The following is a 54,605-nucleotide window of genomic DNA, read 5'->3' as shown; positions in this document are numbered from 1 at the left end:
AGAATAGTATTCTCACAAATCGCGAAGGAGGATCTCATGGGCCAGTTGTCACACCGGGAAGACGTCCCGTTTCCAATCTTTGACGCTGATAATCACCTCTACGAGCCGCCGGAGGCGCTGACCAAGTACCTGCCCAAGGAGTACAAGGACTTCGTCCAGTACGTCCAGGTCAACGGGCGGACGAAGATCGCGATCCGCGGCCAGATCAGCAACTACATCCCCAACCCGACCTTCGAGGTCGTCGCGCGGCCGGGTGCCTGGGAGGAGTACTTCAAGTACGGCAACCCGGAAGGCAAGAGCAAGCGCGAACTGTTCGGTGAGCCGATGCGGGCGATCCCGGCGTTCTTCGAGCCCGGTCCGCGCCTGGAGAAGATGAACGAGCTGGGTCTGGACCGCACCCTGATGTTCCCGACCCTGGCCAGCCTGATCGAGGAGCGGCTGCGCGACGACCCGCTCGCCATCCACGTTTTGATCCATGCCCTCAACCAGTGGCTCGACGAGGTCTGGGGCTTCAACTACGAGAACCGCATCTTCACCACCCCGGTCATCACCCTGCCGATCGTCGAGAAGGCGATCGAGGAGCTGGAGTGGGCCGTCAAGCGTGGTGCCCGCGCCATCTTGGTCCGCCCGGCTCCCGTTCCCGGCTTCCGTGGCCCGCGTTCGTTCGCGGTGCCCGAGTTCGACCCGTTCTGGGAGCGCGTCGTCGAGCACGACGTGCTGGTCGGCATGCACTCCAGCGACAGCGGCTACTCCCGGTACACCTCCGAGTGGGACGGTGCCGACCAGGAGATGCTGCCGTTCCAAACCAATGCGATGGGCATCCTCAACGAGTGGCGGCCGATCCAGGACTCGGTGGGGTCGTGGGTGATTCACGGCGCGCTCTACCGCCACCCCAAGCTGAAGGTCGCGATCGTCGAGGCCGGTTCGAAGTGGATGACTCCGCTGCTGGACGGCCTGGCCGAGGTCTTCCGCAAGGCGCCGGAAGCCTTCCCGAGCGACCCGGTCGAGATGGTCAAGAACCGCATCTACGTGAGCCCGTTCTTCGAGGACGGCATCGACGATCTGGTCAACCTCGTCGGTGTGGATCAGGTGCTGTACGGCTCGGACTGGCCGCACCCAGAAGGTCTGGCGGAGCCGACGTTCTACGTCAACGCACTGTCGCACCTGTCGGTTGACGACCAGGCAAAGATCATGGGCGGCAACCTGTCCCGACTCGTCACCGTGTGACAAACACCCCTGGGTGGGAGACCATCCCCGAGATGGTCTTGAGCGCGGCGGACCGATTCGGCGATGCCGAAGCAGTCGTCGACGGTCCGCTGCGCTTCACCTTCACCGAAGTCGTCCACCGAATCCGTTGTGCTGCAGGAGCTTTCGCTGACCTCGGTGTCGACAAGGGCGAGCGAGTCGCTATCTGGGCGCCCAACTCGGCGGAGTGGATCATCGCCGCGTTCGGGCTGCTCACCGCGGGCGGTGTGCTGGTGCCGGTCAACACGCGGTTCAAGACCGAAGAAGCGGGCGACATCATCGCCCGCAGCGGGGTGAAAGCGGTCCTGGTGCAGAAGGGCTTTCTGGGTCAGGACTTCGCCGCGCCGGTGGGCACACCCGTCATCGACCTGAAGTCCGACTTTCTTTCCAGCGGTTCACCCTTCGAGCGGGCGGTGAGCGGCGACGACATCTCGGACATCATCTTCACTTCGGGCACCACCGGCCGCCCGAAGGGGGCGATGATGAATCATCGCCAAACGCTGCGCATGTACGAGGAGTGGGCCACGCTCGCGGATCTGCGCGAGGGCGACCGCTACCTGCAGATCAATCCGTACTTCCACACGTTTGGCCTGAAGGCGGGACTCGTCACGTCCTTCCTGCGCGGCGCGACGATGCTGCCGGTCGCGGTGTTCGATGTCGACACGGTAGTGGAAATCATTGCGCGCGAAGGCATTACGATGCTTCCCGGGCCGCCGACTCTATATCACTCGCTGCTGACGGTGGGGGACAAGTCGAAGCTGTCCACATTGCGCGCCGGCGTGACCGGCGCCGCCGACATCCCCGTCGAGCTGGTCCGCCGTATCCACGGCGAACTGCCGTTTCAGACGCTGATGACCGGCTACGGGCTCACCGAGGCCGGCAACGTCACCTTGTCGCTGCCCGGCGATTCCTTCGAGGACGTCGCCACCACCGCGGGCGTCCCATGCCAGGGGGTTGAGGTGCGCATCGCCGAGGACGGCGAGGTGCTGGTCCGCGGCTACGGCGTCATGCAGGGCTACCTCGACGATCCCGCGGCGACCGCGCAAGCGATCGACGGCGACGGGTGGTTGCACACCGGAGACCTGGGGGAATTCACCGAGGCCGGGCGGCTGCGCATCGTCGGACGCAAGAAGGACATGTTCATCGTCGGCGGCTTCAATGCCTACCCGGCCGAGATCGAGGGCTTCCTGCTCAGCCACCCGGCCGTCGCGCAGGCGGCGGTGATCGGCGTTCCCGACGAGCGACTGGGGCAGGTCGGCAAGGCGTTTGTGGTCCTCGACGGTGCCGTCAGCGCCGACGAGCTGATCAGTTGGTGTCGTGACCGGATGGCGGGGTTCAAAGTGCCGCGCGCGGTACAGTTCCTTGATTCCCTGCCACTCAACGCGACGGGGAAGGTGATGAAGGACCGACTCCGATGAACAACGGCGAGATTCATTCGATGGTGATCGCGTCGGACTACCGGTTGCCCGACCCGACCCGGGTGAAGCCCTTCCTGGAGCGCAACAAGAAGGCTCTGTCCGACATCGGAGCGCACCACGTTCTGGTCTACACCTCGACGCATGACTACGGCCGCGTGCTGGTGATGATCGGGGTGCACAGTCGCGAGCCGATCGTGGAATTGCTGCGATCGCGGGTGTTCTTCGACTGGTTCGACGAGGCCGGCGTCGAGGACATCCCCGCGGTGTTCGCCGGAGAGATCATCGACAGGTTCATCCCGGCGCCCCCGCCGACTCCCGCGGTGCCCGGGGTCGTGGTGGCCGCCATCGCATCGGTCGACGATGTGCCGACGCTGATCGCGGGCGTCGGCTCGGCGATGGACAGATTCGCCGCGGCGGGTATCCGAAAGACATGGGTATTCCAGGCTTTCGACGACGATCACGAGGTATTGATCCTGCAGGAATTCCCCGACGAAGACAGCGCGCGGGAGTGGATCGAGCACCCCGATGCCGCGGCCCAGTGGATGTCGGGTGCGGGAGTCGGCCTGTACCCGCCGCTGTTCGTCGGCCAGTTCTCGGACATCATGCGCATCGAGAGCTAGTCAGCCTTCCGCTCGATGTTCGTCTGTCTGTGTAACGGAGTCACCAGCCAGACGGTGTCCGACGTCGTCGACGCGGGAGCATCGACCACCAAGGACGTCGCCCATGCCTGTGGGGCGGGGGCCGACTGCGGCCGTTGTCGGCGAACGGTTCAGGCCATACTCAAATCGTCCAAGCCGGACCGCACGGCCTAGGTCGCTTCAGCGACGCCTGCTGCCATCCGGCGACATCGGCTGGACGAGTTCGACCAGCAGCGGCGGAATCTCCATGCGGGGCAAGACCACTTCGACGAGCACCATGCGGTCCTGGTGTTCCGCCGCCGCGATCAGCGCGTCGTCGAGTTCGCCGTAGCTTTGCGCGCGGAACGCAAGGTGATCGACCACGCCCAGCGTTTGGGGAACGTCGGTCCAACTCCAGCTGACGATGTCGTTGTAGGGCGCCGTCTCGCCGTGGATGGCCCGCTCCACCGTGTAGCCGTCGTTGTTGACCACCACGATGACCGGCGATAGTCCCTCGCGAAAGAAGGTGCCCAGCTCCTGCACGGTCAGCTGCGCGGCGCCGTCACCGATCAGCAACACCGACCTTCGGTCCGGGTGCGCGACCGCCGCGCCGAGCGCCGCGGGCAACGTGTAACCGATTGAGCCCCAAAGGGGTTGGCCGATGAACATCACCCCCTTGGGCAGCCGGTGGTCGGCCATCCCGTAGAAGGAGGTGCCCTGATCGGCGAGTACCACGTTCCCGGGGGTGAGCGCGTCGCACAGCCGGTCCCACACCATCTCCTGGGTCAGGGCTTGATCGCGCGCGGGTGCCGGGGCCGCGGCCGGCCGCTGTTGGCCTGTCGCGGATGCGACGGGTGGTGAACTGATTCCGCGCTCGGTCAGGATCTCGGCCAGCGCCCCCAGCGCGGCGCCCATTTCCAGCGGCGCGAACACCCGGCCGGCCACGGTGCTCTGATATTGCCCGACGTCGATGTTGCGGGACGAGTCGATGTGCTGGCTGAAGAAGCCGCTCACCATGTCGGTGAAGACGACCCCGGCGGTGACCAGGACGGGCGCGTCTTCGATCGCGGCGCGTACCTCCGGAGCACTGGCCGCGCCCGCATAGATTCCCAGGAAGTTCGGCGCGCTCTCGTCGAGCAGGCTCTTACCCCACATCAGCGTGGCGTACGGCACCACGTCGGCGGTCAGCAACGCCTCGAGTTCTTTGACCGCCTGCAGGCGGTGCACCAGCAGGTCGGCCAGCACGGTCAACCGGTTGTCGCCGATGAGCTCGCGGGCCGCCTCGACGAACATCGACAGCGCACGCGGGCTGGTACCGCCGGTGTAGCGCGGCAGCGGAGTTCTGGGCGGTTCGGTGGGGAAGCGCGCCACATCCGTCGACAGCAGTATGTAGCCCGGGCGCTTCTGCTCGCGCACCTCCGACAGCACCCGGTCGATCTCCCGGCAGGCCGTTGCCGGCATGAGATTAGCTTGAGCACAGGTGATTTCGCGGCTGATGCGCAAGAAGTGCTCGAAGTCGCCGTCCCCGAGCGAATGGTGCAACGCCCGCCTGGTTCCCTGGGCGTCTTTCGAGGGGCCGCCGACGATGTGCACGACGGGCACATGCTCGGCGTAGCTGCCGGCGATCGCGTTGGTCGCCGAGAGCTCACCCACTCCGAATGTCGTTACCACAGCTGCCAATCCGCGCAGCCGTCCATAGCCGTCGGCGGCGTAGCCGGCGTTCAGCTCGTTGGCGTTGCCCACCCACCGAATTCTCGGATGCGCGACGATGTGGTCGAGGAATTCCAGGTTGTAGTCGCCGGGGACGCCGAAGATCTCGGAGACGCCGAGCTCGGCGAGACGGTCCAACAAGTAGTCACCGACGGTGTAGGCGGAATCCGCGGGGGCCGACCCCGCGTCGGGCGTGGTAGCAGTCACGAAGTCGACGGTACGCTCGGTCGAAAGCGCTCCCGGCCGGACGTCATTTCGCTATCGTGCGGGCCATGGCGATCAACGAGACCCGCGAAGTTGTCATCGAAGCCAGCCCCGAAGAGATCCTCGATGTCATCGCCGATCTCGACTCGGTGACCGAATGGTCGCCGCCGCATCAGAGCGTCGAAATCCTCGAGCGCGACGCCAACGGTCGACCCACCAAGGTCAAGATGAAAGTCAAAGCCGCGGGCATCACCGACGAGCAGGTGATCGCGTACACGTGGGGCGACAACGAGGTCAGCTGGACGCTGGTCAGCTCGGGCCAGCAGCGTTCGCAGGACGCGTCCTACAAGCTGACGCCCGCCGGTGACGCCACCAAGGTCACGTTCCAGCTCAGCGTCGATCCGGTGGTCCCGCTGCCGGGCTTCGTTTTGAAACGCGCCATCAAGGGCACGGTCGACACCGGGACCGAGGGATTACGCAAGCGGGTGCTGCAGGTGAAGAAGGGTAAGTAGGCGCGATGACCGGCGACGGACCGCTGGCCGGGATCAAAGTCCTCGAACTCGGCGGCATCGGACCGGGTCCGCACGCGGGGATGATGCTCGCCGACCTGGGTGCCGACGTGGTGCGGGTGCGCCGCCCCGGCGGGCTGACGATGCCGGCCGAGGACCGCGACCTGTTGCACCGGGGCAAGCGGATAGTCGACCTGGACGTCAAGACGCAGCCGGGTGCGCTGCTGGAGCTCGCCGCCAAGGCCGACGTGCTGCTGGACTGCTTCCGGCCGGGCACCTGCGAGCGACTCGGCATCGGACCCGACTACTGCGCGGCGGTCAACCCGCGGCTGATCTACGCCCGGATCACCGGCTGGGGGCAGGACGGGCCGTTGGCCCCGACCGCCGGGCACGACATCAACTACCTGTCGCGAACCGGCGCGTTGTCGGCGCTGGGCTACGCCGACCGGCCGCCGATGCCGCCGCTGAACCTGGTCGCCGATTTCGGCGGCGGTTCGATGCTGGTGCTCATCGGTATCGCCGTCGCGCTGTACGAACGGGAACGGTCCGGTCAGGGTCAGGTGGTCGACGCCGCGATGGTCGACGGGGTCAGCGTGCTCGCCCAAATGATGTGGACCATGAAGGGAATTGGCAGCCTGCGCGACAAGCGTGAATCGTTTCTGCTCGACGGCGGCGCCCCGTTCTATCGCTGCTATGAGACCTCCGACGGCAAGTACATGGCCGTCGGCGCCATCGAGCCGCAGTTCTTCGCCGCGCTGCTGGGCGGGCTGGGTCTGTCGCCCGACGACGTGCCGAGCCAGCTCGAAATCGGTTCGTATCAGCAGATGTACGACGTCTTCGCGCAGCGATTCGCCAGTCGCACGCGAGACGAGTGGACCCAGGTTTTCGCCGGCACCGACGCCTGCGTCACGCCGGTGCTGACCTGGAGTGAGGCCGCCGTCGACGATCATCTGAACGCGCGGTCGACGGTGATCACCGCCCACGGCGTCGAGCAGGCCGCGCCCGCCCCGCGTTTCTCGCGAACACCGGCCGGACCCGTCGGGCCGCCGCCGGCGACTACCACGCCGATCGACGAAATCAACTGGTAGCAAATTAATTACCCTGAACACGTTCCGCGCCTGGGACGGGATTGCTAGGTTGGCCTCAGTGGCTGTCAAGGCATCACGTGAATTCATAGTTGATGCGCCGCTCGACGTGGTCATGGGGGCGCTCGAGGATGTCAACGTGCTGGAATCCTGGTCGCCGCTGCATAAACGGATAGAAGTGATCGACCGTTATCCCGACGGCCGGGCGCGCCGCGTGAAAACCACCATTCGGATTTTCGGCCTCGTCGACAAAGAGGTTCTGGAATATCACTGGGGTCCGGATTGGGTGGTGTACGACGTCAAGGGAACCTCCCAGCAGCACGGCCAGCACGTCGAATACAACCTCAAACCCGAGGGCGTCGACCAGACGCGAGTGCGGTTCGATATCACCGTCGAACCCGCGGGTTTCATTCCCGGATTCGTCGTGCGGCGGGTGATGCAAAACGTCCTCGACGCTTCGGTGAAGGGGCTGCGCGACCTGGTGACGCGTGGCGGTTCGGATAAGGCGCCGTAATTCATTCTCGATTGCTAATTTGGTAGACAGTGGCCATACGCGCATCGTCAGAAATCGTCATTGCGGCGCCCCCGGGAGTGATCATGGAGGCGCTGGCCGACATGGACGCCGTGCCCTCGTGGTCGCCATTGCACAAGCGCGTCGAAGTCGTCGACAGGTATCCCGACGGCCTGCCGCACCACGTGCGGATGACGATCAGAGTAAGCGGCATCGCCGATACCGAAATGGTCGAATATCACTGGGGCCCCGACTGGATGGTCTGGGATGCGCAGAAGACCGCCCAGCAACACGCTCAGCACGGCGAATACAACCTGGAGCGTGAGGGCGACGACAAGACCCGGGTGCGATTCAGCCTCACGATCGAACTCAGGGCGCCGCTGCCCAAGTTCTGGGTGCGCTCGGCCGGCAACAAAATTCTCTACGCCGCACTGGAGGGCCTGCGAAAGCGCGTGATGGGCGACGAGGCCTCTAAGCGGTCTTGAGCGCGGACAGCCTCTTGATCGCCTCGTCAAGGGTGTCGTCGCGTTTGCAGAAAGTGAAGCGCACCAAGTGATTCCACAGGTCGGCATGCGGCGCCGTCGGGTCGCAGAATGCCGACATCGGAATGGCCGCCACGCCGACCTTTTCCGGTAACGCCGCACAGAATGTCGTGCTGTCGTCGTACCCGAGTGGGCGCGGGTCGGCGCAGAGGAAGTAGCTGCCGTTGCTGTCGTGCACCGCGAAGCCGATGTGGGCGAGCCCCGCGGCCAGTCGGTCGCGCCTGGCCTGCAGCGAGCGCCGCAGTTCGTCCACCCAGGCATCCTCGGTGTCCAGCGCCAGGGCTACCGCGGGCTGAAACGGCGCACCGCCGACGTAGCTCAGATACTGTTTGGCGGCACGCATCCCGGCGATGAGTTCTGCTGGGCCGCAAGCCCATCCGATCTTCCAGCCGGTGCAGTTGAACATTTTGGCCGCGCTGGAGATCGTGATGGTGCGCTGCGCCATCCCGTCGAAGCCGGCCAGCGGCAGGTGGCGATGGCCGTCGAACACCAGGTGTTCGTACACCTCGTCGGTAATCACCAAAAGGTCAGCCGCGACCGCGATCTCGGCGATGGCCTGCAGTTCGGCAGCGCTCAGCACGGCGCCGGTGGGGTTGTGTGGTGAGTTGACGATCAGCGCGCGGGTCGCCGGGGTCACCGCCCGCCGCAGGGCGTCGGTGTCGAGCGCGAAGCCGCGGCCGTCGGCGACCAGTGGCACCGCGGCTCGGTGCGCCCCGGCCATCGCGACCACCGGCGAGTAGGAGTCGTAGAAGGGCTCGATCAGCAGCACCTCCGAGCCGGGCTCGACCAGGCCGATGACTGCCGCCGCGATGGCCTCGGTGGCCCCGACCGTCACCAGCACCTCGGTGTCGGGGTCGTACTCGATGCCGAAATGCCGGTTGCGCTGTGCGGCGATGGCGTGGCGCAGCGGCGCGATGCCGATCCCCGGCGGGTATTGGTTCGCGCCGCCGGCGATCGCGTCTTGTGCGGCCTGCAGCAGCGCCGGGGGTCCGTCTTCGTCGGGAAAGCCCTGACCCAGGTTCACCGCGCCGATCCGCGCGGCCAGTGCCGACATCTCGGCGAACACCGTGGTCGCGTAGGGCCGCAAGCGCGACACCGTCATGGTCGTCGAGCTTAGGCCGGGCCCGTCGCCGCCCGGGGTGCACAGTCGCTCAACGCTGGGTTGAGTGTGCGGCTATGGCTTTGAGTGTGTGGATGTGGCGGGCCCGCTCGGCGTGTCGCCGCCGTGTGCGCACACGCGACGCCCGGGGTTCACACTCGACGCCCAGGACGCACGCTCGACGCCCGGGACGCACACTCGACGCCCGGGGTTCACACCCGACGCCCAGGACGCACGCTCGACGCCCGGCACCAACAGGTCGCCGCCCGCAAGACCGCTGACCAGCCCCGACTCCCCCAACCAACAGGTTGGCCGGGAACCCCTGTTAGGGTGCTCGTAGACGGACCCGAAACCCCATTTGTGAACAGGAAGTCGACATGTCCGAAGAAGCCTTCATCTACGAGGCCATCCGCACACCCCGCGGGAAGCAACGCAACGGATCGCTCAACGAGGTCAAGCCACTGAACCTGGTCGTCGGGCTGGTCGACGAGCTGCGCCGGCGCAACCCCGACCTGGACGAGAACCTGATCAGCGACATGATCCTGGGCGTCGTCTCCCCGGTCGGCGACCAGGGTGGCGACATCGCGCGCACCGCGGTGCTGGCCGCCGGGCTGCCCGAGACCACCGGCGGTGTGCAGCTGAACCGGTTCTGCGCCTCCGGTCTCGAGGCCGTCAACACCGCCGCACAGAAGGTGCGTTCCGGCTGGGACGACCTGGTGCTGGCCGGCGGTGTCGAGTCGATGAGCCGCGTCCCGATGGGCTCCGACGGCGGCGCCTGGGCGACCGACCCCGAGACCAACTACCAGATCGGCTTCGTGCCGCAGGGCATCGGCGCCGACCTGATCGCCACCATCGAGGGCTTCTCCCGCGAAGACGTCGACGCCTACGCGTTGCGCTCGCAGCAGAAGGCCGCCGAGGCCTGGTCGGGCGGCTACTTCGCCAAGTCGGTGGTGCCGGTGCGCGACCAGAACGGTCTGGTCATCCTCGACCACGACGAGCACATGCGGCCCGACACCACGATGGAAGGCCTGGCCAAGCTGAAGACCGCATTCGACGGCATCGGCGAGATGGGCGGCTTCGACGACGTGGCGCTGACCAAGTACCACTATGTCGAAAAGATCAACCACGTCCACACCGGCGGCAACAGCTCCGGCATCGTCGACGGCGCCGCGCTGGTGCTGGTCGGTTCGGAGGCCGCGGGCAAGTCGCAGGGCTTGACCCCGCGGGCGCGCATCGTGGCCACCGCCACCAGCGGTGCGGACCCGGTCATCATGCTCACCGGCCCGACGCCGGCCACGCGCAAGGTGCTCGACCGCGCCGGCATGACGATCGACGACATCGACCTGTTCGAGCTCAACGAGGCGTTCGCGTCGGTGGTGCTGAAGTTCCAGAAGGACCTGAACATCCCGGACGAGAAGCTCAACGTCAACGGTGGTGCCATAGCGATGGGCCACCCGCTGGGCGCCACCGGCGCCATGATCACCGGCACCATGGTCGACGAGCTCGAGCGCCGCAACGGGCGTCGCGCGCTGATCACGCTGTGCATCGGTGGCGGCATGGGTGTCGCGACCATCATCGAGAGGGTTTAAGGCCATGGCAGAGAACACGATTCAGTGGGACAAGGATGCCGACGGCATCGTCACGCTGACGCTTGACGACCCCACCGGGTCGGCCAACGTGATGAACGAGCACTACGCCGAATCGATGCACAACGCCGTGGAACGCCTCGCGGCAGAGAAGGATTCGATTACCGGCGTGGTCATCACCAGCGCGAAGAAGACCTTCTTCGCCGGCGGTGACCTGAAGGGCATGATCAAGCTCGGCCCCGAGAACGCCGGCGAAGCGTTCGACACCGTCGAGGCGGTCAAGCGCGACCTGCGCGCCCTGGAGACCCTGGGCAAGCCGGTCGTGGCCGCCATCAACGGCGCCGCGCTCGGCGGCGGCCTGGAAATCGCGCTGGCATGTCATCACCGCATTGCCGCCGACGTCAAGGGGCTCGTCGTCGGGTTCCCCGAGGTGACGCTGGGCCTGCTGCCCGGCGGTGGCGGGGTGGCCCGCAGCGTGCGGATGTTCGGCATCCAGAACGCGTTCATGAACGTGCTGTCGCAGGGCACCCGGTTCAAGCCGGACAAGGCCAAGGAGATCGGGCTTGTCGACGAGCTGGTCGGCTCCGTCGAGGAGTTGGTGCCCGCCGCCAAGGCGTGGATCAAGGCGAATCCCGAAGCGCACGAACAGCCGTGGGACAAAAAGGGTTACAAGATGCCTGGCGGTACCCCGTCCAGCCCCGCGCTGGCCGGCATCCTGCCGTCGTTCCCGGCGCTGCTGAAGAAGCAACTCAAGGGTGCGCCGATGCCGGCGCCGCGGGCCATCCTGGACGCGGCCGTCGAGGGTGCGCAGGTCGACTTCGACACGGCCAGCCGCATCGAGAGCCGCTACTTCACCCAGCTGGTCACCGGCCAGGTCGCCAAGAACATGATCCAGGCGTTCTTCTTCGACCTGCAGCACATCAATGGTGGCGGGTCACGTCCCGACGGCATCGAGCCGGTCAAGATCAACAAGATCGGTGTGCTGGGCGCGGGCATGATGGGCGCCGGCATCGCGTACGTCTCGGCCAAGGCCGGCTTCGACGTGGTGCTCAAAGACGTCAGCCTCGAGGCCGCGCAGAAGGGTAAGGGCTACTCGGAAAAGCTTGAGGCCAAAGCACTTGAGCGTGGTAAGACCACCGAGGAGAAGAGCAAGGCGCTGCTGGACCGCATCACGCCGTCTGCCGACCCGGCCGACTTCAAGGGCGTCGACTTCGTGATCGAGGCCGTCTTCGAGAACCAGGACCTCAAGCACAAGGTATTCCAGGAGATCGAGGACATCGTCGAGCCCAACGCGCTGCTCGGGTCGAACACCTCGACGCTGCCGATCACCGGTCTGGCGACCGGGGTGAAGCGGCAAGAGGACTTCATCGGAATCCACTTCTTCTCGCCGGTCGACAAGATGCCACTGGTCGAAATCATCAAGGGCGAGAAGACTTCTGACGAAGCGCTGGCCCGGGTGTTCGACTACACGCTGGCGATCGGCAAGACCCCGATCGTCGTCAACGACAGCCGCGGCTTCTTCACCAGCCGGGTGATCGGCACATTCGTGAACGAGGCACTGGCGATGCTGGGCGAGGGTGTCGAGCCCGCCAGCATCGAGCACGCCGGCTCGCAAGCCGGCTACCCGGCGCCGCCCCTGCAGCTGTCCGACGAGCTCAACCTGGAGCTGATGCACAAGATCGCCGACGCCACCCGCAAGGGTGTCGAGGACGCCGGCGGCACCTACGAGCCGCACCCCGCGGAGGCCGTCGTCGAGAAGATGATCGAGCTCGGCCGCCCGTCACGATTGAAGGGCGCCGGCTTCTACGAGTACGTCGACGGCAAGCGCGCCCGCCTGTGGCCGGGCCTGCGGGAGACGTTCAAGTCGGGCAGCGCGGACATTCCGTTGCAGGACATGATCGACCGGATGTTGTTCGCCGAGGCGCTGGAAACCCAGAAGTGCCTTGACGAGAACGTGCTGACGTCGACGGCCGATGCCAACATCGGTTCGATCATGGGCATCGGGTTCCCGCCGTACACCGGTGGTAGCGCGCAGTTCATCGTCGGCTACTCCGGCGCGGGCGGTACCGGCAAGGAGGCGTTCGTGGCCCGGGCTCGCGAGCTGGCGGCTAAGTACGGCGACCGCTTCCTGCCGCCGGATTCTTTGACCTAGCCCAAGTTTGCTGCTTTAACGCGGGATCTCAGCTACTCTCCGGTCGGGGGTTTGGCACCACCTGACCGGAGAGTATGCAGATGCCCGATGTCGCCGACGCTAACGAACCAGCGCCCGGTCGCCAGCCCGGCGTGTTGGAGCGGATTGGGCAGAGCCCGATAGCGGGCTTTGCCCCGTGGATCATCTACGGGGTGGTCGCCAGCGGCAAGAGCACCTGGCTCTATGGCGCGCTCGCCGCGGCGGTCGCCGCGATCATCCTGGCGGGTCCGTCGATCATGCGCGGCCGCCACAAGGTGCTCGACCTGGTGACGATCGCGTTTTTCGTCGGGCTCACCGTCGCCGGGATCGTGACGGGTGCCCACAACGACGACTGGATGGACACCTGGTCGGCAACGCTCTCGAGCGGGATCCTCGCGGCCGTCGCGCTGGGTTCGCTTGCGTTCGTGCCCTTTACCGAGCAATACGCCCGCGAGTCGACCCCGCGTGAGGCGTGGGACCACCCCGCGTTCAAACGGGCGAACCGCGTATTGACGTCGGTCTGGGGTTTGACCTTCGCGGCCAACGCGGTGCTGGCGTTCGTCTCGGTGAAGTTCCCGAACACCGGCGACTGGACCGCCTGGGTCATCCCCACCGCGCTGCTCGTCACCGCGTTCAAAATTACCGCGAGCTACCCGGAACGGGTGCGGGCTCAGCAGGCGAACGGCTAGCCGGCGCTTGGGCGCGGTGCTGCCGGGCAGCGACGCCCTCGGCGAGACTTAAACCATTGCGACGCCGCACGGCGTGTCGCCGCAATGGTTTACGTGTCGCGGCATCGGCGTAGGAAACGCCGGCGCTAAAGGGCGGCGGCGATCCGGCGCCATTGCTCGCGCGGGAAGGCCTGCGGATCGGCCAACAGCACCTGGACGCAGACGTGATCGGCGCCGGCGGCACGATGCTCGTTGACCCTGCGCAGGATCGCGCCTTCGTCGCCCCACGCGATGATCGCGTTGAACAACCGATCGCTGACCTGGGCCACGTCGTCCTCGGAAAACCCGCCGCGCATCAGATTATTGGCGTAGTTCGGCAACGCCAAATAGGAACGCAGCCAATCCTTTCCGATACGGCGGGCTTCCTCGGCGTCCTCGGTGAGAATCACCGTCTGCTCGGGCAGCAGCAATGGGCCCGCACCCAAAGTCGAACGTGCCGACGCGGTGTGCTCGGGTGTGACCAGGTACGGGTGTGCGCCGCGCGCGCGGGTCGCCGACAACTTCAGCATCTTCGGGCCTAGCGCGGCCAGCACTCGCTTGTCGGGGGAAACGGGTTGTGGGGCGGCGTCCAATCCGTCCAGGAACGCGACCGTGGCGGCCAGCGGTTTGCGGTACCGGCCCGGCTCGCCGGCATCGATCAGCGGTGCGTGGCTGACACCGATCCCCAGCAGGAAGCGGTCTCCGTACTCGGAGGTGAGCGCGGCATAGCGTTCGGCGACGTCGCCGGGCGCATGCATCCACAGGTTCAGGATCCCGGTGGCGATCGTCGTGCGCTTGGTTGCCGCCAGCAGGCGGTCGACCGCGTCGAACACCGGCCCGCCCACGTCCGGAATCCACAGTGCCTTGAAACCCAGCTCGTCCAATTCTGCTGCGGCGTCAGCGGATTCGGCTGGATCGCCATAGCGCAGTTGACTGCTCCATATCCCGACACCGGCAAGCTCCATTGGATTGTTTCCTTTCGTGGCAGGCGCCTCTGGCTGGTGGTGACCATTGACGTCAAACGACGGCGTACTTCTTATACCGCATCGAGTCGTACAGCCGGGCACCGTTGGTGTTCATCTTGGCGATGGCCCGGCTGAGTCCGGCGGGGAGCACCGAGACCAGCTGCGCGGTGCGGGTCAGCCCCCACACCCCGGCTCGGGAACGGGGCACGATCGTCCTGGCGGCCGTGCGGGCAAAGGCGCGACTGTGCCGGACGGCGTCGGCCATCGCCCGTTCGTAGGACGCAAACGCACGCGGGTAATCGCCCTTGGCTTCCGCTAGTTCGCCCGCCAGCACGTAGGCGCCTATCACCGCCAGGCTGGTGCTGCCTCCGACCGCCGGCCCGGGGCAGTACCCGGCGTCGCCCACCAAGGCGACCCGTCCACGAGACCACGTGTCCAACTGCAGCTGGATGATCGAGTCGAAGTAGAACGCCGGCGCGCGGTCGAGCTCCGCGAGCCAACCGTCCACCGCCGGATCCATGCCGGCGAATCTGGTCCGCAATAACTCCTTCTGCCCCAAGACATCTCGGTAGTGCATTTGCAGCTCTTCGTTGCTGCGAAACATGAACAACGCCCGCGCATCGTCGAGGGGCTGCGCGGTGTAGATCCCCGCCATCCGGCCGGCGCCCATGTGTACGACCATTTCTCCGTTGCGGGCAAATGATTTCGGCACCGATTCCACCGCCAGGTAGCCGCCGAGGAAACTGGTGCGCCCGGCGTCCTCGCCGAAGACCAGGCGGCGCACGTTGGAATGCAGACCGTCGGCGCCGATGACGACGTCGAACGTTCGGGGCGCGTTGTATTCGAAGGTGACGTCGCCGTCGGGTGAGATGGACGTGATCGTGTCGCCGAAGAGGTACTCGACGTCGTCGCGGCCGGCGCGGTAATAAGCCGCGCTGAGGTCGTCGCGCATGATCTCGACATGCCGGTCGGATGACGCGCCGAAGACCTTGGTCAAGTCGATGCGCGCCGGCCGCTGGACGCCCTCGCGATAGATGGTCATCTCGGTCGTACCGGTGGCGAGTGCCTCGATTTGGGGCAGCACGCCCATCTCCGCCGAGATTTCCATGGCGGGGCGAAACAGATCCACGGCGTGGCCGCCGGTCTTTCGCAATTGAGGTGCGCGTTCGACGATCGTGACGTCGAATCCATGTCGGGTGAGCCAGTACGCCAGGACGGGGCCCGAGATGCTGGCCCCCGAGATCAGAATCCGCATCTCGACCTCCTCGTAGTTAGGTGACCCTAACATAACACTTACCTATCGGTAAGTCAGCTAAAATTCTTGATTGTGACGAGACCGCGGTCGGATACCCGCAAGCGCATCCAAGAGGTCGCCCGGGAACTTTTCCTGCAACGCGGCGTGCAGCGGACCAGCCTGCAGGACATCGCGGACCGGCTGGGCATCACCAAACCCGCGCTGTATTACCACTTCACCTCGCGCGAAGAACTGGTGCGCAGCATCGTGATGCCGTTGATCGAAGACGGCGAGCGGTTCGTGGCCGAGCAGGAAGAGCGCCGCGCCATCGATGCCCGCGAACTGCTGGAGGGCTATTTCGATTTCCACTACCGGCACCGGCAGTACATCGTGCTGGTGCTCACCGAGTTGACGATGCTGGCCGATCTCGGACTCATCGACAAGGTGCTGGCGTGGCGGGACCGGTTGGGCAAGTTGGTTTTTGGGCCGGGGCCCACGCTCGCGCAGTCCACCCGCGCGGTGGTGGCATTCGGCGGCCTGCAGGACTGTTGCCTGCAGTTTCCGGACACTCCGTATGAGGCGCTGCGGGCGACCTCGGTCGATGCCGCGCTGGCCGCACTGGGTGTGTAGGAGCCAGATGCGGCGGATTGTCGTCCTGGGCCGGGGAGGATCGGGGAAATCAGTTCTGGCACAAGATCTCTCGCGACGGCTTGGTCTTCCAGTCGTCGAGCTGGACAAATTGTTCTGGCGACCCGGCCCGTGCCCCACACCCGAACCCGAGTGGATGGAAATCCAGCGTGAGATCGTCGCGGGGGACCACTGGATCGTTGACGGCGACCTCGGTCCCTACGACACCGGGCTGGCGCTGCGACTGCGCCGGGCGGACACCGTCATCCTGCTGGACTTCGCGCTGTGGCGCTGCGTATGGCGGGCGGTGCGACGGTCGCGCGAGGCTCGCGAATTCTGGATCTGGGTCTATCGCTATCGCCGTGACAGCCTGCCCGGCATCGCCGAGGCCATTGCGACGCAGGCTTCGCATGCGACGGTGTATGTCTGTCGCAGTCCCCGTGAGGTGAACCGCTTTCGCGGCACCGCGATCTGACGCCGGGCCGCTACGTTCCTGCCCCGCTGGCAGTGCTCTGGTCCTGGGCATTCTGCTGGAAGATGTCGCCCGAGGTCTGGCCGTTGTCGTTGACGAAGTTCTCGTCGCCGTTGTCGACGTTGACGATCCGGGCGCCGCCCGCGACGGCTGCGGGCTCACTCGGCCGCGCGCCGCCGAACAGCGCGAGTGCCGCGACGGTCGCCGCCCCGGCCAATGTCACGTGCACGATCTTGTTTGCCATGCATTCATTTACCGCTCTCTTGCCAGGCACAGGCTGGGTGCTCCATATCCATTCGCTATGAGGTTTCGGCTCGCACCGGTGACAGCTAGAGTCGCTAACTATGCGCTTTGGTCTCTTCATTCCGCAGGGCTGGCGGATGGATCTCGTCGACATCGAACCCAAAAAGCACTGGGCGGTGATGCGCGACCTGGCCACCTACGCCGACAACGGCGCGTGGGACTCGCTCTGGGTCTACGACCACTTCCACACCGTCCCGATGCCGAGCGCCGAGGCCACGCACGAGGCCTGGTCGCTGATGGCCGCCTACGCGGCGACCACATCGCGGATCAAGCTCGGCCAAATGTGTACGGCAATGAGCTACCGCAATCCGGTCTACCTGGCCAAGGTGGCGGCCACCGCTGACATCATCTCCGGCGGGCGCATCCAGATGGGCATCGGCGGCGGCTGGTACGAACATGAGTGGCGCGCTTACGGTTACGGATTTCCGTCGGCCGGCGTGCGGTTGGGCCGGCTGGATGAAGGCGTGCAGATCATGCGGGACGCCTGGCGCGACGGCAAGGTCAGTTTCGATGGCAAGCACTACCAGGTCGACGGTGCGATCGTCGAGCCGAGGCCGTTGCAAGACAACGGTATTCCGCTGTGGATCGCCGGCGGCGGCGAGAAGGTGACGCTGCGCATCGCGGCGCAGTATGCGCAGTACACCAACTTCACATCCGAACCCGAGGCCTTCAAGCACAAGTCGGAGGTGCTCGCCGGGCATTGCAGCGACCTGGGCACCGACTACGACGCGATCGTGCGTTCGGCCAACTTCACCGCCATCGTCGGCACGTCGGAGGCCGAGGTCAAAGACCGCCAGCAGCGAGTGCGCGACCGGCTGGTCAACTATGTGCCCGAGGCGCTGGCGGATTCGATGACCAGCGGTCTTCCGGACTCGGCGACGGGCACGACGGAGCAGGTGATCGAGGGGCTGACCAAGCTCCGCGATCTCGGCTGCGAATACGCGATCGTGTACTTCCCCGAGGCCGCCTACGACCGTTCCGGCATCGAGTTGTTCGAGCGCGAAATCATTCCCGCCCTGAGCTAGACGTCGCTGGTGGTGTACCTCGTCTTGACCGGAGGCGCGGCCAGCAGCGGAGGCAGCTGGGTCACCTTGCCTTCGCCGGCGCGAAACGCGCGGTAGGCCTCGTCGGCGTCGACCGATTCCCACTCTTCGTAAACGATCCAATGGGCTTCGTCGTCGTCGTCGACCCAGACGTCGGTGCGCAGATTTCCCTCGAAAGCCCGGGTGGTTTCCAGCGTCCGCCCCATCAATTCACGCCCAGCGCCGACCTCGTCGGGCTTGAACTTCAGTTCCAGTAGCACGATGACCGCCATCGACGTCTCCTCGTATCGTCTCGGTGCGCCGCTCGCCGCGAGCACACCGTTGAACCTACGGTCGACCCCTTTGCCGAAGGCGGGCGCCTCCGGAATGTGGTCGGCGGCAACGAATAGATCGGCAAGGTGTTGTTCGGCGGCGACCACCCCGTCGTCGACGGTGAGCGGACTGGCCACCGTCGCTCCCGCGAGTAATGAGAATGCGGTTTCCACTTTTCGGAAAGCTGTTATACGGTTCAGTCGGCATTGTTCTTTTGGCGCATGACGGAGGACCCCTCAATGCAGAAGGCACTCGCTCCCGAGATCTCAACCTGGCCCGACGAGAATCCGCAGCTGATCGGTAGTCGGTGCGGCGATTGCGGTGCCACGACCTTCCCGGTGCAGGAGCGCTGCCCGCGCTGCAGTGGCGGAGCGATGAGCGACGTGCTGCTGCCGCGGACCGGAACCGTGGTGGCCTGGACGACTCAGGGGTTCCCGCCCGGGGCCCCTTACGCCGGCCCGACCGGCAACGACTTCGTCCCGTTCGGTGTGGGCCTGGTTCAACTCGGCGACGTGATCCGTGTCGAGGGACGGCTGACCGAGAACGACCCGGCCAAGCTGAAGTTCGGCCAGGAGGTCGAGCTCACCATGGTGCCGTTCACCACCGACGCGGACGGCAACGAGATCGTCACCTTCGCATTCCAGCCGGTCTAGACAGAAGGAGCCTGAGATGACGAACGACGTAGCCATCATCGGGGTGGGCCTGCACCCCTTCGGCAGGTTCGACAAGACCGCGATGCAGATGGGCGCCGAGGCGATCCAATCCGCGCTCACCGATGCCGGCGTGGAGTGGAAAGACATCCAGTTCGGCTTTGGCGGCAGCCACGAAGTGTCCAACCCGGACGCGGTGACCCGCCTGGTCGGGCTGACCGGGATCACCTTCACCAACGTCTTCAACGCCTGTGCCACCGCGGCCAGCGCCATTCAGCAAACCGCCGACACCATCCGGTTGGGCAAGTACGACATCGGCATCGCCATCGGGTTGGACAAGCACCCGCGCGGGGCGTTCACCGACGACCCGGCCAAGCTGGCGCTGCCGCAGTGGTACGCGCAGAACGGGCAGTTCGTCACCACCAAGTTCTTCGGGATGAAGGCCAACAAGTACCTGCACGACCACAACATCTCGCAGGAGACACTGGCGCGGGTGGCCAACAAGAACTTCCGCAATGGCGCACTGAACCCGAATGCCTTCCGGCGCAAGGAGATCTCTGTCGAAGAGATCCTCAACTCGAATGTGCTCAACTACCCGTTGACGCAGTACATGTTCTGCGCACCCGACGAGGGTGCCGCCGCGGTCATCATGTGCCGCGCCGACATCGCGCACAAGTACACCGACAAGCCGGTATATGTGCGCGCGTGCGAGATCCGCACCCGCACCTTCGGTGCGTACGAAGTGCATGCCACCTTCGCGCCGCTCGACGAGGACGTCTCGCCCACGGTGTACGCGTCCAAGGCGGCCTATGAAGCCGCCGGCATCGGGCCCGAGGACGTCGACGTCGCCCAGCTACAGGACACCGACGCCGGCAACGAGGTCATCCACATGGCCGAGACGGGTCTGTGTGCCGACGGTGAGCAGGAGAAGTTGCTGGCCGACGGCGCCACGGAGATACACGGCTCGATGCCGGTGAACACCGACGGCGGGTTGATCGCCAACGGCGAGCCGATCGGCGCATCGGGACTGCGGCAGATGCATGAGCTGGTGCGTCAGCTGCGCGGCGAGGCGGGCGAGCGTCAGGTGCCTGGCAACCCGCGGGTCGGTCTGGCGCAGGTGTACGGTGCTCCGGGCACCGCGTCGGCAACGATCCTGTCGCTGTAAAATCGCCGCTCCCGCAACCTTTCTGGGTCGGCTACGCGACGTATTCGGGTAAGGCGATGTCGTCGCGGAATTCGCTGCGGACAACCCACTGAGCCAGCCGCGGAACGTTCAACAGTCTGGACGCCAGGTTGCGGGTCCACAGGCCCAACGCCGTTTTAGGCGCGAACATCGCGGCGAATTCGCGGGCCGACCGCTGTCTGGCCTCGACGATCGGGCGCAGCCGCCGTTCATAGCGCCCAAACGCATCCTGGTGATCGCCGTCGGCGCGGTTGAGTTCGCCCGCCAGTAGGTAGGCCTGCACCATCGCCAGGCCCGCCCCCTCGCCCGCCAGCAGCGAGACCGCGGCCGCGGCGTCGCCGATCAGCGCGACTCGCCCGTTCGACCAGTGGTCCATCACGATTTGGCTGGCGCGGTCGAAGTAGACATCGGAGGCGCCGTCGAGTCGACGCAGGATCTCCGGACATTCCCAGCCGGCGTGGCCGAAGACGTGATGCAGGGCCTCCTTGACTTGCGACACATCCCGCGGATCGGGCCCGCCGGTGTATTCGCCGGCGAAAACGAAGAGGAATAGCGTCTTTTCGTCGCGCATCGCGAAGCGTGCGACCATGCGCCCCGGCATGGTGTAGGCAAGGTAGACGAGTTCATCACGTGGCCGATAGCCCTCGGCTTCGAATGCCGCGACCCGGTAGCCGAGATCTCTCGCGAATTCGGATTCCGGGCCAAACACCAAGTCCCGCACCGGCGAATGGATGCCACCGGCTCCGATGAGCAGGTCGAATCGTCGTGACCCGCCGCGCTCAAGTGCGACCCGCACGCCCGAGTCGTCTTGCGTGACGGCCGAAACGCTTTCGCTGAACAGGGTTTCGGCGCGATGCTCGATGGAGCGATAGATCATGGCTGCCAAGTCACCGCGGGGGATGGAGACGAAACGCCCGTCGAGGCCGCGCCGGAACAGTTCGGCCGAAAACCCTCCGACTCGTCGCGAATGCCGGTCCACGAGCCGGACTTCCCGTATCGCATACCCGGCGGCGTGCAAATCCGCGGTGAGTCCCATACGTTCGGCAACGGTGTATCCGCCGCCCCAAAAATCCACGACGTAGCCGTCGGTGCGGAGTCTCGGCGCCTTTTCGATCAAGGTCGGCTGGTGTCCATAGTGCGACAGCCAATACGCGAGCGTAGGGCCGCCGATGCCGGCACCGACAATCGCGATCTGCATGTGCCCACCCCTCCCCACGGACGGAGTTAGCGATTATTATAGCACTAGTAAACAGTTGCAGTAGTGCATATACGAATTTTCCCCGTCCACGGCGGAAAGGGGGACGCGGTGCTGAAGGAACTTGCGGGCATGCCCGCCGGCATTCAGGCGCTCGAAGCCGTCGGGACCGTGACGGCGACAGATTACGAGCGCGTCTTTGCTCCGATAGTTGATCGTGTCGGCCGGGCGGGAGGCCGGATGCGGCTGCTCTACCAGTTCGGGCCGGACTTTGAGCGCATCACGGCCGGAGCGCTGTGGGCCGATACGCGACTCGGGCGCAAGTATGTGCGATTACTCGATGGCTGCGCCGTCGTCAGTGACATTCGCTGGATTCGGGCACCGAGCAACGCCATCGGCACCTGGATGCCGTGTCCGATTCAGGTGTACGACAACGACGCACGCGATGACGCCGCCGCGTGGCTGACGTCGCTACCGGAACGCGCTGACGTGTCCCTGCTCGAGATCGTCAAGGCATTCATCGGCGGAATCGGTGCTGCCGCTGTGAGTCTTGGCGGGTTGGTCGTCAAATCGCCGGTCCCAGAAGGTCATCCGCGTCGCGGATGATGTAGCCGTAGCCCTGCTCGGCCAGGAAGCGCTGCCGGTGCGCGGCGTATTCGGCATCCAGGCTATCCCGGGCCACCACCGAATAGAAGATGGCGCCACCGCCGTCGGCCTTGGGCCGCAGCAACCGGCCCAGCCGTTGGGCCTCTTCTTGCCGCGAGCCGAAGGTGCCCGAAACCTGCACCGCCACTGAGGCTTCGGGCAAATCGATGGAGAAGTTGGCGACCTTGGACACCACCAGCGTCGATATCTCGCCGGTACGGAAGGCCTCGAACAACGCCTCGCGTTCCTTGGTTTTCGTCGACCCCTGGATCACCGGCGCGTTCAGCTCGGTGCCGAGCTCGTCGAGCTGGTCGAGATAGGCGCCGATCACCAGGGTCTGCTCGCCGGGGTGCTTCGCCAGAATCGACTTCACCACAGCGATTTTGGTGTGCACGGTCGAGCACAGCTTGTAACGCTCTTCGGGTTCGGCGGTGGCGTACATCATTCGCTCGTTGTCGGTCATCGTGACCCGGACCTCGACACACTCGGCCGGCGCGATCCAGCCCTGCGCCTCGATGTCCTTCCACGGGGCGTCATAGCGCTTCGGGCCGATCAGCGAGAACACGTCGCCCTCGCGGCCGTCTTCGCGGATCAGCGTGGCGGTCAGGCCGAGCCGTCGCTTGGACTGCAGATCGGCGGTCATCCGGAACACCGGTGCGGGCAGCAGGTGTACCTCGTCGTAGACGATCAGGCCCCAGTCCCGGCTGTCGAAGAGTTCGAGATGGCGGTATTCGCCCTTACTGCGGCGGGTGATCATCTGGTAAGTCGAGATCGTGACGGGCCGGATTTCCTTGCGCTCGCCCGAATATTCACCGATTTCGTCCTCGGTCAGCGAGGTGCGGGCGACGAGTTCGCGTTTCCATTGCCGGGCGGCAACGATGTTGGTGACCAAGATCAGCGTCGTCGCACTGGCTTTGGCCATCGCGGCCGCGCCGACCAGCGTCTTGCCGGCACCGCACGGAAGCACCACCACCCCGGAGCCGCCGGCCCAGAACGAGTCCGCGGCCAGCCGCTGATAATCGCGGAGCTCCCAGCCGTCGGGCTCCAGGCTGATAGGGTGCGCCTCGCCGTCGACGTAGCCCGCGAGATCCTCTGCGGGCCAACCGATCTTGAGCAGCATCTGCTTGACCCGGCCGCGCTCGCTGCCGTGCACGACGACGGTGTCTTCGTCGATGCGGGCGCCCAGCATCGGCGCGATCTTCTTGTTGCGCAACACCTCTTCGAGCACCGCGCGATCCAGGCTCACCAGGGTCAGGCCGTGTGCCGGGTTCTTGACCAGTTGCAGCCGCCCGTAGCGGGCCATGGTGTCGACGATGTCGACCAGCAACGGCTGCGGCACCGCGTAGCGCGAGAAACTGACCAGCGCGTCGACGACCTGCTCGGCGTCGTGGCCGGCAGCGCGGGCGTTCCACAGCGCCAGCGGCGTGACGCGGTAGGTGTGCACGTGTTCGGGCGCGCGCTCGAGCTCGGCGAACGGCGCAATGGCGGCGCGGGCCGCGTCGGCCAGCTCGTGGTCCACTTCCAGCAGCACCGTCTTGTCGGACTGCACGATCAATGGTCCGTCGGTCATAGGCTCATTATCCGGACTCGGCCGACACCACCGACGTGATGCGGTGGATCGCGAAATCACGCAGCCGTCCCGACGCCGAATCGAACGCCACCAGCTGACCGCCCCGCACGGCGATCGGCGACACCATCCGCTGGCTGGCCACACCCGCGGCGTCCAGGTAGCCGATCACCAGCGTGTCCTGATTCTTGGCGGCGTCGGCCAGCAGCGACATCGCCAGCGCCGGGTCGACGCGGCTGTTGCCGAACGGCGCGGTGGTCACCTTCCGCAGCACCGAGACCACCGCGTTGAGCGTCTCGGTGTTGGGCCGCGGGGCCGGGCGGTAGGGCCGGCGCTGCTGCGGCGTGGGCACCCGGGCCCGCAGCGGGCGGACGTCGACGATGGCCCCGGTGGAGTCCTCGGCGGCCGGGGCGAAACCCGCGGCCCGAAGTGTGGCGAGCATCTCGGCGATCGGCGCGGGGGATACCGCCACCGTCGGTGCCAGGGCCCGCAGCTGCAGGTCCTCGCCCGCCGCGACGGCCTGGGCCAGCAGCGCCGGGTCCTCGCAGCGCACGAACGATGCGGCCATACCGATGCGAAGTTGGCCGTGCCGCCGTGCTACGTCGTCGATGAGGTACGTGAGTCCTTGCGGCACCGGCGTTTTGGAGTGGTCGGCAAAAAAGGCGTGCATCCAGTCGCGGGTCTTGCCGACATCGAGTGCGTGGCGGATCGACTGCTCGCTGATGCGGTACACCATCGCCGCTCCGGCCGACTCGACGTTGGCCACCGTCGCCAGCTCGTCGGCGAGGTCGCGCTGCAGCGGCCCGGGCACCACGACCGTCAGGTCGGCCTGCATCAGGAAGTGGTCGATCGGTTTGGGCAGTGCCCGCGCCATCGCGTCGACGGTGGCGGAGAAGTCGACGCCTTCTGCCAGCAGCGCGCGGCCGGGCGTGCTGATCGCCCCGCGGCCCACCAGGCCCAGCGCATGGCCTTCGGCCAGCAGATCGGCGACCGGTCCGGGCTGCAGCCGCCGGGTCCAGCGCGGGCGCCGCCAGATGAGCGCCGCCGACGCCGTGGCGGCATCGACGCCCGCGCCGACGGGCAGGTCGGCAAGCAGGTCCAGCAGCAACCGCCGGTCCAGCGGAGCTGCCGTCGAGTACAGCGAATCCGACAGGGCCGCATAGGGTTTGCCGTCCGGGCCGCGGCCGCCGATCAGCGCCGGGCGGCCCGGAAGATCAAGCCAGGCGCTGGCCAGCAGGTGCCACCGCTGGGCCGCGGCCATCGCGGCGAACCGGTCGGCGGCCGCCGTCGGCGCCCAGTACAGGCCGTCCGCGTTCTCGGGTTCCGGATCGGGCGTGCCATTGGCGATCAGCCCGGCCGCGGCCGCGACCTCCAGAACCAGGCCGAGCCGGGCCTCGTCGATGCCGGTCGCCTTGGCCAGCCGCTTGACTTCGCGGACTCCCAGACCGCCGCTGCGCAGTTCGGAAACCGGTGTGGTGCCAAGGTTTTCCAGCAGCACATCGAGTTCCCGCAGCAGGTCGACGACGGCTCCGGCCGCGGCGGCGTCGACGTCGGCGGACGTCGTGGTCGACACCACCGGGTCGGGGGCCGTCAGCTGCATCGGGCCGGGCTGCTCACCGCGCAGCACCTGCGCGACGTGGCGGGGCAAGATCACCGTCTCGGCATCGACCCTCCGCAGCAGTCCCATGCCCAGCAGCTGCGGCACCGGCCGATCCGCGGGGGCACCGGGCGCGGCGTCGCGGGTGCGTCCCATCGGAGAGCCTTCGAGCAGCTTGTCGAGCACGTCGCGCTGCGCCTGGCTCAGGCCGTCGATCAGCTCCGCAATCTGTGCACCGCTGCGTGACCCGTCCTCGAGCGTCACCTGTCCCGGATGCCAGGGCAGCGCCATGCCGGTGTCGGCGGACAACCGGTTGGCGGCATCGCCCCACACCAGGGCGCGCCGGCGCAGGTCGTCGAGCGCGTCGACCACGTCGGCCTCCGGCGCCCGGTCGCCGATCAGCGCGAGCAGCTTCGCGGTCGGAACCGGCGCGGTGTCGGCATGCAGCACCAGCAGTGCGTCCAGTACCGCCAACCGCAGAAAGTCGAGCTCGTCGGTGGCAGCCTTGACCGACTGTCGGGCCCCGGCACGCGCGGCCAGGGCCGCGATGTTGCCGGGTGGCGGCTGGGCCAGGTCCGGCCGCAGTTCCAGCAGTTGGATCAGCCGCTCGTCGGGCAAGTCGGCCAGCCAGGACCCCAGCGGGATATCCGGGGTGTTGTCGGTCATTGCTGACCAGCGTAAAGCAGCTTGCGGATGCTGCGGCGCGGCGAGCACGCACCAGCTGCTGCCGCCGGTTGTGGGGAAGAACTCAGCGTCGCGACTCGTGTCACGCGCGCGTGCGCGACCTGTCAGAATGGACGGCGTGGCTGACATTGCTGAGGGCAAGGCGGGCAAAACCAGGTACGTCGACAACGGCTGGCCGACGACGGACCCCGACGACCATGCGGTAAGCGAGCTGGTGACCGATCGCACCGGAGCACTGTCGCCGTTCGGTGACCTGGTGTTCCCGGTGGAATCCGACCATCTGCCCTACATCCACCCGGTCACGGTCATCAACCGGTAGGTATTGCCGCCGATGGCTGGGGCATCCGGAGCGTCCAGGCCCGAGCAGGCCTGGCAGTCGCAGGAATCCCGCCCGGACGCCCTGTCGCACCTCGACGAGCGAGGCGCCGCGCACATGGTCGACGTCACCGAAAAGGGAGTCACCAAACGCACCGCCGTTGCCGCGGGCGCCCTGCGGACTTCCGCACACGTCATCGCGCTGATCTCCAGCGGCGGGCTGCCCAAGGGCGACGCGTTGGCCACTGCCCGGGTGGCGGGCATTCTGGCGGCCAAGCGCACCAGCGAGCTGATCCCGCTGTGCCACCAGCTCGCGCTCACCGGGGTAGACGTCGATTTCACCGTGGGCGAGTCGGATATCGAGATCGTGGCGACGGTGCGCAGCACCGACCGCACCGGCGTGGAGATGGAGGCGCTGACCGCGGTGAGCGTCGCCGCGCTTACGCTTTACGACATGATCAAGGCGGTCGACCCGGCGGCTCGTATCGATGATGTCCGCGTGCTCCGCAAGGAGGGCGGCAAGACCGGAAGTTGGGCGCGCTGATGGGCACCCGGTCCGCCCGCATCATTGTCGCGTCGACTCGGGCCTCAGACGGTGTGTACACCGACAAATGCGGACCGGTCATCGCCGAATGGCTTGAGCAGCATGGGTTTTCGGCCGCGGATCCGCAAGTCGTCGCCGATGGTAACCCGGTCGGCGAGGCGCTGCGCGGTGCACTCGACGACGATGTCGACGTCATCCTCACCACGGGTGGCACCGGCATCTCGCCGACGGACAGCACCCCGGACCAGACCGTCGCGGTCGTCGACTACATGATTCCGGGCCTGGCCGAGGCCATACGCGCATCGGGGCTGCCCAAGGTGCCGACTTCGGTGCTATCGCGCGGCGTGTGCGGGGTGGCCGGCCGAACCTTGATCGTCAACCTGCCGGGTTCGCCCGGCGGCGTACGCGACGGGCTGGGAGTACTTGCCGACGTGCTCGATCATGCCCTCGACCAGATCGCGGGCAAAGACCACGAGCGATGACGGTCGTTTTGCGCGCGGCGATGACCGATCAGCCGATCTCGCTGGTCGAGCATGAAGAACTGGTAGGCCACCGCTCGGCCGGGGCCATCGTCGGGTTCGTCGGCATGATTCGCGATCACGACGAAGGCCGCCGGGTGGTGCGGCTGGAGTACTCCGAGCATCCGTCGGCCGCACAGGTGATGGCGGACGTGGTGGCCGAGGTCACCGAGGCGGCCACGGGCGTGCGCGCGGTGGCGGCCAGCCACCGCATCGGTGTGCTGCACATCGGAGAGGCGGCACTGGTGGCCGCGGTTGCCGCCGATCACCGGCAGGAAGCGTTCGCCACCTGCGCCCAGCTGGTGGACACCATCAAGGCGCGGCTACCGGTCTGGAAGCACCAGTTTTTCGACGACGGAACCGACGAATGGGTGGGTTCGGCCTAGCGCGTTGACTCGGCGCCGGCCCGCCCTCGTCAGTTGACGGGGGCAGGCTGCGCCAGCGAGTCCAGCGCGTCGTTTCCGTTGACGTCTTCGCCGCGGATCGCTTCCCACAGTTTCTGGGTGTAGCCGACCCCGGTGGCCTGCTGCACGGCCTCCGCGGGCGGCGGAGCGTCCGCGGGCGGTGGCACGTCGGCCGGCGGCGGAGCGTCGGCGGGTGGTGCCGGGGGGAGGGCGTCCGCGGGGGGCGGCACGTCGGCCGGCGGCGGCGGAGCATCGGCGGGAGGCGCGGGCAGCAGATCCGCGGGCGCCGGCTGGTCGAAGGAGGCCAGCTGCACCGGCGTCGGCGCATCCGCGGGCGGCGGGGGAGGAGCGTCCGGCGGAGGCACGTCTGTCGGCGGCGGAGCCAGCGGACCGTTGAGACCCGGCAGGTCCAAGCCCGCCGGTGCCGGAAGCACCTCGCGCGGGGTCGGACCCGACAACGGTCCACCACACACCGGCCAGGCGCCACGACCCTGCGTCGCGAGAACTCGCTCAGCGACGGCGATCTGCTGCTCCCTGGTGGCCAGCTGCGCCGACGGGGCGTATTCGCCGCCGCCGTGCGAGGCCCACGTGCTGGCGTTGAACTGAACGCCGCCGTAGTAGCCGTTGCCGGTGTTGATTCCCCAGTTGCCGCCCGATTCGCAACGGGCTACCTGATCCCATTCACCATCCGTGGCCGCGGCCGCTTGACCGGCCATGGCGATGCTGCCGCCACCAAGTACCGCCCCGGTAAAGGCGATCTTGGCAACGCTGATGTTGGATGTCGTGGGCTTGCGATGACGTCCACTCATACGCGCCGAAATTTTCCTCTCGTAACGCGCCTGCGAGGTCAGCTGTCGGGTTCGGGTTCAAGAGGTCACCCGGCCGTTGTCGTCTCGAGTCGTCTCGCGAGAGCCGACGTCGGCTTCACCCCAAGGAGTCGCACGCGACCCCAGTCCGGCGGACCGGTGGGTCCCCCGCCTCCATCCAGATTTCGGTGTCCCCCGCCCATTGGATGGAGCTCGGCGCTACGGGTGAGGGAGGGACGCCATCCGTTCAACTTGGCGAGCCTCCGGAGACCGTAGCCGGTTCTGTTGGCCCCGTCACTTTCTACGAAACTCGGCGTTTCCCGCTCGGACATCTTTGAAAGACGCAGGAGCACCTGCGATTTGCCCAGGTCACACCGACCCGATATCGGCCCGTGTCCGGGCCGTTATCATTCCGTTACGTGAGTTATCTCACAAAATCAGCCGCCGGCGAAGGGGGGTAACACGTCAATCGTGTTACCCGAGCGCAACGCTTTGGTTTCGTCGCGGACCGCGACGCCATCGCAGAGATAGGAGCAGCGGTCCAGCACGGTTGCGAGGCGGGTACCCGGAGCGGCGAGTCTTTCCACCAACTCGGCCACCGTGGCGCCCGCGCGCAGCACCACGGTCTCCGTTTCGGCTCCGGCGGCGGCGCGCGCGGCGGCGAAGTAGCGCACCGTCACCCGGATGCCGTCGGGGTCGACGAAAAGCTCAGCCACCGATCGCGCTCATCGGGCGGTCGGGCTGGACGAAGTTGGGGTCGTTGATCCCGTGGCCGGCGGGCTTGGCCCACATCGCGGCGCGCCAGGCCGCCTCGATCGCGTCGTCGGTCGCGCCGCCACGCAACAGGCCGCGCAGGTCGGTCTCGTCGGCGGAGAACAGGCAGCTGCGGATCTGGCCGTCGGCCGTCAATCGGGTGCGGTCACAAGTCCCGCAGAAGGCGTGTGACACCGAGGCGATGACGCCGAACTTTCCGGCCGGGGTGTTCGGGCCGCTGTCCACCAGCCACAGCTCGGCGGGCGCCGACCCGCGCGGCGCCGGGTCCGGGCGCAGCCGGAAGTGCGGCCGCAGCGCCGCCAGCACGTCGTCGGCCGTCAACGCGGCCTCCCGGCGCCATTGGTGCCCGGCGTCCAGCGGCATCTGCTCGATGATGCGCAACTGGTAGCCGTGTTCGAGGCAGAACCCGAGCAGCTCGACGACATCCTCGCGACCGGTGGTGGGATCGAGCACCGCGTTCACTTTGACCGGCGCCAGCCCGGCTGCCTTGGCGGCGGCCAGGCCGGCCACCACGTCGGCGAGCCGGTCGCGGCGTGTGATGGCGGCGAAGCGATCCCGGTTGACGCTGTCCAGCGAAATGTTGACCCGGTCCAGCCCCGCCGCGGCCAGCTTGGCCGCCCGTCGTGCCAGCCCGACAGCGTTGGTGGTCAGCGAGATCTCCGGGCGGGGACGCAATCCGGCCGCCGCCGCGACCACCTCTTCGAGGTGGCGGGACAACAGTGGCTCACCGCCGGTGAACCGCACACTGGTCACACCGAGCCGGGTCACGGCGATGCGCATCAGCCGGGCCAGCTCCTCGGGCCGCAGCAGCTGCTCGCCGGGCAGCCAATCCAGGCCCTCGGCCGGCATGCAGTAACTGCACCGCAGGTTGCAGCGATCGGTCAGCGACACGCGCAGGTCGGTCGCGGCCCGGCCGTAGGTGTCGAGCAGCGGGCCGTCCGTTGGCATTCCGGCGACGAGGGCTCCGCCGCTCGTCAGGCTCGGGACCGTCGGCACACCCAGCGCGGTCAGCGTCATGCGGGCACCCGCGCAAACGGGGCCGCCGACGAGACCGGGACGATCTCCTTGCCCAGCGGCATCAGCGACACCGGGATCAGTTTGAGGTTGGCCAGCGCCAGCGGGAGCCCGATGATCGTCACCGCCATGGCCGCCGCGCTCACCAGGTGACCGATCGCCAGCCAGATGCCGAACAGCAGCACCCAGACGACGTTCCCGATCAGGGCGCCGGTTCCGGCGGTCGGTTTGTCGACGATCGTCCGGCCGAATGGCCACAACGTGTACGAGGCGATGCGCAGCGAGGCAAACCCGAACGGAATCGTAATGATGAGCAAGAAGCAGATGAGCGCCGCAGCGAAGTATCCGACGGCCATCCAGAGGCCGCCGAATACGAGCCAGATTATGTTCAGAACCAGGCGCATATCTCCTCCAGCAGTACTGCCAGCCTAGCGAGTGACAACGAAACAGGGGTGCTGGCCGGGCAACCACCCGAGTAGGATCTGAATCCGCATCGCGTCCTGCACAGGCGGGACGCTTCTTATGTTGTCCATTCCTAGTTGTTTCCGTCAGACAAGCAGGTGAGACCAGTGCCGACCGGCAAGGTTAAGTGGTACGACGCCGAAAAAGGGTTCGGCTTCCTATCGCAGGAAGACGGCGAGGACGTCTATGTCCGCTCGTCGGCGTTGCCCGAGGGCGTTGAGGGGCTGAAGACAGGGCAGAAGGTGGAATTCGGCTTGGCTTCCGGCCGGCGCGGACCGCAGGCGTTGAGTCTCAAGCTGATCGACCCACCGCCCAGCCTTGCCAAGACGCGGCGCGAGGCACCTGTCGAGCACAAGCACAACCCGGACGAGCTGCACGGCATGGTCGAGGACATGATCACCCTGCTGGAGAGCACCGTGCAGCCCGAGCTGCGCAAGGGGCGCTACCCCGACCGCAAGGTCGCCCGTCGCGTTTCCGAGGTGGTCAAGGCCGTGGCCCGGGAGCTCGACGCCTAACACCCGAGTACCGCGTCCCAGTTTGGGTACTCACTCCTCGCGACAGTCGTGTAGCGAGGAGGCTGCGATGGCACAGCAGGCGCAGGTCACCGAGGAGCAAGCGAGAGCGCTCGCCGAAGAGTCCCGCGAAAGTGGTTGGGATAAACCGTCCTTCGCCAAGGAGTTGTTCCTCGGCCATTTTCCGTTGGAGCTGATACACCCGTTCCCCAAACCGTCGGATGCCGACGAAGCACGTACCCGGGAGTTTCTCGCCCGGGTGCGCGAATTCCTGAACACCGTCGACGGCGGGTTGATCGAGCGCGATGCGCAAATTCCCGACGAATACGTCAAGGGATTAGCCGAATTGGGCTGTTTCGGCATGAAGATCCCGTCCGAATACGGCGGGCTGAACATGTCGCAAGTCGCCTATAACCGGGCACTGATGATGATCTCGTCGGTTCATCCCAGCCTGGGTGCGTTGTTGTCGGCACATCAATCGATCGGGGTGCCCGAGCCGCTGAAGCTTGCCGGCACCGACGAGCAGAAGCGGAAGTTCTTGCCGCGCTGTGCCGCCGGTGCGATTTCGGCCTTTCTGCTCACCGAGCCGGACGTGGGGTCGGACCCCGCGCGGCTGGCCTGCACGGCGACGCCGGTCGACGGCGGGCGGGCCTACGAACTCGAGGGCGTCAAGTTGTGGACCACCAACGGCGTGGTCGCCGAACTGCTCGTGGTGATGGCCCGGGTACCCAAGAGCGACGGGCACCGCGGCGGCATCAGCGCCTTCGTGGTCGAGGCCGATTCGCCCGGCATCACCGTGGAGCGACGCAACAAGTTCATGGGCCTGCGCGGCATCGAGAACGGTGTGACGCGGCTGCACGCCGTCCGGGTGCCCAGCGAGAACCTGATCGGCCGCGAAGGCGACGGCCTGAAGATCGCATTGACCACGCTGAACGCCGGACGGTTGTCGATCCCCGCGAATGCGACGGGATCGTCGAAGTGGGCGTTGAAGATCGCCCGCGAATGGTCCGGCGAGCGAGTGCAGTGGGGCAAGCCGCTGGCCAAACACGAAGCGGTGGCCCGCAAGATCTCCTTCATCGCCGCCACCAACTACGCGCTGGATGCGGTGCTGGAACTGTCCGGCCAGATGGCCGACGAAGGGCGCAACGACATCCGCATCGAGGCGGCGCTGGCCAAACTGTGGTCCAGCGAAATGGCTTGCCTCATCGCCGATGAGCTTGTGCAGATCCGCGGCGGCCGTGGCTATGAAACTTCCGAGTCGCTGGCCGCGCGCGGGGAGCGCGCGGTGCCGGCCGAGCAGGCGGTGCGCGATCTGCGGATCAACCGCATCTTCGAAGGGTCCAGCGAGATCATGCGGCTGCTGATCGCCCGCGAGGCCGTCGATGCCCACTTGAGTGCGGCCGGTGACCTCGCCAAACCCGACACGGGGTTGCGGGAGAAGGCCGCCGCGGCGGTCGGGGCCAGCGGCTTCTACGCAAAGTGGTTGCCGCAGCTAGTTTTTGGTGAAGGGCAGCGGCCCAGGGCATACAGCGAATTCGGTCCGCTGGCGGCGCACCTGCGGTTCGTCGAACGCTCCACCCGCAAGCTGGCCCGCAACACCTTCTACGGGATGGCGCGCTGGCAGGCCAAGCTCGAGCAAAAGCAGGGGTTCTTGGGGCGGATCGTCGACATCGGCGCCGAGCTGTTCGCGATGTCGGCGGCGTGCGTGCGCGCCGAAGGACAACGCGTCGCGGATCCCGAACTGGGACAACAGGCTTACGAGCTGGCCGAAGCCTTCTGCCAGCAAGCGACCTTGCGGGTCGACGCGCTGTTCGACGGGCTGTGGACCAACACCGACACCAGCGATGTGCAGCTCACCCACGAGGTACTGGAGGGGCGGTACCGCTGGCTGGAAGACGGGATCGTCGACCAGTCGGAGGGCACCGGGCCGTGGATCGCGCACTGGGAAGCGGGCGAGTCGACCGAGGCCAATTTGGCTCGACGATTTCTGACCGCGTCCGCGTCGACGGGCTCGATTGCCAAGTAGCAGAATTGTCTCCCATGGCCACCTACGTTGCCGGTGCCGGCGAATTCACCCGCGACACCAATTACATCACCACCCGCATCACCGCCGACGGCCGCGACGGCTATCCCGTCGAAGCGGGCCGGTACCGGTTGGTCGTCGCACGTGCCTGCCCGTGGGCAAACCGCGCCATCATCGTCCGACGCTTGCTGGGCCTGGAAGATGTTCTCTCCATTGGGTTTTGCGGACCCACCCACGACGAGCGCAGCTGGACGTTCGACCTCGACCCGGGTGGCGTGGACCCGGTCCTGAAGATCCCGCGGCTACAAGACGCCTACTTCAAGCGCTTCCCGGACTACCCCAAGGGGATCACCGTCCCGGCGATCGTCGACGTTCCGACCGGTGCCGTCGTCACCAACGACTTCGCGCAGATGACGCTGGACCTGTCCACCGAGTGGACCGCGTATCACCGCGATGGCGCGCCCGAGCTGTACCCCGAGCGGCTGCGCGACGAGATCGACGAGGTCGGCAAGCGGATCTACACCGAGATCAACAACGGGGTGTACCGCTGCGGCTTCGCGGGCTCGCAGGACGCCTACGACGCCGCCTACGACCGGCTGTTCACCGCACTGGATTGGGTGAGTGATCGCCTGGCCGACCAGCGATACCTGGTGGGCGACACCATCACTGAGGCCGACGTGCGACTGTTCACCACGCTGGCCCGGTTCGACCCGGTGTACCACGGTCACTTCAAATGCAACCGAAGCAAGCTGTCCGAGATGCCGGTGCTGTGGGCATACGCGCGGGATCTGTTCCAGACGCCCGGCTTCGGTGACACGGTCGACTTCGCGCAGATCAAGCAGCACTACTACATCGTGCATGCCGACATCAACCCGACCCGTATCGTGCCCAAGGGCCCGGATTTGAGCGGCTGGCTTACCGACCACGGCCGGGAAGCCTTGGGGGGCAGGCCTTTCGGCGACGGCACGCCGCCCGGGCCGCCGGTCGAGGGCGAGCGAGTGCCGGCTCTCTCGTGACGCCGAACGTCGACTTGTCGGGCGAATTCAGCCCGTTTTGGCCCAGCAACTCCACATTCGGCCTATGACAGCGGGAAGGTTAAAACGCGAGCCGCACCGACCATTCCGCGTGTGGGACGTCGCGCAGCTCGCCCGACGGGTCGACCACCAAAGTCAGTAGCTGCACTACTATTCCGGTCAGCCGCCCGCGTTGCGGGTCGACCGTGGGGATTGTGACCGCCAGCCGGGTGCCGGGCCGGAACATGCTGGTCGCGGTGTTGGCGGGATCCTGGTAAACCTGCAGCAACCGCCACGGTGCGCGCGAAATCGCCTCGGGTACAGACAGTTGCACCGGATGGCTGCCGCTGACTCGCAGGTCGCCCTGCGCCCGCGGTTGCTGACAGTCATCGAGGTTGAGCGGGTTGCAATAGAGGTAGGGCCCCACCCGGACCGAGTGCCCGTGCGAATACGCGCTGATCTCCGGTCGCTGCGGACCGGAATCGCGCAGCAGCCACCACGTGCCGACCCCGGCACCCCCGGCCAGCAGCACGACCACGACCGCAAGCGCAACGGCCACACCACGTTTCACTTCGGCACCGCGGAGGTCATGCCGCTGTCGCGGGGCGTGCCTTCCTGCTCGACCATCACCGGCCGGTTACCTCCGAGGCCCGGAATCAGCGAGTTGCCTCGGAAGCTGACGATCGTCTGTGCCAGCCCCAGGATCAAGATCGCACTGATGGCCGTGAAGCCTACCCACAGCTCGGTGTAGACCATCACCCCCACTGCGCCACCCAGCACCCAGGCCAGCTGCAGCGTCGACTCCGAGCGCCCGAATCCCGACGCCCGGGATTCTTCGGGCAGGTCGTCTTGCAGGGATGCGTCCAGCGACGACTTGCCGATGGCACTGGCGGCGGAGGTGATCAGCGTGGCGATGGCGGCCGCCATCAGGGTGCCGGCCACCGCGGCGGCCAGGGCGACCGCGCACACCGCCACGGTGCAGCGCACCACCAGCACGGCGGGCCTGCCCAGCTTCAGCCGTGCGCTGGTGAAGTTGCCGACGAAGTTACCGATCCCGGCCGCGGCGCCGATGATGCCCAGCATTGCCAGCTGCTCCCACCCGTTGGCTTGATGCGACTTCGCGACGAACGCCGGATACAGAAAAAGGAACCCGACCATCACCTTGATCGTGCAGTTTCCCCAAAGCGAGGTAATGATGTTGCGGCCCAACGGCTGTCGGAGTGCCCCGCTGAATTCTTTGTGCCAGCTGCGCCGCAGTGGCTCGCTGTCCTGGCGATAGCTCAGGGTGGCGGGGACTTCGCCGGCGGTCACCTCGACCCAGCGCGGTATCCGCATTGACAGCATCGCGCCGGCGATTGTGACCGCGACGACGACGAACAGCGCTCCGGGCAGCTGCAACAGGTTTGTCCCGGCGTATTCGACGCCGCCCGCGATCGCGCCGCCGGCGATCGTGCCACCGAGCAGACCGAACATTGTCAGCCGGGCGTTGACCCGCACCAGGTCGATGGTCGGCGGCATGACCCGCGGTGTCACCGCGCTGCGCAGCACGCTGAAAGATTTCGAGAACACCATCATCGCCAGCGCGCACGGATAAAGCACCCACGACGGGAAACTGCCGCTGGCGCCGTCGTAGTTCATGATCAGCAGCACCGCCAGCGCGGTGCGCAGCGCGAACGACAGCGCCAGCGCGACGCGGCGGCCGTGCTGCAAACGGTCCAGCGCGGGACCGATGAGCGGTGCGATCACCGCGAACGGCGCGATCGTAATCAACAGGTACAGCGCGACTTTGGACTTGCTCTCCCCGCTGGCCGCAGCAAAGAACAGCGTGTTCGCCAGCGCAACGGCCATCGCCGAGTCGACCGCGGAGTTCGCCACCACCGGCCACGTCAGCGCCGTGAGGCCGGACTTGTCGGCGCCGTCGGCGGTGGCCGCCCGCTGGACCATCCAGTACATTCGGGAGCCCATCTCGCGGCTGCGCATCGCGGCGGCGCGGGTGACGGTGATCCGTTCACCGGGGGAGGCGCGGCGCGGCGGCGGGTCGTCGCGGGCCGGTTCTTGCCGCCGGCCCAGCGGCGGCAGGTAGCGGTTGGCGCTGGGCGGCGGTGGTGGGCGGCGCGAGCGTCGATAGTCCGCGTCGTCGGTGGGGTAATTGGCCATGCCCGGGTGCTGATTCGTCGACCCATTGCGGGTCCGGCGGCCAGGGTTGCTGGCCACTCGGCCCGGATCATCACGCCGCCGTCCAGACACAAATCAATTCTGTCTTATACCGGGGGGCAACCGGGCGTGGCTCGCCAACTTATACCGAGGGGCGACCCGGTGCATCTCGCCCACCTAGTATTGGAGACGCGATGCATGGAGAAGACAGCGTGACCGGGCTCACCGAGCAGTCCGCCGTGGCAACCGTGGCCGAGTGGCCCGAAGGGTTGGCGGCGGTGCTTCGGGGCGCCGTCGACCAGGCCAGGGCGGCCGTCGAGGAGTTCAGCGGTCCCGACGCGGTCGGGGATTACCTGGGCGTCAGTTACGAAGACCCGAACGCCGCCACCCACCGCTTCCTGGCTCACCTGCCCGGCTACAGCGGGTGGCAGTGGGCCGCCGTCGTCGCGGCCTACCCCGGCGCCGACCAGGCAACGATCAGCGAGGTTGTGTTGGTTCCTGGGCCGACGTCGCTGCTGGCGCCCGACTGGGTGCCCTGGGATCGGCGGGTGCGGCAAGGGGATTTGAGCCCCGGCGATCTGCTGCCCCCGGCGGCCAACGACGAGCGGCTGGTTCCCGGCTTCATGTCCAGCGGCGACCCGCAAGTCGACGAGACCGCCGCCGAAGTCGGGCTGGGCCGGCGCTGGGTGATGGGTCTGTGGGGCCGGGCCGACGCTGCCGAGCGGTGGCACACCGGGGACTACGGTCCCGACTCGGCGATGGCGCGGTCCACCAAGCGGGTGTGCCGCGACTGCGGCTTCTTCCTGCCGCTGGCCGGATCGCTGGGCGCCATGTTCGGGGTGTGCGGCAACGAACTTTCCGCCGACGGGCACATCGTCGACAAGCAATACGGCTGCGGCGCACATTCCGACACACCGGCCCCGGTGGGCAGCGGCTCGCCGGCGTTCGAGCCCTACGACGACGGCGTCCTCGACGTCATGGAGCCGCCCGACCCTCCGGCCGAGACGGCCGGGGCGCCGCAAGAGGTGTCCGAGCCGCCCGAGGCTGTGGCCGAGACATCGGAGGTGCCGGAGGCTGTAACCGACACGGCCGACACGGTCGACACGGCCGACACGGCCGACACGGTCGACACGGCCGAACCGCCGCAGCGCCCCGAAACCGCCTCGGAACCAGCGGAATCCGTGACTGACTCGCCCGACTAGCTCTTCTCGGCGGCGGACTTGATCCTCGCTAGCGAGGCGTTCATGCCCTCGAGCAACTCGCGTTCGAAGTTCGCCGTCCCACCCAGGAACGCGTTGATCGACAAGGTCGAGTACGCGCTGAGGCCGTTTTCGGCGTGCCGGCTCTCGACCACGCGGGTCCCATTCCCGTGGGGCTCGAGCTCATAGGTCCAGATCGTCCGGTTGGTGTCGACCCGGAACGCCAGCTTCTGCTCCGGAATGACCTCGACGACCGTGGCCGTGGTCGGCCACAACAAGCCCAAGCGCCGGTTCAGGTTCAGCGTGCGGGTGCCGGGACGCAGCGGTCCGAACGACTTCATCCAGCGACACTGCGGACTCCACTCGGGCATCCGCCGGAAATCGGAGATCAACGCCCAGACCGTCGCGGCCGGCGCGTCGATGTCGATGTGCGCTTGTAGTAGCGGGGCTACCATCGTTCCTCCCGACAGAAGCTATTTAGGGTCGAGAAAGGTTTCCAGGCCCGTCTGCGCACCTCGCTCGCCCCGGCGGGCACCGGCAAGTTGCAGCAAGAAGATGGTCGTGCCGACCACGCCGGTTCCTAGTCCGGCCAGCGCAATTGGACGCCAACTCTCCAGGGCGGGAACGAGAAACGCGGCGGCCACAGCGATCAGCCAGCCCACGGCGCCGATTGTGATGAACGGCCACACCTGCAGCAGCACGGGTGGCAGCGGTGGCGGCTCGGGACTCGGACCAGGCTCGGCGCTCATCGCGATCAATCTAACCCGCAACCGATGTTGCCAAGGCGCGGGCTGCGGCGGCCGTCCCAGCGAATGCGTCCTAGGCCACCGTTCGACGTTTCTCAGCCCGAATTCTGCAGTTCCGATGTAACCTCGCGCCATGCCTGACAGCGATGCGCGGCTGGCGGCCGACCTGTCGTTGGCGGTTATGCGGTTGGCGCGCCAACTGCGGTTCCGGAATCCGTCCTCCCCGGTGTCGCTTTCGCAGCTGTCGGCATTGACGACGCTGGCCAACGAGGGCGCGATGACGCCCGGCGCCCTGGCGATTCGCGAACGCGTCCGGCCCCCGTCGATGACGCGGGTGATCGCCTCGCTCGCCGACGAGGGATTCGTGGACCGCACCCCACACCCCGTCGACGGCCGGCAGGTCTTGGTCTCGGTCTCCGAGTCCGGCGCCGAATTGGTCAAAGCGGCCCGGCGCGCTCGCCAGGAATGGCTGGCCGAGCAGCTCGCGACGATGGACCAGGACAAACGCGCCACCCTTCGCGAGGCCGCCGACTTGATGCTGGCGCTGGTCGACGAAAGCCCGTGAGCCCGGGCCTGGATGTCCAGGACGTCAACGATCCCGACGACCCGCGGCTCGACGATTTCCGCGACCTCAACAGCATCGACCGGCGTCCGGATCTGCCCACCGGCAAGGGCCTGGTGATCGCCGAGGGTGTGCTGGTCGTCCAACGCATGCTGGCGTCCCGGTTCACCCCGCACGCGCTGCTGGGCACCGAGCGCCGCCTCGATGAACTCAAAGACGACCTGATAGGCGCCGGGGCCCCGTTCTACCGAACATCGGCCGACGTGATGGCGCGGGTGGTCGGCTTCCATCTCAACCGCGGGGTGCTGGCCGCCGCGCGACGGGTGCTCGAGCCGTCCGTCGAGCAGCTGGTCGAGGGCGCGCGGACCATCGCCGTGCTCGAAGGCGTCAACGACCACGAGAACCTGGGCTCGATCTTCCGCAACGCGGCGGGCCTGGGTGTGGACGCGGTCGTCTTCGGCAGCGGGTGCGCCGATCCGCTCTACCGCCGCGCCGTTCGGGTGTCGATGGGGCACGCGCTGCTGGTGCCGTATGCCCGCTCGGCGAACTGGCCCGCCGATCTCGGGATGCTGAGGGCACGCGGATTCCGGCTGCTGGCGATGACCCCGGACGCCGAGGCTTGCGCGCTGGCCGAGGCGATGGCGGCCGCGCGCGACGACCGGGTCGCGGTGCTGGTCGGCGCCGAGGGCCCGGGTCTGACGCCGGCCACCCTGAGGCATAGCGACCTGCGCGTACGCATCCCGATGTCGCGCGGCACGGACTCGCTCAACGTCGCGACCGCCGCGGCGTTGGCGTTCTACGAGCGGGCTAGGCTCGGCGAATGAGCGACAAATTCAGCCAGCGCACCCAGTCTGTGCCCTGGGCAACGGGTTTGACGGTCGCTGGGTTTGTCGCCGCGGTGACCGGCGTCGCGATCGTGGTGCTCAGCCTCGGGCTGGTCCGGGTGCATCCACTGTTGGCTGTTGGGCTCAATGTGGTGGCCGCCGGCGGACTGGCGCCGACACTGTGGGGCTGGCGGCGCACCCCGGTGCTGCGCTGGTTCGTGCTCGGTGCGGGAGTGGGCGTGACGATCGCGTGGCTGGCGCTGCTCGCGCTCACGCTCTCGTAGTCAGCGCTGTCCGCCCGAGCGCACCCCGAGCAACACGTCCTCCCAGGCCGGAATGACCGGCTTGCCGCGGCGGCTGTGCACCGGCGGATCAGGGGTCGCAGCGGGTGCGACCGGCTCCGCGGCCGCCGCTGGCGCGGGTTCGTCGAACTCGACGTGGGCCACCGGCGCGAGCGGTCGCAGCGGACGCTCGAAGTCCGGGTCGATCAGCTCGCTGGCCGCATCGTCGGCCGCGGTGACCGTTCCGCCGTGGGCTCCCGGAATGAAGAAGAAATGCGCCAGGTTGTCGGAGCGACCGACCTTCCAGGCCAGCTGCACGGTCCAGCGGTTGTCCTCGTTGCGCCACGCGTCCCAGCTGAGCCCGCTTGGGTTCAGGCCGCGGGTGACCATCGCGGCGGACACGGTCTCCAGCAGTGTCATCACCGCGGGGCCGTCGGCGAGCATCGGATGCGCGGCGGTTGCCAGCTCGGCGGCGCGGTAGCGCTCCAGCAACACCGGGTGGGCGAACCGGCGAACCCGGGAGAGGTCTGAGCCCGACGCCGCGGCCACCTGCTCGACGGAGGCGCCGGCCCGGATCTTCGCCTGAATCTCCTTGGGGCTCAGCATGTTGGTGACTTCCATGTCGAGGTGCGGTTGCTCGGGCGGCGCCACCTCGCCACGCAGCAGGTCACGCAGCCGATCGTCGGCCGCCAGCTTGAACCGATCGTCGGGGCCGTCGCCCTCGCAGATGATGTATTTGCTGTCGGCGTCGAGCCCAACCAATTTGAGTTCCCGCATGGCTTCTCCTCGCAGGCTTTGTGCAGGTCAGCGACGACCCGTCACTGTGCCGCACTCTAGTCCAGCTAACGCCCACAACCTGTGCTGACACGCTGGGCGGTTTGCGCGCCGATGGCCGGCGGGTTAAAGCCGTTCGACGACCCAGTCGACGCACTGTGTCAATGCGCTGACGTCGTCGGGGTCGACCGCGGGGAACATCGCGATCCTCAACTGGTTGCGGCCGAGCTTGCGGTACGGCTCGGTGTCGACGATCCCGTTCGCCCGCAAAATCTTGGCGACCGCCGCGGCGTCGACCTCGTCGACGAAATCGATCGTGCCCACCACCTGCGAGCGCAGCGCCGGGTCGGTGACGAACGGTGTGGTGTACGACCGCTCCTGCGCCCACGAGTACAGCCGCTGCGACGAGTCGGCCGTCCGCTTGACCGCCCAGTCCAGTCCGCCGTTGCCCAGCATCCAGTCGAGCTGCTCGGCCATCAGCGCCAGTGTGCCGATCGCGGGGGTGTTGTAGGTCTGATCCTTGAGGCTGTTCTCGATAGCGATCGGCAGCGACAGGAAGTCGGGAACCCAGCGACCGGAGCCGGCTATGGCCTCGACGCGGGCCAGCGCCGCGGGGCTCATGATGGCCAGCCACAGTCCGCCGTCGCTGGCGAAGTTCTTCTGCGGCGAGAAGTAATAGGCATCGGTGTCGGTGATGTCGACCGGGAGCCCGCCGGCCCCGGACGTCGCGTCGATGGCGACCAGCGCGTCGCCCGAGCCGGCCGGGCGCCGGATCGGGACCGCGACGCCGGTCGACGTCTCGTTGTGCGCCCACGCGATCAAGTCGACCGACGGGTCGGTCTGCGGCTCGGGTGCGCTGCCGGCGTCGGCCTTGACGACGATCGGGTCCCCGACGAAGGGGTTGTTGGCGACCGCCGAGGCGAACTTCGAGCTGAACTCGCCATAGGTCAGGTGCAGCGAGCGCTTGTCGATCAGCCCGAACGCGGCCGAATCCCAAAACGCCGTCGCGCCCCCGTTGCCCAAAATGACTTCGTACCCGTCGGGCACGGAGAAAAGCTCCGCCACCCCCTTGCGCACCCGGCCCACCAGATTCTTGACCGGCGCCTGCCGGTGCGAGGTGCCGAACAGCGCGGCCGCGGTGGTGGTCAGCGCCTGTAATTGCTCGGGTCGGACCTTGGAGGGGCCACAGCCGAAGCGGCCGTCACGGGGTTTGAGGTCAGCGGGAATCTGGAGCTGGTCAGCCATGCACATCAGGGTAGTGAGCCGACCCGTGACGGCGCCGGGGCGGGCTGTTTGTTCCGCCCCGCCGGCGGCTACATACAGATGACAACGACCGCTCGGTGTGATGCGGACCACATGCCAGTGCTGACCACTGGTCAGGCAACAGTGGTTGCCAAGCCTCTGGCCAGTTCCCAGTACCTGCGGTACTGTTTGGACATACAACGTCCAAATGTAAACCTCGTTGGGGAGGACTTGGATATGGCTAGGACACGGATGGTCCGGCGGTGGCGCAAGAAGATGGAAGTGCGCGACGACGCCGAGTACGTGAAGATGCTCGCCACACTGTCTGAGGGGTCGGTGCGGCGGAATTTCAACCCATACACCGACATCGATTGGGACTCACCGGAGTTCGCCGTCACCGAGAACGACCCGCGGTGGATTCTCCCGGCGACCGACCCGTTGGGCCGCCACCCCTGGTATCAGGCGCAGTCGCAAGAGCGCCAGATCGAGATCGGGATGTGGCGCCAGGCGAACGTGGCCAAGGTCGGCCTGCACTTCGAGTCGATCCTGATCCGCGGCCTGATGAACTACACGTTCTGGGTGCCCAACGGTTCCCCGGAGTACCGGTATTGCTTGCACGAATCGGTCGAAGAGTGCAACCACACCATGATGTTCCAGGAGATGGTCAACCGCATCGGCGCCGACGTGCCGGGCATGCCCCGGCTGCTCAAGTGGCTCTCGCCGGCGGTCCCGCTGGTGGCCGGGCCGTTGCCGGTGGCGTTCTTCATCGGTGTGCTGGCCGGCGAGGAGCCCATCGATCACACACAGAAAAACGTTCTGCGCGAAGGCAAGTCGCTGCACCCGATCATGGAACGGGTGATGGCGATTCACGTGGCCGAGGAAGCACGGCACATCTCGTTCGCGCATGAGTTCCTGCGTAAGCGGTTGCCGGAGCTGACCAAACGGCAGCGGTTCTGGACCGCGCTGTATCTGCCGCTGACCATGAAGCTGTTGTGCCGGGCAATTGTGGTGCCGCCCAAGTCTTTCTGGCGTAAGTTCGACATCCCGCGCGAGGTCAAGAAGGAACTGTTCTTCCGGTCGCCGGAATCGCGCAAGTGGCTGTCCGACATGTTCGGTGACGTGCGGATGCTGGCCTACGACACCGGCCTGATGGAAAATCGCTCCGCGCGGCTGATGTGGCGGATCTGCAAGATCAACGGCAAGCCGTCGCGCTACCGCAGCGAGCCGCAGCGCCAGCATCTGGCCGCTGTTCCGGCCGCCTAAGGCCTGCGAGTTCCTTTATGCCGCACGTTATTACCCAGTCGTGCTGTAACGACGGGTCCTGTGTCTTCGCCTGTCCGGTGAACTGCATTCACCCGTCGCCGGACGAGCCGGGCTTCGCGACGACCGAGATGCTCTACATCGATCCGGTCGCCTGCGTGGACTGCGGTGCGTGCGTGAGCGCCTGCCCGGTGGGTGCGATCGCGCCCGACAACCGGCTGGAGGGCAAGCAGTTGCCGTTCGTCGAGATCAACGCGTCGTTCTACCCGGAGCGGCCGGCCGACGTGAAGCTGCCGCCGACATCGAAGCTGGCACCGGTGATCCCGGCCGCGCAGGTGGATGCCCGCCACCAACTGCTGACCGTGGCGATCGTCGGGTCCGGGCCGGCGGCGATGTATGCCGCCGACGAACTGCTCACCCAGCATGGCGTGCGGGTCAACGTCTTCGAAAAGCTGCCCACACCTTACGGTTTGGTACGCGCCGGGGTGGCGCCGGATCACCAGAACACCAAGAAGGTGACCCGGCTCTTCGACCGGGTCTCGCGTCATCGCCACTTCCGCTTCTATCTGAACGTCGAGGTCGGCAAGCACCTGAGCCATGCCGAGTTGCTGGCCCACCACCACGCTGTGTTGTACGCGGTGGGTGCGCCCGACGACCGCCGCCTCGACATCGACGGCATGGGCCTGCCGGGCACCGGTACGGCCACCGAGCTCGTCGCGTGGATCAACGGGCATCCCGACTTCGTCAATCTGCCAGTCGATCTCAGCCACGAACGGGTGGTGATCATTGGCAACGGCAACGTCGCGCTCGATGTCGCGCGGGTGCTCACGGCCGACCCGGACGACTTGGCCCGCACCGACATCTGTCACCGCGCTCTCGAGGTACTTCGCAACTCGGCGGTCCGCGAGGTGGTCATCGCCGCGCGGCGTGGCCCGGCCCACTCGGCGTTCACCCTGCCCGAATTGATTGGGCTGACAGGCGCATCCGACGTCGTGCTCGATGCCGGCGACCACGAGCTGGTGGCGCGCGATCTCGCCGCCACCTCGGACACGTTGACCCGCAACAAGCTCGAAATTCTGAGCAAGCTCGACGACGCGTCGGTTGCCGGCCCCCGCCCGCGCATCCGACTGGCCTATCAGCTCACGCCCGCGCGCGTGCTGGGCGAGCGGCGTGCCTCCGGCGTGGAATTCGCGGTCACCGGCACCGAAGACCTGCACCGCATCGACGCGGGTCTGGTGCTGACGTCAATTGGCTACCGCGGCAAGCCGATTCGTGACCTCCCGTTCGACGAGTCGGCGTCGATCGTCCCGAACGACGGCGGCCGCGTCGTCGACCCCGGCTCCGGCCGGCCGGTGACCGGGGCCTACGTCGCGGGGTGGATCAAGCGTGGCCCGACGGGATTCATCGGCACCAACAAGTCCTGCTCGTTCCAAACCGTCCAGGCCCTGGTCGCCGACTACAACGCCGGTAAGCTGACCGACCCGGTGACCAAGCGCGACACCCTGCAGCAGTTGGTGCACGCCCGCCAACCTGACGTTGTCGACGCCGCGGGATGGGCCGCCATCGATGCCGCCGAGATCGCGCGTGGCATCGACGACGGCCGCCCGCGCGAAAAGTTCACCGACATCGCCGACATGCTCGCGGCCGCGGCGACCGCGCCCAAGGCGCCGAAACGCCGGCTGCTGGCACGCCTGCTCGGCTAGCTGCCCTGCCCGGCCATCGCCGCCTGGAGCTCCTCCATGCTGACCTCCCGCACCGGCTGACCCAGCGACCAATGGTGGCCGAACGGGTCGGCGATCACGCCGTAGCGGTCACCCCAGAACTGGTCGTCCAGCGGAGTCACCACCGTGGCGCCCGCGTCCAACGCCCGCTGGAACTTGGCGTCGACGTCGGTCACGGTCAGGTGGATGGTCACCGGCGTGCCGCCCAGCGACGTCGGGGTCATCGACTTCCCGCCACACATTTCGGGGAAGTCGTCGTTGAGCATCACCAGGAAACCGTTGATGCGCACCGCGGCGTGGACCAGCTTGCCGTCCGGCCGCGGCACACGTCCGATCTCCTCGGCACCAAAAGCCTTGACGTAGAAGTCGATCGCCGCGGCGGCGTCGTCCACCACGAGGTGCGGAGAAACTGCGGGTTCGATTTTGATCGCCATTGTGGTCTCCTTGCTGTCGGTCTCGCTGCCGGCCCCGGGCGGGGACCGGCTCACGAGTTATTGACTGCCTCCGCGACTCGAATTCATCGCGGCGAGACCCATTCAAACGCCGGGCACCGACAAGCGGGTTAAGCGTGGGTGAGAACCCGGTCCCAGCCCTCGACGGACTCCGGGCTGCGCGGCCCGGGACCCACGTAGATGGCCGACGGGCGCACCAGCTTGCCGAGCCGCTTCTGCTCGAGAATGTGTGCGCACCAGCCCGCGGTGCGCCCGCAGGTGAACATCGCCGGCATCATGTTGGCCGGCACCTCGGCGAAGTCCAGGATGACCGCGGCCCAGAATTCGACGTTGGTCTCGATCGCCCGGTCCGGACGACGCTCGCGCAGCTCGGCCAGCGCCGCCTGCTCCAGGGCGACCGCGACCTCGTGGCGCGGCGCTTTGAGTCGCTCGGCGGTGGCGCGCAGTACTCGCGCCCGCGGGTCCTCCGCGCGGTAGACCCGGTGCCCGAAGCCCATCAGCTTGTCGCCGCTGTCCAGGATTTTCTTGACCAGGCCGCGCGCGTCGCCGGTGCGCTCCACCTCTTCGATCATCGGCAGCACCCGCGCCGGCGCCCCACCGTGCAGCGGGCCGCTCATGGCCCCGATCGCGCCGGACAGCGCCGCGGCGACGTCGGCGCCGGTGGACGCGATGACCCGCGCGGTGAAGGTCGAGGCGTTCATGCCATGCTCGGCGGCCGAGACCCAGTAGGCGTCGATGGCCTCGACGTGCCTCGGGTCGGGCTCGCCCTGCCAGCGGGTCATGAAACGCGCTGTGACGGTTTGGCATTCATCGATGACCCGCTGCGGCACGGCCGGCTGATAGATACCCCGCGCGGACTGCGCGACATAGGACAGCGCCATCACCGACGCCCGGGCCAGCTGGTCGCGGGCGACGGCCTCGTCGGTGTCGAGCAGCGGCTGATAGCCCCAGATCGGCGCCAGCATCGCCAGGCCCGCCTGCACGTCGACGCGCACGTCGCCGGTGTGGATGGGCAGCGGGAACGGCTCGGCGGGAGGCAAACCGTGGCCGAATCTACCGTCGACCAGCAGAGCCCAGACGTCGCCGAATGTCACCTGCTGATTCACCAGGTCTTGGATGTCGACGCCGCGATAGCGCAGCGCGCCGCCGTCTTTATCCGGCTCGGCGATCTCGGTGGTGAAGGCGACGACGCCCTCGAGACCGGGGACAAAATTTTCCGGGACCACAGACATAGGAAAATTCTTGCACCTCGGCTTCTTGCCGACGCTACCGGCTGGTAGCTACCGCCGGTAGCGTGGTCCCGTGGCCGGACCAGACCAGGATCACCTGCAGCGGATGCGTGTGGAGTACGGGTCGGTGGAGCGCGACGCGAGTTCGGACCTGGACGTGTCCTGGCTCGACGACGGGTGGCTTGCGTTACTGCGGAAGTGGATTGACGACGCCGAACGTTTCGGGGTCTCCGAACCGAACGCGATGGTGCTGGCGACGATCGCGGACGGCAGGCCGGCGAGCCGCTCGGTGCTGTGCAAGGGCGTCGATGAGACCGGAATCACCTTTTTCACCAATTACGACTCGGCCAAAGGCATCGAGCTGGCCGAGACGCCGCATGCGTCGGCGACCTTTCCCTGGTACCTGCTGGGGCGCCAGGTCCACGTCCGGGGCGCGGTGACCAAGGTGGACCCGCAGGTGACCGAGGACTACTGGTCGAAGCGGCCGCGCGGTTCACAGCTGGGCGCGTGGGCGTCGCACCAATCGCAGCCGATCGCATCCCGTGCGGCGCTGCTCGATCAGGCTGCCGAGGTGACCGCCCGTTTCGCCGATTCCGAACGCATCCCGGTGCCGCCGAATTGGGGCGGATACCTGATCGCGCCCGAGGTGGTGGAGTTCTGGCAGGGTCGAGAAAACCGGCTGCATAACCGCATCCGCGTCGTCGGCGGTCGTGTCGAACGCCTGCAGCCCTGATCACACCCGGCGGGCGTCCGTGCGGCCTAACACCGCACGATAAGGCGGGGTTTACCTCACAGAAAGCCGCCGGGGCAGCAGAGCAGACCCCGGGCAGGCGCGTCGTCGCGATAACGACTACCTTCAGCTGTACGCACCTAGCCAAGGCGCAGCCATACCAGCCAGAGCGCAAAGGGGTTCTCGTGGCCGACACCGACGACACCGCAACTCTGAAGTACCCAGGCGGTGAGATCGACCTGCAGATCGTCAACGCCACCGAAGGCGCCGACGGGATTGCGCTTGGCCCGCTGTTGTCCAAGACCGGCTACACGACGTTCGACAACGGCTTCGTCAACACCTCCGCGTGCAAGAGCTCGATCACCTACATCGACGGCGACGCCGGCATCCTGCGCTACCGCGGCTATCCGATCGATCAGCTCGCCGAGAAGTCGACCTTCATCGAGGTCTCGTACTTGCTGATCTACGGCGAGCTGCCCACCAGCGACCAGCTGGCCGACTTCACCAAGCGGATCCAGCTGCACACGATGCTGCACGAGGACCTCAAGCGGTTCTTCGACGGCTTCCCGCGCAACGCGCACCCGATGCCGGTGCTGTCCAGCGCCGTCAACGCGCTGTCCGCGTACTACCCGGATTCGCTCGACCCCGGCGACAACGAGGACGTCGAGCTGTCGACGATCCGGTTGCTGGCCAAGCTCCCGACGATCGCCGCCTACGCCTACAAGAAGTCGGTCGGGCAGCCGTTCCTCTACCCGGACAACTCCCTGTCGCTGGTGGAGAACTTCCTGCGGATGACGTTCGGGCTGCCCGCCGAGCCGTACCACGCCGACCCCGAGGTAGTACGGGCGCTGGACATGCTGCTGATCCTGCACGCCGACCACGAGCAGAACTGCTCGACCTCGACGGTTCGGCTGGTCGGGTCGTCGCAGGCCAACCTCTTCACCTCGATCTCCGGTGGCATCAACGCGTTGTGGGGGCCGTTGCACGGCGGCGCCAACCAGGCCGTGCTCGAGATGCTCGAGCAGATCCGCCAAAGCGGCGACGACGTGGGCGAATTCGTCCGCAAGGTGAAGAACCGCGAAGAGGGCGTCAAGCTGATGGGCTTCGGCCACCGAGTCTACAAGAACTACGACCCGCGGGCCCGGATCGTCAAGGAGCAGGCCGACAAGATCCTGGCCAAGCTCGGCGGCGACCCGCTGCTGGACATCGCCAAGCAGCTCGAAGAGGCCGCGCTGACCGACGATTACTTCATCGAGCGCAAGCTGTACCCGAACGTCGACTTCTACACCGGGCTGATCTACCGGGCCCTCGGGTTCCCGGTCCGGATGTTCACCGTGCTGTTCGCGCTGGGCCGGCTGCCCGGCTGGATCGCGCACTGGCGGGAGATGCACGACGAGGGCGACAGCAAGATCGGCCGTCCCCGCCAGATCTACACCGGCTACACCGAGCGCGACTACGCACCCATCGACGGCCGCTAGTCAGCTCGAGCCCAGCGAGGCCAGCACCGCCATCGCGGCGTTGTGGCCGCCGATGCCCGACACCGCGCCGCCACGGCGAGCGCCCGAGCCGCACAACATGATTCGTTCGTGAGCGGTGGCCACACCCCATTGCCGGGCGGGGGTGTCCAGCGCCTCGTCGTCGTCCGCGAACGGCCAGGACAGCGCGCCGTGGAAGATGTTGCCGGCCGTCATCCCCAGGTTGCGGTGCAGGTCCAGCGTGGTCGTCGTCTCGATGCAGGGCCGGCCGTGCGCGTCGGCCATCAGCACATCCTGAATCGGTTCGGCCAGAACGGAATTCAGCGACACCAGCACCGACTCGGTCAGCCGGTCACGCAGTGCGCCGGAATAATTGCCGTCGAACAGCGAATGCGGGGTGTGCAAGCCGAACACCGTCATCGTCTGCGCGCCGGCGTCGCGCAGTTCCCTCGACAGGATGCTCGGGTCGGCCAACGAGTGGCAATACGCCTCGCACGGCAACGGATCCGGAATCGCTCCGGCGGCCGCCCGCGTATAGGCGCCATCCAGTTGGCTCCACGTCTCGTTGACGTGAAATGTCCCGGCGAATGCCTGTTCGGGGCTGACGGTGTCATCGCGTAACCGGGGCAGGCGCCGCAGCACCATGTTGACCTTGACCTGTGCGCCCTGGTCCGGGACCGCCGGTCGTTCACCGAGCAGGCGGGCCAAAACCGTTGGCGTTACGCCGGACAACACGAATCGGCCCCGGCTGACATGCTCGTCGCCGTCACGTCGATAGCGTACCTCGCCGGTCGGGTCCACCGCGTAAACCTCTGCGCCCGTGACTATTTCGGCCCCATGACGGACAGCGGCGGCGGCCAGGGCGGCGGTCACCGCACCCATCCCGCCGATCGGGACGTTCCAGTCTCCGCCGAGCACGTGATACAGGAAGCAGATGTTCTGGCGCAGCGACGCCTCGTCCAGACGCGCGAACGTGCCGATCAGCGCATCGGTGGCGATCACGCCGCGGACCAGATCGTCGCGCACCGCGTCGGCGATCGCGTGCCCGATCGGCTCGTCCACGATCGCCCGCCACGCCGCGGCCGCATCCGGCCCGCCGGCGTCGGTGACGTGGCGGCGGGCCTGCTCGCGGGTGCGCAGCGGTTCGGTCAGCGTCGGCCACAGCGGGTCGGTCACCAGGCGGGTACGCCGGTAGAACTCGGCGAAACCGCGCTCGTCGTCGGCGGCACCGACCGCGCGGAAGGAATCCCGCGATCCGACCAGCAGGCCGTTGCGCCCGGCCGTCGCCGGCTGGGGGGTGTACGACGAGAATCGTCGACCGGCCAGCCCCACCTCGGCGCCCAGGTCCGCGACGATGCGCGGCGGCAGCAGGCTGACCAAGTACGAGTACCGCGACACCCGGACCTCGACACCGTCGAACGCCTTCGCCGAAACGGCGGCCCCGCCGATGTGGTCCAGCCGCTCGAGCACCCGCACCCGAAGGCCGGCCCGGGCCAGGTAGCCCGCCGCCACCAGGGCGTTGTGGCCGCCACCCACGACGACGACGTCGGAATCCGGGTCACCATCCGTCGCGTCACCGAGGGACATCTCTAGCCCAGGTAGCCCTCGACCTGGTCGCCGGGGCGCACCGCGGCCTCGCGCGGATCACCACCGGTCTCGCGCAGGGCGCGGCGCTGACGCAGCAGGTCCCAGCATTGGTCGAGTTCGACCTCGACCCGGCGGAGCCGTTCGTGCTCCTCGGACTCGGAGATGTCGCGATGCTGCAGCTGTGCCCGCAGCTTTTTCTCCTCGGCGACCAGGTTGCGGATGTGCTCGAGGGTGTCGCTGTCGGTCGGTCTACTCCCCATTGCCCTAGTGTGCCCGACGATCACAACCAACCCGGCGCCGAACGTGGAGTTGTCGGGCCAACTTCACGTGATTTCGCCCAACAAGTCGACGTTCGACCGCACCGGGTTTAACTCGGGGCGGGCAGGCGCAGCAGCAACCGCGCACCGCCCAGCGGGCTGTCTTGCAGCGACGCCGTCCCGCCGTGCAAATGCGCCTGCTGGGCCACCAGGGCCAGACCCAAGCCAGATCCGGAGTGCGAGGCCGTCGACCCGCGGGAGAACCTCTCGAACACCACCTCGCGCTCGCTTTCGGGCACGCCACTGCCGTTGTCGTCGACGGCGATGTCCACTCCGGCCCGGGAGCTGACCGCCGACAGCTGCACCCGGGTGGCGCCGCCGTGTTTGACGGCGTTGGCGATCGCGTTGTCGACCGCGAGGCGCAGCCCGGCCGGCATCCCCACGATGATGCAGGTGGGCGACGGCACCAGCGATACATCCAGGTCGGGGTAGACCCTGGTGGCGTCGTGGGCGGCGCGGTCCAGCAGTTCGGTGATGTCGACGGGCACGTGATCGTCGGAGGTGGACAGTTCGCCCTGCGCCAACCGCTCCAGCGCGCTCAGCGTCGCCTCGATCCGGGACTGCGTGCGGATGACGTCGCTGAGCACCTCCTTGCGCTGGTCGTCGGGCAGATCGAGGGTCGACAACACCTCGAGGTTGGTGCGCATCGCGGTCAGGGGAGTGCGCAGTTCGTGAGAGGACACCGCCGCGAAATCGCGCGCCGACGACAGCGCCTCCTTGGTGCGGTTCTGCTCGTCCCAAATGCGTTGCAGCATGCCGCGCATGGCCTCGGCGATCTCGACGGCCTCGGTGGCGCCGTGCACTTCGACCCGCGGCGCCTCGTCGCCGGCGTCGATCAATCGGGTCTGCTGCGCAAGCTGTTTGAACGGGCGCACCGCGAAAGAGGCCAGCAGCCAGGCGAACAGCGTCGACGCGAAGATGGCAAACCCACAGATGAGCAGCACCCTGCGATGGAGGTTGTTGGTCTCGGCCAGGGTGGCGTCATAGGTCGCGCCGACGGCCAGCGAGGCCGGCTCCGGCCCCGGAATCTCCACCGTGCGCACCCGGTAGCGCACGCCGTTGATGTAGGTGTCGGTGTAGTCGACGTCGGAGCGGGGCAGCGTCACATCGGAATTCGACGTCACCAGGCTGCCGCGCCGGATCGTCATGATCGCGTCACGGTCGTTTGGGCGAGCGCGGGATCTCGTCGAGGCCGCGCGGCAGGAACGGGATCGCGAAACCGGCGGCCTCGTCGAGCCGGCGGTCCAGCCGCTCCTTACGGTCATTGGTGATCCCGACCCAGACGACGGCACCGACGATCAGGACCGGAATCGCGGCACCGATGGCTGTCGCGAGCACCACCCGGGTCCGCAGCGAGGGGGTCCGGGCCAGGATGCGCGACAGGAAATTCATGGCTGTGGTGGCCTACCGCGTCGTTACTGCATCCGCAGCACGAACCCCACGCCCCGGACGGTGTGCAGCAACCTGGGACCGCCGTTGGCCTCCAGCTTGCGGCGCAGGTACCCGATGAAGACGTCGACGACGTTGGTGTCGGCGGCGAAGTCATAGCCCCACACCAGCTCCAGCAGCTGCGCGCGGGACAGCACGGCGGTCTTGTGCTCGGCCAGCACCGCCAGCAGGTCGAACTCGCGCTTGGTCAGGTCGACGTCGACGCCGTTGACCCGGGCCCTACGGCCGGGAATGTCGACTTCCAGCGGGCCCACCGTGATGGTTTCCGACGACGAGGTCGCGGTGGCGCCACGGCGGCGCAGCAGCGCCTTGACCCGCGCGACCAGCTCGGCCAGCACGAACGGTTTGACGAGGTAGTCGTCGGCACCGGCTTCCAGGCCGGCGACGCGGTCGTCGACCGAGCTGCGTGCCGAGAGCACACAGACCGGGACGTCGTTGTCCATCGCGCGCAGGGCGGTGACGACGCTGACACCGTCGAGCACCGGCATGTTGATATCGAGCACGATCGCGTCCGGCCGGGTCTCGGTGGCGCTGCGCAGGGCCTCCGCGCCGTCGACGGCGGTCGACACCTCGAACCCGGACAGCCGCAGCCCGCGTTCCAGTGAGGCGAGCACGTCGGAGTCGTCGTCGACGACCAAGACGCGAGGTGAGCTGACGCCAGAGTCCATGCCGCCCATTTTGCCGGATTCTGGGCGTCGGCTGCGGGAGGCCGCCCGGGACGGCGCGCTCAGGCCGTGTCGGGGACTGCGGGAGGACGGGGGGCGCCGCTATCGACTCTGCGCAGCGTGGCGGTGAACCTGAGCCAGACGATCAGCGATCCCACGGAGAGACCGCCGAGCATCAGGAAGGCAACCGGGTATCCGAGATGCTGGGCGACCACGCCGCCCACGACCGGGCTGAGCGCACCGCCGAGGCCTTGTGCCGCCATGATGGCGCCCTGGCCGACATTGATGTGGCCGGTGCCGTCGAGGATCCGTGCCACCAGGCCCGGTACCGCCACCGACAGCATGCCCGCCCCGACGCCGTCGAGCACCTGCACCGGAATGACACCCCAGCTGGTGATGATGCCCGCGGCGAGCAGCCCGCGCACCGGTAGCGCGCTGAACGCGATCAGGATGGCCAGCCAGTAACCGCGGGTCTGGGCGATCCGCATTGCCGCCAGCGATGCGACGATCATCACGCCCTGCGCGACGACGACCGTTTCGGCCACCGTGATGAACGGGTTGGTGTGGGTGGCGACCACGGCCAGTCCGTAGAGCGGCAGCATCGCCGCATTGCCCAGGTGGAACAGCACCAGGGCGGCGGCCAGGGTCAGCAGCGGTTTGGATTCGAGCAGCACGCGCATCTTCGTGATCGGGGCGCCCGCGCCCGCTGCCGCCTCGCCGCGCGCGACGTGATCGTCGATCCGGCCGGCGGGGATTGCCAGGACGGACAGGATGGCCAGTCCGGCGAATCCCACGGCGAGCCAGAACACCCCGGCATACCCGAAGATCCAGCCGACCAGCCCGGACGCGGCGGCGCCGACCATGTTGCCCGCGTGGTTGTAGGCCTGATTTCGCCCGTTCTGGGCGGTGAAGCCGGCCTGGCCCACCAGCCCGAGGGTGATGCCGATCACGGCCGGAGCGATGGTGGCCCCCGAGATGCACATCAGGGACTGCGCGGCGGCGATGACCCAGAAGTGCCCGGAGGTAAGGATGACGGCCGAGGCCGCGACGGCGCCGAGGCCGACCACGATGACGCAGGTCCGTTTACGAGAGGTGGCGTCGACCAGTGCACCGGCCGGACCGACGGTGATCATGCCGACGATCGCACCCAGGGTGATGACCGCGCCGATGGTGCCGGTGGTCCAGCCGCGCCCGGCGAGCAATACGCCGAGAAAAGGACCCATGCCGGCTTCCATATCCGCCATGAAGAAATTCAGCGCCTGCAGCGCGACCCGGTCGCGCCGGGAAACCGCCGCCGTGTCTTGAGAACGCATGCCTCGATTGTGGCGAAACCGCAGTGGCACAGCGCACCTCGGCGTTTGCGGACCGGCTCACATCGGCCATAATTAGCACTCATCGGATGAGATTGCTAACGCGTGTGGTGAAGCTGTGAGGAGGAGAACGTCAATGCGCGCTGCCGATTTCGTCTTACCCACCACCCCGGCGGATTCCGGCCGCCCCATCCGGATCGTGCTGGTCGCCCCGCCGTATTTCGACGTTCCGCCCAACGGCTACGGCGGCGTCGAGGCGGTTGTCGCCGACCTGGCCGACACGCTGGTGGCCCGCGGTCATCACGTCACGCTGCTCGGCGCCGGCAAGCCGGGTACGGCGGCCGACTTCGTCCCGCTGTGGGA

57 protein-coding genes, 2 pseudogenes and 1 riboswitch (1 of these 60 running past the window's edge) are annotated in these 54,605 nt (G+C 67.2%); of the genes and pseudogenes, 33 read left to right on the top strand and 26 right to left on the bottom strand.

Annotation, left to right across the window (positions count from 1 at the left end):
• The first annotated feature begins 36 nt into the window (after positions 1-36).
• From BN973_RS25345 to BN973_RS30780, 4 genes are read left to right on the top strand one after another with little or no spacing between them, the layout of a single operon-like run.
• Positions 37-1,227 carry an amidohydrolase family protein gene (locus tag BN973_RS25345; protein WP_036471462.1) on the top strand — a complete coding sequence of 397 codons (1,191 nt, stop codon included), beginning with the start codon at positions 37-39 and terminating at the stop codon, positions 1,225-1,227.
• Positions 1,228-1,259: 32 nt separating this feature from the next.
• Complete coding sequence (locus BN973_RS25340; RefSeq protein ID WP_036471461.1) at positions 1,260-2,663, top strand: FadD3 family acyl-CoA ligase; 1,404 nt, start codon at positions 1,260-1,262, stop codon at positions 2,661-2,663.
• Positions 2,660-3,283, top strand: a complete 624-nt coding sequence (locus BN973_RS25335; protein ID WP_036471460.1) for a hypothetical protein — start codon at positions 2,660-2,662, stop codon at positions 3,281-3,283. Before BN973_RS25340 ends, BN973_RS25335 begins: the two co-directional genes overlap by 4 nt.
• A gap of 15 nt (positions 3,284-3,298) precedes the next feature.
• Positions 3,299-3,475 (top strand): (2Fe-2S)-binding protein, encoded by a 177-nt coding sequence (locus tag BN973_RS30780; protein ID WP_084163545.1) that lies wholly within the window; start codon positions 3,299-3,301, stop codon positions 3,473-3,475.
• A 6-nt stretch (positions 3,476-3,481) separates the two neighbouring features.
• Here BN973_RS30780 and BN973_RS25330 read toward each other — a convergent pair whose 3' ends face one another.
• Entirely contained in the window at positions 3,482-5,197 is a 1,716-nt protein-coding gene (locus BN973_RS25330; RefSeq protein WP_036471459.1) for an alpha-keto acid decarboxylase family protein, read from the bottom strand.
• A 65-nt stretch (positions 5,198-5,262) separates the two neighbouring features.
• Here BN973_RS25330 and BN973_RS25325 point away from each other — a divergent pair, with 65 nt between their 5' ends.
• The 4 genes from BN973_RS25325 to BN973_RS25310 are packed head-to-tail and all read left to right on the top strand — an operon-like array spanning position 5,263 to position 7,784.
• On the top strand, positions 5,263-5,706 hold the full coding sequence (locus BN973_RS25325) for an SRPBCC family protein (protein ID WP_036471458.1): 444 nt from the start codon (positions 5,263-5,265) through the stop codon (positions 5,704-5,706).
• 5 nt (positions 5,707-5,711) lie between these two features.
• Positions 5,712-6,791, top strand: coding sequence for a CaiB/BaiF CoA transferase family protein (locus BN973_RS25320; RefSeq protein ID WP_036471457.1), 1,080 nt, complete (start codon positions 5,712-5,714; stop codon positions 6,789-6,791).
• A gap of 58 nt (positions 6,792-6,849) precedes the next feature.
• Positions 6,850-7,302 (top strand): SRPBCC family protein, encoded by a 453-nt coding sequence (locus BN973_RS25315; RefSeq protein ID WP_036471456.1) that lies wholly within the window; start codon positions 6,850-6,852, stop codon positions 7,300-7,302.
• A 29-nt stretch (positions 7,303-7,331) separates the two neighbouring features.
• Positions 7,332-7,784 carry an SRPBCC family protein gene (locus tag BN973_RS25310; protein WP_036471455.1) on the top strand — a complete coding sequence of 151 codons (453 nt, stop codon included), beginning with the start codon at positions 7,332-7,334 and terminating at the stop codon, positions 7,782-7,784.
• Here the strand turns inward: BN973_RS25310 and BN973_RS25305 are convergent.
• Positions 7,771-8,943 carry a pyridoxal phosphate-dependent aminotransferase gene (locus BN973_RS25305; protein WP_036471454.1) on the bottom strand — a complete coding sequence of 391 codons (1,173 nt, stop codon included), beginning with the start codon at positions 8,941-8,943 and terminating at the stop codon, positions 7,771-7,773. The genes BN973_RS25310 and BN973_RS25305 overlap by 14 nt on opposite strands.
• A 374-nt stretch (positions 8,944-9,317) precedes the next feature.
• Here BN973_RS25305 and BN973_RS25300 point away from each other — a divergent pair, with 374 nt between their 5' ends.
• The 3 genes from BN973_RS25300 (at position 9,318) to BN973_RS25290 (ending at position 13,385) form a co-directional block, all read left to right on the top strand.
• Entirely contained in the window at positions 9,318-10,529 is a 1,212-nt protein-coding gene (locus BN973_RS25300) for an acetyl-CoA C-acetyltransferase (protein WP_036471453.1), read from the top strand.
• Between the two features lie 4 nt (positions 10,530-10,533).
• The gene (locus BN973_RS25295; protein WP_036471452.1) at positions 10,534-12,678 is read left to right on the top strand and encodes a 3-hydroxyacyl-CoA dehydrogenase NAD-binding domain-containing protein; all 2,145 of its coding nucleotides are present in this window, start codon (positions 10,534-10,536) and stop codon (positions 12,676-12,678) included.
• 80 nt (positions 12,679-12,758) lie between these two features.
• Positions 12,759-13,385, top strand: coding sequence for a DUF3159 domain-containing protein (locus BN973_RS25290; RefSeq protein WP_084163660.1), 627 nt, complete (start codon positions 12,759-12,761; stop codon positions 13,383-13,385).
• 125 nt (positions 13,386-13,510) lie between these two features.
• On the opposite strand, the gene BN973_RS25285 is transcribed toward BN973_RS25290, so the two are convergent.
• Together BN973_RS25285 and BN973_RS25280 are read right to left on the bottom strand one after the other, a co-directional pair.
• Positions 13,511-14,368, bottom strand: coding sequence for an LLM class F420-dependent oxidoreductase (locus tag BN973_RS25285; protein ID WP_036471451.1), 858 nt, complete (start codon positions 14,366-14,368; stop codon positions 13,511-13,513).
• 52 nt (positions 14,369-14,420) lie between these two features.
• The gene (locus tag BN973_RS25280; RefSeq protein ID WP_036471450.1) at positions 14,421-15,623 is read right to left on the bottom strand and encodes an FAD-dependent monooxygenase; all 1,203 of its coding nucleotides are present in this window, start codon (positions 15,621-15,623) and stop codon (positions 14,421-14,423) included.
• A 72-nt stretch (positions 15,624-15,695) separates the two neighbouring features.
• Here BN973_RS25280 and BN973_RS25275 point away from each other — a divergent pair, with 72 nt between their 5' ends.
• Together BN973_RS25275 and BN973_RS25270 are read left to right on the top strand one after the other, a co-directional pair.
• A complete protein-coding gene (locus BN973_RS25275; RefSeq protein ID WP_036471449.1) occupies positions 15,696-16,232 on the top strand; it encodes a TetR/AcrR family transcriptional regulator in 537 nt (178 codons plus the stop codon).
• 7 nt (positions 16,233-16,239) lie between these two features.
• Positions 16,240-16,704 (top strand): P-loop NTPase family protein, encoded by a 465-nt coding sequence (locus BN973_RS25270; RefSeq protein WP_036471448.1) that lies wholly within the window; start codon positions 16,240-16,242, stop codon positions 16,702-16,704.
• A gap of 10 nt (positions 16,705-16,714) precedes the next feature.
• Here the strand turns inward: BN973_RS25270 and BN973_RS25265 are convergent, their stop codons facing one another.
• Complete coding sequence (locus BN973_RS25265) at positions 16,715-16,945, bottom strand: hypothetical protein (RefSeq protein ID WP_036471447.1); 231 nt, start codon at positions 16,943-16,945, stop codon at positions 16,715-16,717.
• Between the two features lie 100 nt (positions 16,946-17,045).
• Here BN973_RS25265 and BN973_RS25260 point away from each other — a divergent pair, with 100 nt between their 5' ends.
• Positions 17,046-18,029: an LLM class F420-dependent oxidoreductase gene (locus BN973_RS25260; RefSeq protein WP_036471446.1), complete on the top strand. Its 984-nt coding sequence runs from the start codon at positions 17,046-17,048 to the stop codon at positions 18,027-18,029.
• On the opposite strand, the gene BN973_RS25255 is transcribed toward BN973_RS25260, so the two are convergent.
• Positions 18,026-18,319, bottom strand: a complete 294-nt coding sequence (locus tag BN973_RS25255; RefSeq protein WP_036473057.1) for a putative quinol monooxygenase — start codon at positions 18,317-18,319, stop codon at positions 18,026-18,028. The two genes, BN973_RS25260 and BN973_RS25255, sit on opposite strands and share 4 nt — an antisense overlap.
• A gap of 279 nt (positions 18,320-18,598) precedes the next feature.
• Between BN973_RS25255 and BN973_RS25250 the strand changes: the two genes are divergently transcribed.
• A complete protein-coding gene (locus tag BN973_RS25250; RefSeq protein ID WP_036471445.1) occupies positions 18,599-19,012 on the top strand; it encodes a Zn-ribbon domain-containing OB-fold protein in 414 nt (137 codons plus the stop codon).
• A gap of 16 nt (positions 19,013-19,028) precedes the next feature.
• Positions 19,029-20,174 (top strand): thiolase family protein, encoded by a 1,146-nt coding sequence (locus BN973_RS25245; RefSeq protein ID WP_036471444.1) that lies wholly within the window; start codon positions 19,029-19,031, stop codon positions 20,172-20,174.
• Between the two features lie 31 nt (positions 20,175-20,205).
• Here the strand turns inward: BN973_RS25245 and BN973_RS25240 are convergent, their stop codons facing one another.
• Positions 20,206-21,390, bottom strand: coding sequence for an FAD-binding domain (locus BN973_RS25240; RefSeq protein ID WP_036471443.1), 1,185 nt, complete (start codon positions 21,388-21,390; stop codon positions 20,206-20,208).
• A 108-nt stretch (positions 21,391-21,498) separates the two neighbouring features.
• Between BN973_RS25240 and BN973_RS25235 the strand changes: the two genes are divergently transcribed.
• The gene (locus BN973_RS25235; protein ID WP_036471442.1) at positions 21,499-21,993 is read left to right on the top strand and encodes a SpoIIAA family protein; all 495 of its coding nucleotides are present in this window, start codon (positions 21,499-21,501) and stop codon (positions 21,991-21,993) included.
• Here BN973_RS25235 and BN973_RS25230 read toward each other — a convergent pair.
• Positions 21,953-23,602: a DNA repair helicase XPB gene (locus tag BN973_RS25230; protein WP_036471441.1), complete on the bottom strand. Its 1,650-nt coding sequence runs from the start codon at positions 23,600-23,602 to the stop codon at positions 21,953-21,955. The two genes, BN973_RS25235 and BN973_RS25230, sit on opposite strands and share 41 nt — an antisense overlap.
• 7 nt (positions 23,603-23,609) lie before the next feature.
• Entirely contained in the window at positions 23,610-25,862 is a 2,253-nt protein-coding gene (locus BN973_RS25225) for a helicase-associated domain-containing protein (protein ID WP_036471440.1), read from the bottom strand.
• Between the two features lie 136 nt (positions 25,863-25,998).
• Between BN973_RS25225 and BN973_RS25220 the strand changes: the two genes are divergently transcribed.
• Genes BN973_RS25220 through BN973_RS25205 form a run of 4 tightly spaced genes read left to right on the top strand, consistent with a single transcriptional unit; the run spans position 25,999 to position 27,643 of the window.
• The gene (locus BN973_RS25220) at positions 25,999-26,199 is read left to right on the top strand and encodes a hypothetical protein (RefSeq protein ID WP_169718268.1); all 201 of its coding nucleotides are present in this window, start codon (positions 25,999-26,001) and stop codon (positions 26,197-26,199) included.
• Between the two features lie 12 nt (positions 26,200-26,211).
• Positions 26,212-26,739 carry a cyclic pyranopterin monophosphate synthase MoaC gene (moaC, locus tag BN973_RS25215; RefSeq protein WP_036471438.1) on the top strand — a complete coding sequence of 176 codons (528 nt, stop codon included), beginning with the start codon at positions 26,212-26,214 and terminating at the stop codon, positions 26,737-26,739.
• Positions 26,739-27,221: a MogA/MoaB family molybdenum cofactor biosynthesis protein gene (locus BN973_RS25210; protein WP_036473056.1), complete on the top strand. Its 483-nt coding sequence runs from the start codon at positions 26,739-26,741 to the stop codon at positions 27,219-27,221. The genes moaC and BN973_RS25210 overlap by 1 nt, the downstream gene beginning before the upstream one ends.
• Positions 27,218-27,643 carry a molybdenum cofactor biosynthesis protein MoaE gene (locus BN973_RS25205; RefSeq protein ID WP_036471437.1) on the top strand — a complete coding sequence of 142 codons (426 nt, stop codon included), beginning with the start codon at positions 27,218-27,220 and terminating at the stop codon, positions 27,641-27,643. Before BN973_RS25210 ends, BN973_RS25205 begins: the two co-directional genes overlap by 4 nt.
• Before the next feature lie 29 nt (positions 27,644-27,672).
• Here the strand turns inward: BN973_RS25205 and BN973_RS25200 are convergent, their stop codons facing one another.
• The 4 genes from BN973_RS25200 to BN973_RS25185 form a co-directional block, all read right to left on the bottom strand.
• Entirely contained in the window at positions 27,673-28,470 is a 798-nt protein-coding gene (locus BN973_RS25200) for a transglycosylase family protein (protein WP_036471436.1), read from the bottom strand.
• Positions 28,471-28,481: 11 nt separating this feature from the next.
• Positions 28,482-28,668: riboswitch (cyclic di-AMP (ydaO/yuaA leader) on the bottom strand.
• Between the two features lie 236 nt (positions 28,669-28,904).
• Complete coding sequence (locus BN973_RS25195; protein WP_036471435.1) at positions 28,905-29,183, bottom strand: MoaD/ThiS family protein; 279 nt, start codon at positions 29,181-29,183, stop codon at positions 28,905-28,907.
• The gene (moaA, locus tag BN973_RS25190) at positions 29,176-30,258 is read right to left on the bottom strand and encodes a GTP 3',8-cyclase MoaA (protein WP_036471434.1); all 1,083 of its coding nucleotides are present in this window, start codon (positions 30,256-30,258) and stop codon (positions 29,176-29,178) included. Before moaA ends, BN973_RS25195 begins: the two co-directional genes overlap by 8 nt.
• Complete coding sequence (locus BN973_RS25185) at positions 30,255-30,659, bottom strand: YccF domain-containing protein (protein ID WP_036471433.1); 405 nt, start codon at positions 30,657-30,659, stop codon at positions 30,255-30,257. Before BN973_RS25185 ends, moaA begins: the two co-directional genes overlap by 4 nt.
• A 165-nt stretch (positions 30,660-30,824) precedes the next feature.
• On the opposite strand from BN973_RS25185, the gene BN973_RS25180 reads away from it, so the two are divergent.
• The 3 genes from BN973_RS25180 to BN973_RS25170 all read left to right on the top strand — a co-directional run bounded on the left by BN973_RS25180 (position 30,825) and on the right by BN973_RS25170 (position 34,268).
• On the top strand, positions 30,825-31,232 hold the full coding sequence (locus BN973_RS25180; RefSeq protein WP_036471432.1) for a cold-shock protein: 408 nt from the start codon (positions 30,825-30,827) through the stop codon (positions 31,230-31,232).
• Positions 31,233-31,299: 67 nt separating this feature from the next.
• Positions 31,300-33,255 (top strand): acyl-CoA dehydrogenase family protein, encoded by a 1,956-nt coding sequence (locus BN973_RS25175; RefSeq protein ID WP_036471431.1) that lies wholly within the window; start codon positions 31,300-31,302, stop codon positions 33,253-33,255.
• A 14-nt stretch (positions 33,256-33,269) separates the two neighbouring features.
• Positions 33,270-34,268: a glutathione S-transferase family protein gene (locus BN973_RS25170; protein WP_036471430.1), complete on the top strand. Its 999-nt coding sequence runs from the start codon at positions 33,270-33,272 to the stop codon at positions 34,266-34,268.
• Positions 34,269-34,347: 79 nt separating this feature from the next.
• Here BN973_RS25170 and BN973_RS25165 read toward each other — a convergent pair whose 3' ends face one another.
• Both BN973_RS25165 and BN973_RS25160 read right to left on the bottom strand, forming a co-directional pair.
• Complete coding sequence (locus tag BN973_RS25165; protein WP_036471429.1) at positions 34,348-34,836, bottom strand: DUF2771 domain-containing protein; 489 nt, start codon at positions 34,834-34,836, stop codon at positions 34,348-34,350.
• Positions 34,833-36,479 carry an MFS transporter gene (locus BN973_RS25160; RefSeq protein ID WP_036471428.1) on the bottom strand — a complete coding sequence of 549 codons (1,647 nt, stop codon included), beginning with the start codon at positions 36,477-36,479 and terminating at the stop codon, positions 34,833-34,835. Before BN973_RS25160 ends, BN973_RS25165 begins: the two co-directional genes overlap by 4 nt.
• 152 nt (positions 36,480-36,631) lie before the next feature.
• Between BN973_RS25160 and BN973_RS25155 the strand changes: the two are divergent.
• Positions 36,632-37,408: pseudogene (locus BN973_RS25155) on the top strand (DUF3027 domain-containing protein); the annotation flags it as partial.
• A 209-nt stretch (positions 37,409-37,617) separates the two neighbouring features.
• On the opposite strand, the gene BN973_RS25150 reads toward BN973_RS25155, so the two are convergent.
• Positions 37,618-38,073, bottom strand: coding sequence for an SRPBCC family protein (locus tag BN973_RS25150; protein WP_036471426.1), 456 nt, complete (start codon positions 38,071-38,073; stop codon positions 37,618-37,620).
• A gap of 18 nt (positions 38,074-38,091) precedes the next feature.
• Positions 38,092-38,367 (bottom strand): DUF2530 domain-containing protein, encoded by a 276-nt coding sequence (locus BN973_RS25145; RefSeq protein ID WP_036471425.1) that lies wholly within the window; start codon positions 38,365-38,367, stop codon positions 38,092-38,094.
• Positions 38,368-38,497: 130 nt separating this feature from the next.
• Here BN973_RS25145 and BN973_RS25140 point away from each other — a divergent pair, with 130 nt between their 5' ends.
• The 3 genes from BN973_RS25140 to BN973_RS25130 are packed head-to-tail and all read left to right on the top strand — an operon-like array spanning position 38,498 to position 40,034.
• The gene (locus BN973_RS25140) at positions 38,498-38,929 is read left to right on the top strand and encodes an Rv0880 family HTH-type transcriptional regulator (RefSeq protein WP_025736610.1); all 432 of its coding nucleotides are present in this window, start codon (positions 38,498-38,500) and stop codon (positions 38,927-38,929) included.
• Positions 38,926-39,750, top strand: a complete 825-nt coding sequence (locus tag BN973_RS25135) for a TrmH family RNA methyltransferase (protein ID WP_036471424.1) — start codon at positions 38,926-38,928, stop codon at positions 39,748-39,750. Before BN973_RS25140 ends, BN973_RS25135 begins: the two co-directional genes overlap by 4 nt.
• The gene (locus BN973_RS25130) at positions 39,747-40,034 is read left to right on the top strand and encodes a DUF2537 domain-containing protein (RefSeq protein ID WP_036471423.1); all 288 of its coding nucleotides are present in this window, start codon (positions 39,747-39,749) and stop codon (positions 40,032-40,034) included. The genes BN973_RS25135 and BN973_RS25130 overlap by 4 nt, the downstream gene beginning before the upstream one ends.
• On the opposite strand, the gene sepH is transcribed toward BN973_RS25130, so the two are convergent.
• The gene (gene sepH, locus BN973_RS25125; protein ID WP_036471422.1) at positions 40,035-40,808 is read right to left on the bottom strand and encodes a septation protein SepH; all 774 of its coding nucleotides are present in this window, start codon (positions 40,806-40,808) and stop codon (positions 40,035-40,037) included.
• Between the two features lie 123 nt (positions 40,809-40,931).
• Positions 40,932-42,056, bottom strand: coding sequence for a phosphoserine transaminase (gene serC, locus BN973_RS25120; RefSeq protein WP_407067543.1), 1,125 nt, complete (start codon positions 42,054-42,056; stop codon positions 40,932-40,934).
• A gap of 228 nt (positions 42,057-42,284) precedes the next feature.
• Between serC and BN973_RS25115 the strand changes: the two genes are divergently transcribed.
• Positions 42,285-43,310: an AurF N-oxygenase family protein gene (locus BN973_RS25115; RefSeq protein ID WP_036471421.1), complete on the top strand. Its 1,026-nt coding sequence runs from the start codon at positions 42,285-42,287 to the stop codon at positions 43,308-43,310.
• A gap of 17 nt (positions 43,311-43,327) precedes the next feature.
• Positions 43,328-45,010 carry an FAD-dependent oxidoreductase gene (locus BN973_RS25110; protein ID WP_036471420.1) on the top strand — a complete coding sequence of 561 codons (1,683 nt, stop codon included), beginning with the start codon at positions 43,328-43,330 and terminating at the stop codon, positions 45,008-45,010.
• On the opposite strand, the gene BN973_RS25105 is transcribed toward BN973_RS25110, so the two are convergent.
• Positions 45,007-45,462 carry a VOC family protein gene (locus BN973_RS25105; RefSeq protein WP_036473053.1) on the bottom strand — a complete coding sequence of 152 codons (456 nt, stop codon included), beginning with the start codon at positions 45,460-45,462 and terminating at the stop codon, positions 45,007-45,009. The two genes, BN973_RS25110 and BN973_RS25105, sit on opposite strands and share 4 nt — an antisense overlap.
• A 128-nt stretch (positions 45,463-45,590) precedes the next feature.
• Positions 45,591-46,712 carry a citrate synthase 2 gene (locus tag BN973_RS25100; RefSeq protein ID WP_036471419.1) on the bottom strand — a complete coding sequence of 374 codons (1,122 nt, stop codon included), beginning with the start codon at positions 46,710-46,712 and terminating at the stop codon, positions 45,591-45,593.
• A gap of 103 nt (positions 46,713-46,815) precedes the next feature.
• On the opposite strand from BN973_RS25100, the gene pdxH reads away from it, so the two are divergent.
• On the top strand, positions 46,816-47,442 hold the full coding sequence (pdxH, locus tag BN973_RS25095) for a pyridoxamine 5'-phosphate oxidase (protein ID WP_036473050.1): 627 nt from the start codon (positions 46,816-46,818) through the stop codon (positions 47,440-47,442).
• A gap of 182 nt (positions 47,443-47,624) precedes the next feature.
• Positions 47,625-48,917 (top strand): citrate synthase, encoded by a 1,293-nt coding sequence (locus tag BN973_RS25090; RefSeq protein WP_036471418.1) that lies wholly within the window; start codon positions 47,625-47,627, stop codon positions 48,915-48,917.
• Here the strand turns inward: BN973_RS25090 and BN973_RS25085 are convergent, their stop codons facing one another.
• The 5 genes and pseudogenes from BN973_RS25085 to BN973_RS25065 all read right to left on the bottom strand — a co-directional run bounded on the left by BN973_RS25085 (position 48,918) and on the right by BN973_RS25065 (position 54,245).
• The gene (locus BN973_RS25085) at positions 48,918-50,501 is read right to left on the bottom strand and encodes a phytoene desaturase family protein (protein WP_051641489.1); all 1,584 of its coding nucleotides are present in this window, start codon (positions 50,499-50,501) and stop codon (positions 48,918-48,920) included. It abuts the gene before it with no gap.
• A gap of 2 nt (positions 50,502-50,503) precedes the next feature.
• Positions 50,504-50,761 (bottom strand): DUF2630 family protein, encoded by a 258-nt coding sequence (locus BN973_RS25080; RefSeq protein WP_036471417.1) that lies wholly within the window; start codon positions 50,759-50,761, stop codon positions 50,504-50,506.
• Positions 50,762-50,868: 107 nt separating this feature from the next.
• Positions 50,869-52,210, bottom strand: a pseudogene (locus BN973_RS25075) (sensor histidine kinase).
• 23 nt (positions 52,211-52,233) lie between these two features.
• Positions 52,234-52,944, bottom strand: coding sequence for a two-component system response regulator PrrA (gene prrA, locus BN973_RS25070; protein ID WP_139830025.1), 711 nt, complete (start codon positions 52,942-52,944; stop codon positions 52,234-52,236).
• 50 nt (positions 52,945-52,994) lie between these two features.
• Complete coding sequence (locus BN973_RS25065; RefSeq protein WP_036471416.1) at positions 52,995-54,245, bottom strand: MFS transporter; 1,251 nt, start codon at positions 54,243-54,245, stop codon at positions 52,995-52,997.
• 133 nt (positions 54,246-54,378) lie between these two features.
• On the opposite strand from BN973_RS25065, the gene BN973_RS25060 reads away from it, so the two are divergent.
• A protein-coding gene (locus tag BN973_RS25060; protein ID WP_036471415.1) for a glycosyltransferase family 4 protein crosses the window boundary here: on the top strand, positions 54,379-54,605 show its 5' end (the start). The gene runs 964 nt beyond the window's last position; only the first 227 of its 1,191 coding nucleotides appear in the window; its start codon is at positions 54,379-54,381; the stop codon falls past the right edge of the window.

Source organism: Mycobacterium triplex, assembly GCF_000689255.1.
GTDB lineage: Bacteria > Actinomycetota > Actinomycetes > Mycobacteriales > Mycobacteriaceae > Mycobacterium > Mycobacterium triplex.
The sequence above is the reverse complement of the archived record's forward strand: the minus strand, read 5'-3'. Positions and strand labels throughout refer to the sequence as shown.

What these genes read in the sequence shown, in the direction of transcription:
- BN973_RS25345 (WP_036471462.1), top strand. Translation starts at nt 37, where the DNA reads ATGGGCCAGTTGTCACACCGGGAAGACGTCCCGTTTCCAATCTTTGAC.
- BN973_RS25340 (WP_036471461.1), top strand. Translation starts at nt 1,260, where the DNA reads ATGGTCTTGAGCGCGGCGGACCGATTCGGCGATGCCGAAGCAGTCGTC.
- BN973_RS25335 (WP_036471460.1), top strand. Translation starts at nt 2,660, where the DNA reads ATGAACAACGGCGAGATTCATTCGATGGTGATCGCGTCGGACTACCGG.
- BN973_RS30780 (WP_084163545.1), top strand. Translation starts at nt 3,299, where the DNA reads ATGTTCGTCTGTCTGTGTAACGGAGTCACCAGCCAGACGGTGTCCGAC.
- BN973_RS25325 (WP_036471458.1), top strand. Translation starts at nt 5,263, where the DNA reads ATGGCGATCAACGAGACCCGCGAAGTTGTCATCGAAGCCAGCCCCGAA.
- BN973_RS25320 (WP_036471457.1), top strand. Translation starts at nt 5,712, where the DNA reads ATGACCGGCGACGGACCGCTGGCCGGGATCAAAGTCCTCGAACTCGGC.
- BN973_RS25305 (WP_036471454.1), bottom strand. Translation starts at nt 8,943, where the DNA reads ATGACGGTGTCGCGCTTGCGGCCCTACGCGACCACGGTGTTCGCCGAG.
- BN973_RS25300 (WP_036471453.1), top strand. Translation starts at nt 9,318, where the DNA reads ATGTCCGAAGAAGCCTTCATCTACGAGGCCATCCGCACACCCCGCGGG.
- BN973_RS25295 (WP_036471452.1), top strand. Translation starts at nt 10,534, where the DNA reads ATGGCAGAGAACACGATTCAGTGGGACAAGGATGCCGACGGCATCGTC.
- BN973_RS25290 (WP_084163660.1), top strand. Translation starts at nt 12,759, where the DNA reads ATGCCCGATGTCGCCGACGCTAACGAACCAGCGCCCGGTCGCCAGCCC.
- BN973_RS25285 (WP_036471451.1), bottom strand. Translation starts at nt 14,368, where the DNA reads ATGGAGCTTGCCGGTGTCGGGATATGGAGCAGTCAACTGCGCTATGGC.
- BN973_RS25280 (WP_036471450.1), bottom strand. Translation starts at nt 15,623, where the DNA reads ATGCGGATTCTGATCTCGGGGGCCAGCATCTCGGGCCCCGTCCTGGCG.
- BN973_RS25270 (WP_036471448.1), top strand. Translation starts at nt 16,240, where the DNA reads ATGCGGCGGATTGTCGTCCTGGGCCGGGGAGGATCGGGGAAATCAGTT.
- BN973_RS25265 (WP_036471447.1), bottom strand. Translation starts at nt 16,945, where the DNA reads ATGGCAAACAAGATCGTGCACGTGACATTGGCCGGGGCGGCGACCGTC.
- BN973_RS25260 (WP_036471446.1), top strand. Translation starts at nt 17,046, where the DNA reads ATGCGCTTTGGTCTCTTCATTCCGCAGGGCTGGCGGATGGATCTCGTC.
- BN973_RS25255 (WP_036473057.1), bottom strand. Translation starts at nt 18,319, where the DNA reads ATGGCGGTCATCGTGCTACTGGAACTGAAGTTCAAGCCCGACGAGGTC.
- BN973_RS25250 (WP_036471445.1), top strand. Translation starts at nt 18,599, where the DNA reads ATGCAGAAGGCACTCGCTCCCGAGATCTCAACCTGGCCCGACGAGAAT.
- BN973_RS25245 (WP_036471444.1), top strand. Translation starts at nt 19,029, where the DNA reads ATGACGAACGACGTAGCCATCATCGGGGTGGGCCTGCACCCCTTCGGC.
- BN973_RS25240 (WP_036471443.1), bottom strand. Translation starts at nt 21,390, where the DNA reads ATGCAGATCGCGATTGTCGGTGCCGGCATCGGCGGCCCTACGCTCGCG.
- BN973_RS25230 (WP_036471441.1), bottom strand. Translation starts at nt 23,602, where the DNA reads ATGACCGACGGACCATTGATCGTGCAGTCCGACAAGACGGTGCTGCTG.
- BN973_RS25225 (WP_036471440.1), bottom strand. Translation starts at nt 25,862, where the DNA reads ATGACCGACAACACCCCGGATATCCCGCTGGGGTCCTGGCTGGCCGAC.
- moaC (WP_036471438.1), top strand. Translation starts at nt 26,212, where the DNA reads ATGGCTGGGGCATCCGGAGCGTCCAGGCCCGAGCAGGCCTGGCAGTCG.
- BN973_RS25210 (WP_036473056.1), top strand. Translation starts at nt 26,739, where the DNA reads ATGGGCACCCGGTCCGCCCGCATCATTGTCGCGTCGACTCGGGCCTCA.
- BN973_RS25205 (WP_036471437.1), top strand. Translation starts at nt 27,218, where the DNA reads ATGACGGTCGTTTTGCGCGCGGCGATGACCGATCAGCCGATCTCGCTG.
- BN973_RS25200 (WP_036471436.1), bottom strand. Translation starts at nt 28,470, where the DNA reads ATGAGTGGACGTCATCGCAAGCCCACGACATCCAACATCAGCGTTGCC.
- moaA (WP_036471434.1), bottom strand. Translation starts at nt 30,258, where the DNA reads ATGACGCTGACCGCGCTGGGTGTGCCGACGGTCCCGAGCCTGACGAGC.
- BN973_RS25185 (WP_036471433.1), bottom strand. Translation starts at nt 30,659, where the DNA reads ATGCGCCTGGTTCTGAACATAATCTGGCTCGTATTCGGCGGCCTCTGG.
- BN973_RS25175 (WP_036471431.1), top strand. Translation starts at nt 31,300, where the DNA reads ATGGCACAGCAGGCGCAGGTCACCGAGGAGCAAGCGAGAGCGCTCGCC.
- BN973_RS25170 (WP_036471430.1), top strand. Translation starts at nt 33,270, where the DNA reads ATGGCCACCTACGTTGCCGGTGCCGGCGAATTCACCCGCGACACCAAT.
- BN973_RS25150 (WP_036471426.1), bottom strand. Translation starts at nt 38,073, where the DNA reads ATGGTAGCCCCGCTACTACAAGCGCACATCGACATCGACGCGCCGGCC.
- BN973_RS25145 (WP_036471425.1), bottom strand. Translation starts at nt 38,367, where the DNA reads ATGAGCGCCGAGCCTGGTCCGAGTCCCGAGCCGCCACCGCTGCCACCC.
- BN973_RS25140 (WP_025736610.1), top strand. Translation starts at nt 38,498, where the DNA reads ATGCCTGACAGCGATGCGCGGCTGGCGGCCGACCTGTCGTTGGCGGTT.
- BN973_RS25130 (WP_036471423.1), top strand. Translation starts at nt 39,747, where the DNA reads ATGAGCGACAAATTCAGCCAGCGCACCCAGTCTGTGCCCTGGGCAACG.
- sepH (WP_036471422.1), bottom strand. Translation starts at nt 40,808, where the DNA reads ATGCGGGAACTCAAATTGGTTGGGCTCGACGCCGACAGCAAATACATC.
- serC (WP_407067543.1), bottom strand. Translation starts at nt 42,056, where the DNA reads ATGTGCATGGCTGACCAGCTCCAGATTCCCGCTGACCTCAAACCCCGT.
- BN973_RS25115 (WP_036471421.1), top strand. Translation starts at nt 42,285, where the DNA reads ATGGCTAGGACACGGATGGTCCGGCGGTGGCGCAAGAAGATGGAAGTG.
- BN973_RS25110 (WP_036471420.1), top strand. Translation starts at nt 43,328, where the DNA reads ATGCCGCACGTTATTACCCAGTCGTGCTGTAACGACGGGTCCTGTGTC.
- BN973_RS25105 (WP_036473053.1), bottom strand. Translation starts at nt 45,462, where the DNA reads ATGGCGATCAAAATCGAACCCGCAGTTTCTCCGCACCTCGTGGTGGAC.
- BN973_RS25100 (WP_036471419.1), bottom strand. Translation starts at nt 46,712, where the DNA reads ATGTCTGTGGTCCCGGAAAATTTTGTCCCCGGTCTCGAGGGCGTCGTC.
- pdxH (WP_036473050.1), top strand. Translation starts at nt 46,816, where the DNA reads ATGCGTGTGGAGTACGGGTCGGTGGAGCGCGACGCGAGTTCGGACCTG.
- BN973_RS25085 (WP_051641489.1), bottom strand. Translation starts at nt 50,501, where the DNA reads ATGTCCCTCGGTGACGCGACGGATGGTGACCCGGATTCCGACGTCGTC.
- BN973_RS25080 (WP_036471417.1), bottom strand. Translation starts at nt 50,761, where the DNA reads ATGGGGAGTAGACCGACCGACAGCGACACCCTCGAGCACATCCGCAAC.
- prrA (WP_139830025.1), bottom strand. Translation starts at nt 52,944, where the DNA reads ATGGGCGGCATGGACTCTGGCGTCAGCTCACCTCGCGTCTTGGTCGTC.
- BN973_RS25065 (WP_036471416.1), bottom strand. Translation starts at nt 54,245, where the DNA reads ATGCGTTCTCAAGACACGGCGGCGGTTTCCCGGCGCGACCGGGTCGCG.